At 71.5% G+C, this 57,671-nt stretch carries 40 protein-coding genes and 1 pseudogene (2 of these 41 only partly in view); 11 read left to right on the top strand and 30 right to left on the bottom strand.

Translation table 11 applies throughout. The features are described 5' to 3' along the window. The 5 genes from OG485_RS30825 to rpsO form a co-directional block, all read right to left on the bottom strand. Positions 1 to 132 carry the 5' end (the start) of a hypothetical protein gene (locus tag OG485_RS30825; protein ID WP_328447417.1) on the bottom strand. It extends 321 nt beyond the left edge of the window, so 132 of the gene's 453 nt are visible here — the first part of the coding sequence; its start codon is at positions 130 to 132; its stop codon lies off the left edge, out of view. A gap of 31 nt (positions 133 to 163) precedes the next feature. After that, a complete protein-coding gene (dapB, locus tag OG485_RS30820; RefSeq protein ID WP_328671867.1) occupies positions 164 to 916 on the bottom strand; it encodes a 4-hydroxy-tetrahydrodipicolinate reductase in 753 nt (250 codons plus the stop codon). A gap of 38 nt (positions 917 to 954) precedes the next feature. After that, positions 955 to 2,334, bottom strand: a complete 1,380-nt coding sequence (locus OG485_RS30815) for a M16 family metallopeptidase (RefSeq protein ID WP_328671866.1) — start codon at positions 2,332 to 2,334, stop codon at positions 955 to 957. Further along, positions 2,331 to 4,547, bottom strand: a complete 2,217-nt coding sequence (locus OG485_RS30810; protein WP_328671865.1) for a polyribonucleotide nucleotidyltransferase — start codon at positions 4,545 to 4,547, stop codon at positions 2,331 to 2,333. The genes OG485_RS30815 and OG485_RS30810 overlap by 4 nt, the downstream gene beginning before the upstream one ends. 363 nt (positions 4,548 to 4,910) lie before the next feature. After that, positions 4,911 to 5,201: a 30S ribosomal protein S15 gene (gene rpsO / locus OG485_RS30805; protein WP_081219736.1), complete on the bottom strand. Its 291-nt coding sequence runs from the start codon at positions 5,199 to 5,201 to the stop codon at positions 4,911 to 4,913. Positions 5,202 to 5,463: 262 nt separating this feature from the next. Between rpsO and OG485_RS30800 the strand changes: the two genes are divergently transcribed. Further along, the gene (locus tag OG485_RS30800; protein ID WP_328671864.1) at positions 5,464 to 5,760 is read left to right on the top strand and encodes a DUF397 domain-containing protein; all 297 of its coding nucleotides are present in this window, start codon (positions 5,464 to 5,466) and stop codon (positions 5,758 to 5,760) included. Positions 5,761 to 6,201: 441 nt separating this feature from the next. After that, entirely contained in the window at positions 6,202 to 9,729 is a 3,528-nt protein-coding gene (locus tag OG485_RS30795) for an SCO5717 family growth-regulating ATPase (protein ID WP_328671863.1), read from the top strand. Between the two features lie 137 nt (positions 9,730 to 9,866). Here OG485_RS30795 and OG485_RS30790 read toward each other — a convergent pair whose 3' ends face one another. From OG485_RS30790 to rimP, 9 genes are all read right to left on the bottom strand, one after another. Next, positions 9,867 to 10,820, bottom strand: a complete 954-nt coding sequence (locus tag OG485_RS30790; RefSeq protein WP_328671862.1) for a bifunctional riboflavin kinase/FAD synthetase — start codon at positions 10,818 to 10,820, stop codon at positions 9,867 to 9,869. A gap of 231 nt (positions 10,821 to 11,051) precedes the next feature. After that, complete coding sequence (locus OG485_RS30785; protein ID WP_328671861.1) at positions 11,052 to 14,867, bottom strand: serine protease; 3,816 nt, start codon at positions 14,865 to 14,867, stop codon at positions 11,052 to 11,054. 266 nt (positions 14,868 to 15,133) lie between these two features. Next, positions 15,134 to 16,039, bottom strand: coding sequence for a tRNA pseudouridine(55) synthase TruB (gene truB / locus OG485_RS30780; protein WP_328671860.1), 906 nt, complete (start codon positions 16,037 to 16,039; stop codon positions 15,134 to 15,136). Continuing rightward, positions 16,036 to 16,509, bottom strand: coding sequence for a 30S ribosome-binding factor RbfA (gene rbfA / locus OG485_RS30775; protein WP_328671859.1), 474 nt, complete (start codon positions 16,507 to 16,509; stop codon positions 16,036 to 16,038). The genes truB and rbfA overlap by 4 nt, the downstream gene beginning before the upstream one ends. A 43-nt stretch (positions 16,510 to 16,552) precedes the next feature. Further along, positions 16,553 to 16,846 (bottom strand): DUF503 domain-containing protein, encoded by a 294-nt coding sequence (locus tag OG485_RS30770; protein ID WP_326785157.1) that lies wholly within the window; start codon positions 16,844 to 16,846, stop codon positions 16,553 to 16,555. A 268-nt stretch (positions 16,847 to 17,114) separates the two neighbouring features. Then, the gene (gene infB / locus OG485_RS30765) at positions 17,115 to 20,291 is read right to left on the bottom strand and encodes a translation initiation factor IF-2 (protein ID WP_328671858.1); all 3,177 of its coding nucleotides are present in this window, start codon (positions 20,289 to 20,291) and stop codon (positions 17,115 to 17,117) included. Positions 20,292 to 20,439: 148 nt separating this feature from the next. Further along, the gene (locus tag OG485_RS30760) at positions 20,440 to 20,718 is read right to left on the bottom strand and encodes a YlxR family protein (RefSeq protein ID WP_328671857.1); all 279 of its coding nucleotides are present in this window, start codon (positions 20,716 to 20,718) and stop codon (positions 20,440 to 20,442) included. Positions 20,719 to 20,819: 101 nt separating this feature from the next. Next, positions 20,820 to 21,854 (bottom strand): transcription termination factor NusA, encoded by a 1,035-nt coding sequence (nusA, locus tag OG485_RS30755; protein WP_328671856.1) that lies wholly within the window; start codon positions 21,852 to 21,854, stop codon positions 20,820 to 20,822. A 2-nt stretch (positions 21,855 to 21,856) separates the two neighbouring features. Continuing rightward, positions 21,857 to 22,354, bottom strand: a complete 498-nt coding sequence (gene rimP / locus OG485_RS30750; protein WP_328671855.1) for a ribosome maturation factor RimP — start codon at positions 22,352 to 22,354, stop codon at positions 21,857 to 21,859. A 251-nt stretch (positions 22,355 to 22,605) separates the two neighbouring features. Between rimP and OG485_RS30745 the strand changes: the two genes are divergently transcribed. From OG485_RS30745 to OG485_RS30735, 3 genes are read left to right on the top strand one after another with little or no spacing between them, the layout of a single operon-like run. Continuing rightward, positions 22,606 to 23,250, top strand: a complete 645-nt coding sequence (locus OG485_RS30745) for a hypothetical protein (protein ID WP_328671854.1) — start codon at positions 22,606 to 22,608, stop codon at positions 23,248 to 23,250. Continuing rightward, positions 23,247 to 23,720 (top strand): ferritin-like domain-containing protein, encoded by a 474-nt coding sequence (locus OG485_RS30740; protein ID WP_328671853.1) that lies wholly within the window; start codon positions 23,247 to 23,249, stop codon positions 23,718 to 23,720. The genes OG485_RS30745 and OG485_RS30740 overlap by 4 nt, the downstream gene beginning before the upstream one ends. 39 nt (positions 23,721 to 23,759) lie before the next feature. Then, on the top strand, positions 23,760 to 24,704 hold the full coding sequence (locus OG485_RS30735; protein ID WP_328674727.1) for an aminoglycoside phosphotransferase family protein: 945 nt from the start codon (positions 23,760 to 23,762) through the stop codon (positions 24,702 to 24,704). A gap of 318 nt (positions 24,705 to 25,022) precedes the next feature. Here OG485_RS30735 and OG485_RS30730 read toward each other — a convergent pair whose 3' ends face one another. The 8 genes from OG485_RS30730 to OG485_RS30695 all read right to left on the bottom strand — a co-directional run bounded on the left by OG485_RS30730 (position 25,023) and on the right by OG485_RS30695 (position 37,657). After that, positions 25,023 to 26,714, bottom strand: coding sequence for a proline--tRNA ligase (locus OG485_RS30730; protein ID WP_328671852.1), 1,692 nt, complete (start codon positions 26,712 to 26,714; stop codon positions 25,023 to 25,025). A gap of 71 nt (positions 26,715 to 26,785) precedes the next feature. Next, on the bottom strand, positions 26,786 to 27,355 hold the full coding sequence (locus OG485_RS30725; RefSeq protein WP_328671851.1) for a GNAT family N-acetyltransferase: 570 nt from the start codon (positions 27,353 to 27,355) through the stop codon (positions 26,786 to 26,788). A gap of 61 nt (positions 27,356 to 27,416) precedes the next feature. Continuing rightward, entirely contained in the window at positions 27,417 to 28,265 is an 849-nt protein-coding gene (locus OG485_RS30720; RefSeq protein WP_328671850.1) for a GNAT family N-acetyltransferase, read from the bottom strand. A gap of 447 nt (positions 28,266 to 28,712) precedes the next feature. After that, positions 28,713 to 29,870 (bottom strand): flavodoxin-dependent (E)-4-hydroxy-3-methylbut-2-enyl-diphosphate synthase, encoded by a 1,158-nt coding sequence (gene ispG, locus OG485_RS30715; protein ID WP_326785167.1) that lies wholly within the window; start codon positions 29,868 to 29,870, stop codon positions 28,713 to 28,715. 169 nt (positions 29,871 to 30,039) lie between these two features. Then, complete coding sequence (locus OG485_RS30710) at positions 30,040 to 31,344, bottom strand: M50 family metallopeptidase (RefSeq protein WP_328671849.1); 1,305 nt, start codon at positions 31,342 to 31,344, stop codon at positions 30,040 to 30,042. Continuing rightward, positions 31,341 to 32,597, bottom strand: a complete 1,257-nt coding sequence (gene dxr / locus OG485_RS30705; protein WP_328671848.1) for a 1-deoxy-D-xylulose-5-phosphate reductoisomerase — start codon at positions 32,595 to 32,597, stop codon at positions 31,341 to 31,343. Before dxr ends, OG485_RS30710 begins: the two co-directional genes overlap by 4 nt. 192 nt (positions 32,598 to 32,789) lie before the next feature. Continuing rightward, positions 32,790 to 35,564, bottom strand: coding sequence for a preprotein translocase subunit SecA (secA, locus tag OG485_RS30700; RefSeq protein WP_328671847.1), 2,775 nt, complete (start codon positions 35,562 to 35,564; stop codon positions 32,790 to 32,792). Positions 35,565 to 35,725: 161 nt separating this feature from the next. Continuing rightward, positions 35,726 to 37,657 (bottom strand): acyl-CoA dehydrogenase family protein, encoded by a 1,932-nt coding sequence (locus OG485_RS30695; protein WP_328671846.1) that lies wholly within the window; start codon positions 37,655 to 37,657, stop codon positions 35,726 to 35,728. Between the two features lie 365 nt (positions 37,658 to 38,022). Between OG485_RS30695 and OG485_RS30690 the strand changes: the two genes are divergently transcribed. Both OG485_RS30690 and OG485_RS30685 read left to right on the top strand, forming a co-directional pair. Then, positions 38,023 to 39,036, top strand: coding sequence for a LacI family DNA-binding transcriptional regulator (locus OG485_RS30690; RefSeq protein WP_326785172.1), 1,014 nt, complete (start codon positions 38,023 to 38,025; stop codon positions 39,034 to 39,036). Between the two features lie 212 nt (positions 39,037 to 39,248). Next, entirely contained in the window at positions 39,249 to 41,291 is a 2,043-nt protein-coding gene (locus tag OG485_RS30685) for a glycoside hydrolase family 31 protein (RefSeq protein WP_328671845.1), read from the top strand. 48 nt (positions 41,292 to 41,339) lie between these two features. On the opposite strand, the gene OG485_RS30680 is transcribed toward OG485_RS30685, so the two are convergent. The 6 genes from OG485_RS30680 to OG485_RS30655 all read right to left on the bottom strand — a co-directional run bounded on the left by OG485_RS30680 (position 41,340) and on the right by OG485_RS30655 (position 50,198). After that, positions 41,340 to 42,056 carry a glycoside hydrolase family 12 protein gene (locus OG485_RS30680; protein ID WP_328671844.1) on the bottom strand — a complete coding sequence of 239 codons (717 nt, stop codon included), beginning with the start codon at positions 42,054 to 42,056 and terminating at the stop codon, positions 41,340 to 41,342. A 38-nt stretch (positions 42,057 to 42,094) separates the two neighbouring features. Continuing rightward, on the bottom strand, positions 42,095 to 44,371 hold the full coding sequence (locus OG485_RS30675) for a glycosyl hydrolase family 95 catalytic domain-containing protein (protein ID WP_328671843.1): 2,277 nt from the start codon (positions 44,369 to 44,371) through the stop codon (positions 42,095 to 42,097). After that, positions 44,368 to 46,374 carry a beta-galactosidase gene (locus tag OG485_RS30670; protein ID WP_328671842.1) on the bottom strand — a complete coding sequence of 669 codons (2,007 nt, stop codon included), beginning with the start codon at positions 46,372 to 46,374 and terminating at the stop codon, positions 44,368 to 44,370. Before OG485_RS30670 ends, OG485_RS30675 begins: the two co-directional genes overlap by 4 nt. Before the next feature lie 133 nt (positions 46,375 to 46,507). Further along, on the bottom strand, positions 46,508 to 47,443 hold the full coding sequence (locus OG485_RS30665) for a carbohydrate ABC transporter permease (protein ID WP_328671841.1): 936 nt from the start codon (positions 47,441 to 47,443) through the stop codon (positions 46,508 to 46,510). Continuing rightward, positions 47,440 to 48,492 (bottom strand): ABC transporter permease, encoded by a 1,053-nt coding sequence (locus OG485_RS30660; protein WP_328671840.1) that lies wholly within the window; start codon positions 48,490 to 48,492, stop codon positions 47,440 to 47,442. The genes OG485_RS30665 and OG485_RS30660 overlap by 4 nt, the downstream gene beginning before the upstream one ends. Positions 48,493 to 48,518: 26 nt before the next feature. Then, positions 48,519 to 50,198 carry a Tat pathway signal sequence domain protein gene (locus tag OG485_RS30655; RefSeq protein ID WP_328671839.1) on the bottom strand — a complete coding sequence of 560 codons (1,680 nt, stop codon included), beginning with the start codon at positions 50,196 to 50,198 and terminating at the stop codon, positions 48,519 to 48,521. Between the two features lie 363 nt (positions 50,199 to 50,561). Here OG485_RS30655 and OG485_RS30650 point away from each other — a divergent pair, with 363 nt between their 5' ends. Further along, positions 50,562 to 53,411 (top strand): glycoside hydrolase family 3 C-terminal domain-containing protein, encoded by a 2,850-nt coding sequence (locus OG485_RS30650; protein WP_328671837.1) that lies wholly within the window; start codon positions 50,562 to 50,564, stop codon positions 53,409 to 53,411. 600 nt (positions 53,412 to 54,011) lie between these two features. On the opposite strand, the gene OG485_RS30645 is transcribed toward OG485_RS30650, so the two are convergent. Beyond that, a complete protein-coding gene (locus OG485_RS30645; RefSeq protein ID WP_328671835.1) occupies positions 54,012 to 55,007 on the bottom strand; it encodes a helix-turn-helix transcriptional regulator in 996 nt (331 codons plus the stop codon). A gap of 161 nt (positions 55,008 to 55,168) precedes the next feature. Here OG485_RS30645 and OG485_RS30640 point away from each other — a divergent pair, with 161 nt between their 5' ends. The 3 genes and pseudogenes from OG485_RS30640 to OG485_RS30630 form a co-directional block, all read left to right on the top strand. Further along, positions 55,169 to 55,477, top strand: a complete 309-nt coding sequence (locus tag OG485_RS30640; RefSeq protein ID WP_328671833.1) for a hypothetical protein — start codon at positions 55,169 to 55,171, stop codon at positions 55,475 to 55,477. A gap of 170 nt (positions 55,478 to 55,647) precedes the next feature. Then, entirely contained in the window at positions 55,648 to 55,821 is a 174-nt protein-coding gene (locus OG485_RS30635) for a hypothetical protein (protein WP_328671832.1), read from the top strand. Positions 55,822 to 56,029: 208 nt separating this feature from the next. After that, a pseudogene (locus tag OG485_RS30630) lies at positions 56,030 to 56,167 on the top strand (lytic transglycosylase domain-containing protein); the annotation flags it as partial. A 480-nt stretch (positions 56,168 to 56,647) separates the two neighbouring features. Here the strand turns inward: OG485_RS30630 and OG485_RS30625 are convergent. Next, positions 56,648 to 57,671, bottom strand: the 3' portion of a protein-coding gene (locus OG485_RS30625) for a hypothetical protein (protein ID WP_328671831.1). 266 nt of this gene lie beyond the right edge of the window; only the last 1,024 of its 1,290 coding nucleotides appear in the window; its start codon lies off the right edge, out of view; the stop codon is at positions 56,648 to 56,650.

The raw sequence follows: 57,671 nt of genomic DNA, 5'->3' as shown, positions 1-57,671 counted from the left end.
GAGCACCGCGACCCCGAAGGTGACGGTGATCAGGGTGCCGTTCTGGATGAGCAGCACGCCCCGGCTGCCGACCAGGACGAAATAGACGACCAGGACGGCGGCCGTGACGGCATAGGTGATCTTCGCGCGCATGTCTGCCGGCTAACTGTCGTACGTCCCCGGCTCAGCCGAGGTCGAGGAAGTGTTCCAGGCCGAAGGTGAGGCCCGGGGTGGTCACCACGCGGCGGGCGCCGAGCAGGATGCCCGGCATGAAGCTGCTGTGGTGGAGGGAGTCGTGGCGGATGGTCAGGGTCTCGCCCTCGCCGCCCAGCAGGACCTCCTGGTGGGCCAGGAGGCCGCGCAGCCGGACCGCGTGCACCGGGACGCCGTCGACGTCGGCGCCGCGGGCACCGTCCAGGGCGGTCACCGTGGCGTCGGGCTGCGGTGCGCTGCCCGCGCGCTCCCGGGCCGCCGCGATGAGCTGAGCGGTGCGCGTGGCGGTACCGCTGGGGGCGTCCACCTTGTTCGGGTGGTGCAGCTCGACGACCTCGACGGACTCGAAGTAGGGCGCGGCGACCTCGGCGAACTTCATCGTCAGGACGGCCCCGATGGAGAAGTTGGGCGCGATGAGTACGCCCGTCTCCGGGGACGCGGCCAGCGACGTGCCGAGCTGCGCGAGACGCTCCTCGGTCCAGCCGGTCGTGCCGACCACGGCGTGGATGCCGTGCCGGACGCAGAAGTCGAGGTTGCCCATCACCGAGGCCGGGGTGGTCAGCTCGACCACGACCTGGGTGCCGGCCTCGACCAGCGTCTCCAGCTTGTCGCCACGGCCCAGTGCGGCCACCAGCTCCATGTCCTCGGCGGCCTCGACGGCTCGTACCGCCTCGGCTCCGATCCGGCCCTTGGCACCGAGGACCGCCACGCGCAGCTTGCTCATTGCTTCGTTCCTTACCGAGACGGGATTCGAGACGGGATCTACGCGACCGCGTCGTGCAGTCGGGACGCCTGCTTGTCCTTGACCGGGCCGATGACCGCCAGCGAGGGCCGCTGTCCGAGGACGTCCCGGGCGATGGAGCGGACCTCGTCCGGGGTGACCGACGCTATCCGGGCCAGCATGTCGTCGACCGACATCTGCTCGCCCCAGCACAGCTCACTCTTGCCGATCCGGTTCATCAGCGCGCCGGTGTCCTCCAGGCCGAGGACCGTGGAGCCCTGGAGCTGGCCGATGGCGCGGCCGATCTCGTCGTCCGAGAGGCCGTGTTCGGCGACCTGGTCCAGTTCGTCGCGGCAGAGCTTGAGGACGTCGTGGACCTGGCTCGGGCGGCAGCCCGCGTAGACGCCGAAGAGGCCGCAGTCGGCGAAGCCCGAGGTGTACGAGTACACGCTGTAGGCCAGGCCGCGCTTCTCGCGGACCTCCTGGAACAGGCGCGAGGACATGCCTCCGCCCAGGGCGGTGTTCAGGACGCCCAGCGCCCAGCGGCGCTCGTCGGTGCGGGCCAGGCCCGGCATGCCGAGGACGACGTGGGCCTGCTCGGTCTTGCGGCCGAGGAGTTCGACGCGTCCGGCGGTGCGGATGCTGCGGCTGCCGTCGCGCGGGGCGATGGGAGCCGCCTCGGCGTTCTTGAAGGCGCCGGCCTTCTCGAAGGCGGCGCGGACCTGGCGTACGACCTGGTTGTGGTCGACGTTGCCCGCGCAGGCCACGACGAGGTGCGTCGGGTCGTAGTGCTTCTTGTAGAAGCGGCGGATGCGGTCCGCGGTCAGGGCGTTGACCGTGTCGACGGTACCGAGGACCGGGCGGCCGAGGGGGGTGTCGCCGAGCATGGTGTGCGCGAACAGGTCGTGCACGCAGTCGCCCGGGTCGTCCTCGGTCATCGCGATCTCTTCGAGGATCGCGCCGCGCTCGACGTTGACGTCGTCCTCGCGGATGAGCGAGCCGGTCAGCATGTCGCAGACGACGTCGATGGCCAACGGCAGGTCGGTGTCGAGCACGCGCGCGTAGTAGCACGTGTACTCCTTGGCCGTGAACGCGTTCATCTCGCCGCCGACCGCGTCGATCGCCGAGGAGATGTCCAGGGCGGACCTGCGGCTGGTGCCCTTGAAGAGCAGGTGCTCCAGGTAGTGCGTGGCGCCGTTCAGGGTCGGCGTCTCGTCACGGGAGCCCACGTGCGCCCAGATGCCGAACGTGGCGGAGCGCACGGAGGGGAGCGTCTCGGTGACGATGCGCAGGCCGCCGGGCAGGGTGGTCTTGCGGACCGTGCCGATGCCGTTCGCGCCCTTGATGAGGGTTTGGGTACGGGCGACGGCCCGCGCCTCCGAAGAGGTGCGGGCCGTCGTCGTGGAGCTACTCGACGTCACTGGTCGGTGTCGTCCTTCTTGTCATCGTCGCTTTCGCCCTCGACCACGGGGATCAGGGAGAGCTTGCCACGGGAGTCGATCTCGGCGATCTCGACCTGGACCTTGGAGCCCACGGCCAGGACGTCCTCGACGTTCTCCACGCGCTTGCCGCCGGCGAGCTTGCGGATCTGCGAGATGTGCAGCAGTCCGTCCTTGCCCGGGAGCAGCGACACGAACGCACCGAAGGTCGTCGTCTTCACGACGGTGCCCAGGTAGCGCTCGCCGACCTCCGGCATGGTCGGGTTGGCGATCGCGTTGATCGTGGCGCGCGCGGCCTCGGCCTGCGAGCCCTGCTGGGCACCGATGTAGATGGTGCCGTCGTCCTCGATCGTGATGTCGGCGCCGGTGTCCTCCTGGATCTGGTTGATCATCTTGCCCTTGGGGCCGATGACCTCACCGATCTTGTCCACGGGGATCTTGACGGTGATGATCCGCGGGGCGTTCGGGGACATCTCGTCCGGCGTGTCGATCGCTTCCATCATCACGTCGAGGATGTGGAGGCGGGCGTCGCGGGCCTGCTTGAGGGCCGCGGCCAGGACGGAGGCGGGGATGCCGTCCAGCTTGGTGTCGAGCTGGAGGGCGGTCACGAACTCCTTGGTGCCGGCGACCTTGAAGTCCATGTCACCGAAGGCGTCCTCCGCACCGAGGATGTCGGTGAGGGCGACGTAGTGCGTCTGGCCGTCGATCTCCTGGGAGATCAGGCCCATGGCGATACCCGCGACGGCGGCCTTCAGCGGCACACCGGCGTTGAGCAGCGACATGGTCGAGGCGCAGACCGAGCCCATGGACGTCGAGCCGTTGGAGCCGAGGGCCTCGGACACCTGACGGATCGCGTAGGGGAACTCCTCGCGGGTCGGCAGGACCGGCACGATCGCGCGCTCGGCGAGCGCGCCGTGGCCGATCTCGCGGCGCTTCGGGGAGCCGACGCGGCCCGTCTCGCCGACGGAGTACGGCGGGAAGTTGTAGTTGTGCATGTAGCGCTTGCGGGTCACCGGGGAGAGGGTGTCCAGCTGCTGCTCCATGCGGAGCATGTTGAGGGTGGTGACGCCCAGGATCTGGGTCTCGCCACGCTCGAACAGCGCCGAGCCGTGCACGCGCGGGATGGCCTCGACCTCGGCGGCGAGCGTACGGATGTCCGTGACGCCGCGGCCGTCGATGCGGACCTTGTCCTTGATGACGCGCTCGCGGACCAGCTTCTTGGTCAGCGAGCGGTACGCGGCGGAGATCTCCTTCTCGCGACCCTCGAACTGCGGGAGCAGCTTCTCGGCGGCGATCTCCTTGACGCGGTCCAGCTCGGCCTCGCGGTCCTGCTTGCCGGCGATGGTGAGCGCCTGGGCGAGCTCGCTCTTGACCGCGGCGGTGAGGGCCTCGAAGACGTCGTCCTGGTAGTCCAGGAAGATCGGGAACTCGCCGGTCGGCTTGGCGGCCTTGGCGGCGAGGTCCGACTGCGCCTTGCACAGGACCTTGATGAAGGGCTTCGCGGCGTCGAGGCCGGCGGCCACGACCTCCTCGGTCGGCGCCTCGGCGCCACCCTGGACCAGCGTGATCGTCTTCTCGGTGGCCTCGGCCTCGACCATCATGATCGCGACGTCGCCGTCCTCCAGGACGCGACCGGCCACGACCATGTCGAAGACGGCGTCCTCGAGCTCGGTGTGCGTCGGGAACGCGACCCACTGGCCGTTGATCAGCGCGACGCGGACGCCGCCGACCGGGCCGGAGAAGGGCAGACCGGCCAGCTGCGTGGACGCGGAGGCGGCGTTGATCGCCACGACGTCGTACAGGTGGTCGGGGTTGAGGGCCATGATCGTCGCGACGACCTGGATCTCGTTGCGAAGGCCCTTCTTGAAGGACGGACGCAGCGGGCGGTCGATCAGGCGACAGGTGAGGATCGCGTCCTCGGAGGGACGGCCCTCACGGCGGAAGAAGCTGCCGGGGATCTTGCCGGCGGCGTACATCCGCTCCTCGACGTCCACCGTCAGGGGGAAGAAGTCGAGCTGGTCCTTGGGCTTCTTGGAAGCGGTGGTGGCCGACAGCACCATGGTGTCGTCGTCCAGGTACGCGACGGCGGAGCCGGCGGCCTGCCTGGCCAGCCTGCCCGTCTCGAAGCGGATGGTGCGGGTGCCGAAGGAACCGTTGTCGATAACGGCCTCGGCGTAGTGGGTCTCGTTCTCCACTAGCGTTTTCTCCTCGTCTTCGTCCCGTCCTGCCCGTGTGGCAGGGGGACGGTGGCGGAGAAGCGCTCCTTCTCGTGCGGGCCGGTCTTCGATCGAAGCACCCGGGGCTCTGTCGCCCGGGGGCCACTACCGAGGACCGGCGGCGATGAGGCGCGCTTCTCCTCGTTCGTTGTCGTGAGATGCCCTACCCGGCGGGTACGGGCGTCGTCACGCTGTGTTCGTCCGTGCTGTTTCCTGCGTATTGCGTTGTGCTACCACACTACAAAGCGTCGGTGACACTCCGCACGTAGAGAGCACCTGAGGCAGCACATACAGCAAAAGGAGCGGCCCCCAAGAAGTGGGAACCGCTCCCTTCACGGCGTCTTACTTGGCGCCGCCGGCCGCACCACGGCGGATGCCCAGGCGGTCGACCAGCGCACGGAAGCGCTGGATGTCCTTCTTGGCCAGGTACTGAAGCAGGCGGCGACGCTGGCCGACCAGGATCAGAAGACCACGGCGGGAGTGGTGGTCGTGCTTGTGGGTCTTGAGGTGCTCGGTCAGGTCCGAGATCCGGCGCGAAAGCATGGCGACCTGGACCTCGGGGGAGCCGGTGTCGCCCTCCTTCTGACCGAACTCGCTGATGAGCTGCTTCTTCGTAGCGGCGTCGAGCGGCACGCTTACTCCTTGTAGTCTCGTGTCTGCCACCGAGTGCCCCTGGTCGAATTCTCAGGGGAGCTTCCGTGACTCGGAAGGCGGGATCCGCTGGGCGCGGCCTCCAGAGCAGCGCTCCGGGGGTGCGTACACAAACGGCCGTTACACAGGGTACCAGCCTGGGCGGATACGTCTGTCCGGGTCCACGAACCTTCCCGGACGGCGCGGACCGGGCCACTAGGGTGACGGCAGAGGTCATTCGTACGTGGGGAAGGGGCCGGCGAACATGGCCGAGGAGACCGAGAACGACGCCAAGGCGCGCAAGGAGCGGGAGAAGGACGAGCTCTACGCGCTCGACATCTCGGGTGTCGCGTGGGAGAGCGCGCCGGGCACCGAGGAGCACGAGGAACGGGTCGAGATCGCGTATCTGCCCGGGGGCGCGGTGGCCATGCGGTCGTCGCTCGACCCGGGGACGGTCCTCCGGTACACGGAGGCGGAGTGGCGGGCCTTCGTGCTGGGTGCGCGGGACGGCGAGTTCGACCTGGAGCCGGCTCCGCACGCGGGTGGTCTGCCCACGGAGTAGCGGACCGTCGGGAACTCAGGGGCCGGTGCGGAGACATGCCGCGGCGGCCCTTTCGCCTGTCCGCCCGGCGGCGCGTCCGCGGGAGGCGCGTGAACACCGAGTGAGCACCCGGGCGGCAAGTGACCGTCCGGGTGCCGTCGTTTGTCCGCTTTCGGGGTCAATAGTGAGCGTACGTACGCCACTTCTGGGCAGGGTGTGCCGTAACGGGTCGCAGCGGTGCGGTGGACGGGCCTGCCCCACGAACAGTCATGGTGATTAGGCTGGGACGGGGCGCGACGCCTGAACCCGTGGACGGGGGGCTCGCGTTATCCGGGGGGCCGGTCAATTCGGGCGGTCTCGTACGCACTTCGGGCGGCCTCGGTCGTCCGTGAACGTCAGCGGACGACAAGCAGACGGTCGGCCCGCACGGCTTGAGGGTGCTCGACCACACCAGGAGGAATTGTGAACAGCGATCGGGACGGGATCCGCGGGGGCTGGGCGACGCCCGGCGATGACCAGTCCGACGCCGAGTCCGCCGTCGAGACGACGGGCGAGTTCACCATCGACTACGCGCCGCCCGCCTGGTACACGCAGAACGCCTCGGACGGTTCCGGGGATTCGGGGGGCACGGGCGACGCGGGGGACTCGGAAGGTCCGGAGGGCTCGGAGGAATCCGACGGCCCGAAGGAGTCCGGGGACGTGAGGGAGTCCGAGGAGCGGCAGGAGTCGCGGGAGCCGGAGGATTCGGCACCTGCGGGTGACGCGACGGCCTCGGGCGGACCGTCCGCCGCTCCGGTGACGGTGACCGGCCCGGCGCCCGTCGACGGCTCCGAGGCCGTCCTGCCGCCCGTCGTACAGCCTCACGCCGGACAGCCCGACGTCGCACCCCACTTCGTACAGCCCGACGTCGTAAAGCCTGACGTCGTGCAGCCCCACGCGCCCGTGGCCGCTCCGCCCGCCGCCTCCGACGCCGCTCCCGGCGTACAGGATTCCGGGAGCGGGGATCTCGACAGCGGGGCGACCATGCGGTTCTCCGCTGTCGCACTGAAGCGTGAGATCGCGGAACGGACGGCTTCCGAGGACGCCGGGACCGAGGACGCTCCGGCCACGGACGCTCAGGCCGAGGCCGGCACCGCCGAGGGTGAAGGTGACGACCGGGGTGACGACGGCACGGTGCGGGGCGAGGACGAAGCCGAGGCCCCGGGCGCGGCCTTGACCGTGGTCCGGCCGGATCACCACGTGGGCCCGTCCGGACAGCCGGTGCCCGCCCCGCCCGTCGCCGCTCCCCAGCCCGTCATCGACCCCGTGCTCGCCTATCAGTCGCTGGAGGCGGCCTCCCAGTCCCAGCGCGCGAGCGCGGCCGACGCACCGGTGGCGGACCGGGCGGCCGCGGCCGACGCCGTCGCCGCTTCCGGCGCCGAGTCCGCCGAGGAAGCGGGCGCCGCCTCGGCCGGGACCGACGCCGAAGCCCGGGGCGGGGCCGCCGACGCCGTGCCCCCGGGATCGTCGGACGACGAGACCGGTACGGACGCCGCTGCCCCCCGGGTCGGCGACTTCGAGCTCCAGGACGCCTCGTCCCAGGACAGCGAGCCCCAGGACGCGGTGCCCGTGGTCCGGCCGGAGGAGCCCGAGAGGGTGCAGGACACGCCTCCCGCCTGGGCTCCGCCGCCGCTGCCGCAGGGTGGGCTGCCGCCGTTGCCGCCCGCCTACCAGCCCGCGGCCCCCGCACCGGCTCCGCACTGGCCCGCCTCCACGGAGCCCGCGCCGGCCGCGCAGGGCCAGGTGCCGTACCAGGCGCCGCTGCCGCAGCAGGCGCCCGTGGCCCCGGCCCCGGGCCAGCCCTTCCAGCCGCCCGCCTCGGTACCGGCTCCCGCCCCCGGCCAGCTCTTCCAGCCCCCGGCACCGCAGCAGCCCGTACCGTCGGCGTGGTCCTCGCCCGGCGCTCCCGGTCCTGCGGGTTCGCCTCAGGCGCCCGCGCCGGTACCGCCGGCGGAATACGAGAACGCCGTGCCTGCTCCCCCGCAGGCCGCCCATCCCTCGCCCTCGGCAGCACCCGCTCCCGGGGCCCCGGCCGCGCCTCAGCAGGGGAGCTACGGCTTCCCCCAGTCCGGCACCCCGGACCCGGCCTCCGCCCCGCAGGGCAGCTACGGCTTCCCCCAGTCCGGGCCGCCCGCTCCGGCGGCCCCGCCGGCCCAGGCACCGGGCTACGGATTCCCGCAGCCCGCCCCGGCCCCGGAGCAGCAGGCCCCCGGCCGGCCCGCCCCCGCGCCGGGCTACGGATTCCCCCAGCCGAACACCGCGCCCCAGGACCAGCAGCCGGCCCACCCCGCCGCCCCGCAAGTCCCCGGCTACGGGTTCCCGCAGCAGAACGCCCCGGAGCAGCAGGCCCCCGGCTACGGCTTCCCTCAGCCCGCCCCGGCCCAGGCCCCGGAGCAGCAGGCCCCCGGCCAACCCGCCCCGGTCGCCCCGCCCGTGTCGGATGCCGTGCCGCCGCACGCTCCGGCTCCCGCTCCTCAGCAGGGCTACGGATTCCCGCAGTCGGCGGCCGGCTCACCCGCGCCGCAGCCGGGCTACGACCTCGCGCAGCCGCAGGCTCCGCACCAGCCGGGCCCGCCGCCCGTGCAGCAGCAGCCCGCCGCGCCGACCGCCCCGGTCGACCCGCGGACCGGTACCGCCTGGCCGCAGCCCGTGCGGCACGATCAGCGGCAGCCGACCAACCCCGGCGCGGCCCCGCTCGGTTACACCGCGGCGGTGGAGCTGTCCTCCGACCGGCTGCTCAACAACAAGAGGCAGAAGGTCAAGAGCGGCCGGCCGACCGCCGCGTCGTCGCGTTTCAAGCTGGGCGGGAAGAAGGAAGAGGCCGAGCGGCAGCGGAAGCTGGAGCTGATCCGGACCCCGGTGCTCTCCTGCTACCGGATCGCCGTCATCAGTCTCAAGGGCGGTGTCGGCAAGACGACCACGACCACCGCGCTCGGCTCCACGCTCGCCACCGAGCGCCAGGACAAGATCCTCGCCATCGACGCCAACCCGGACGCCGGCACGCTCGGCCGCCGGGTACGCCGCGAGACCGGCGCCACCATTCGTGACCTCGTGCAGGCGATCCCGTACATCAACTCGTACATGGACATCCGGCGGTTCACCTCCCAGGCGCCCTCCGGGCTGGAGATCATCGCCAACGACGTCGACCCGGCCGTGTCCACGGCCTTCAACGACGAGGACTACCGGCGCGCGATCGACGTCCTGGGCAAGCAGTACCCGATCATCCTGACCGACTCCGGAACGGGTCTGCTGTACAGCGCCATGCGCGGGGTGCTCGATCTCGCCGACCAGCTCATCATCATCTCGACGCCGTCCGTGGACGGGGCGAGCAGCGCCAGCACGACGCTGGACTGGCTCTCGGCGCACGGGTACGCGGACCTCGTCTCGCGGTCGATCACGGTCATCTCCGGCGTGCGCGAGACCGGCAAGATGATCAAGGTGGACGACATCGTCAGCCACTTCGAGACGCGCTGCCGCGGTGTCGTGGTCGTGCCGTTCGACGAGCACCTGTCCGCCGGCGCCGAGGTCGACCTCGACATGATGCGGCCCAAGGTGCGCGAGGCGTACTTCAACCTCTCCGCGATGGTCGCCGAGGACATCGCGCGGCACCAGCAGTCGCACGGACTGTGGACGAACGACGGCAACCCGCCGCCGGTGGCCGCCCCGCCGATGCCGGGTCAGTACGTCCCCGGGCAGCAGGCTCCCGGACAGTACGTTCCCGGGCAGCAGGTTCCGGGTCGGTCCGCGCCTGGGCAGGCTCCGCAGCAGCCCCAACAGCCGTACGCCCAGCCGGGACAGCCCTACCCGCAGCAGCCCGGTCAGCCGTATCCGCAGGCGCCGGGGCAGGGATACCCGCAACCGCCGCAGCCCGGGCAGCAGTTCCAGCCCGGACAGGTCTACCCGCCCAACCCGGGGCAGAACCCGCCGCCTCAGGCACCCCCGCAGCAGTAGCGTCCGGCCGGCTCCTCCGAGGGGCCGGCCACGGCGAAGACCCGCACCGTCCATGGACGGTGCGGGTCTTCGCGTACGTAAGGGAGCGGGTCCGGGGAAGGACCGGTCAGGAACAGAAGGACGGCCGGGAGGAGGGGCTACTCCCCGTCGTACGCCTCGATCAGTTCCCGCGAGCGCTTCACGTCGTCGGTGATGGCCACCAGCAGCGCCTCGATGGAGTCGAACCTGGCCTGGCCGCGGACGAACGCGAGGAAGTCGACGGCGACGTGCAGGCCGTAGAGGTCGAGACCGACACGGTCGATGGCGTACGCCTCCACCGTGCGCTCGGTGCCGTCGAACTGCGGGTTCGTGCCCACGGAGATCGCGGCGGGCATCGCCTCGCCCTGCGCGTGCAGCCAGCCGGCGTAGACGCCGTCGGCGGGGATCGCGGTGTGCGGGAGGGTCTCGACGTTCGCCGTGGGGAAGCCGAGCTCGCGGCCGCGCTGGGCGCCTCGGACGACGACGCCCTCGACGCGGTGCGGCCGGCCGAGGATCTCGCGCGCGCCCTCGACATCGCCCTCGCCGACGAGGCGCCGCGTAAGGGTCGAGGAGAACGGCTCGCCGCCGCCCGCCTCACCGGACACGAAGAGGTCGACGACCTCGACCTCGAAGTCGTACGTCTCCCCCTGCTCGCGCAGGAAGCCGACGTTGCCCGCGGCCTTGTGACCGAAACGGAAGTTGGGGCCCTCGACGACCGCCTTAGCGTGCAGTTTGTCGACCAGCACCTTGACCACGAAGTCGGCGGGCGACAGCTTCGAGAACTCGGTGGTGAACGGCAGGATGAGCAGGGCGTCGACGCCCAGTTCGGCCATCAGTTCGGCGCGGCGGTGATGCGGGGCGAGCAGGGGCGGGTGGCTGCCGGGGCGGACGACCTCGCTGGGGTGCGGGTCGAAGGTGACCACGACGGAGGGGACGCCCAGAGCACGTGCGCGGTCCACGGCATGCCGGATGATCAGCTGGTGTCCGCGGTGCACCCCGTCGTAGGAACCGATGGTGACGACGCTGCGCCCCCAGTCCTCGGGGATGTCCTCCAAGCCACGCCAGCGCTGCACTGTGACCGCTCCTTGTCGAACCCGTGTCCATGATTGCCTTATTCGCAGCTCTAAGGGTGCCATGCCGTGCGCTCTCGGCTTGCATCGGCATCAGGCTGTGACCGATCGCTCAGCGCCGCGGGGTGCGGTGCCGAGTCCGACGAGGTGCGGCCGCCGGGCCCGGTGGGGGGTTTCGGCCCGGCGCGCGGCGATGGGCCCGGTGCGGTGCGGAGTCCGGTGCGTGGGCGTGGTTCAGGCGGGCGCCCTTGCCCCGGCCAGGTTCTCGATCAGGTGGCGGGTCCCGGGGCCGACCACGCCGTACCACTCCTCGGGAGCGCCGGTCACCCAGCGGGCCACCAGGGCGGCGAAGCCCGGAACGCGCCGGGCCAGGTCGGCCAGGCCCCGGTCGAAGACGGTGGCCCCGGCCGGGGTGCGGACGAGGAGGAGGCCGACGCGGTGCACCAGCTCACGGGTGGGTTCCTCGCCCCCGCGGTCGAGGCCGTCGGCGGCGGTCCTCAGCACGGTGCCGAGAACGGCCGGATCTCGCTCGTGCGCCAGCAGCAGATCGAGCAGTTCGCGCCGCAGCGGGGCCGACGCCTGGTCTCCCGGCGACGCGAGGACCTGGGCGAGCGCGCTCCGCACCGGCGGGCCGCACGTCTCCAGCAGTCCGCTGACCAGGGGGAACAGTGCCCCTTGGGGAGCACTTCCGTGGTGGATGCGCCGGTCCACGTCCGCGGCCACGTAGGCCGCGGCCGCGGGGCACAGCTCCACGGTCTCGCGCACCAGGGCGGCGACCGGGCGGGCCAGCGCGGGGGTGGTGACGTCGGCGAGGGCGCGCAGCAGCTCGCCCGTGTCGGGGCCGAGCCGCCGCAGCCGTTCGCGGAACGCGGCGAGCACGGGTTCCGGGTCGGTGGCGAGCGCCGCGGCCGGCGCGCTCGGCGGCAGCCGTGGGTCACCGGCCGCGAAGCGTTCCAGAGCCTGCGGAAGGCAACGGGCACGCGCGAGCGGATCCTGTACGAGGATGCCGAGCGCCCCGCCGTGCAGGGTGCGGTCGGCGGGACGGGCGAGCAGGGTGAGTGCGGCGTGGCGCAGCAGCTCGCGGTCGGCCGGTGTGGCCGCGAACGGTGCCGCGCGCAGCCCGAGGGTGAGGGCCGCCGCACGCCGCTCGGGCCGTTCGTCGCGCGCCCACCGGTCGACCGCCCGGCACACGGCCGACGGCTCCTCCTCGGCCAGCACGGCCAGCAGTTCGTCGCCCCGTGGATGGGCGCCGGCCATGAGTGCCTCGGTCAGGTCGTCCGGGGCGCGCCGCCGGTGCGCGTACAGCAGTGCCTGCGCGGCCGTCGCCACGGTCGCGTTCGGTGTCGCGGGCAGGGGCCGCTCGTCGTCGAACCAGCGGGTGAGGTGGCGGTGCACGGCGACGGGGTCGGCGGCGAGGAGCCGGGAGACGGTGTCGAGATGGCGCGGGGCGGCGGGGGCCTCGCCCGGGTGCGGGGGCTCGGTGGCCGGGGCCCGGCGGGGGTCGGCGGCCACCAGGCGCCTGAGCAGGTCGAAGCGTTCCGTGTCCGGGACGGGCAGCGCCACCCAGAAGGCCGGGCCGAACGCGGCCGGTACGGCGCTGCCCTGCCGCCGCCACGCCACGATCCGCTCGGCGAGGAGCCGCAGCGCGCCGAGGTACGGGGTCGCGTCGGGCACGCGGAGCAGGACGGTCGCGCAGAGGCGGGTCGCCCACCAGAGGGGGTCGCCGTGCCGGGCGGTGAGCCGGTCCGGCGCTTCGGGCAGCAGGTCGTCGACCGCGTGGACGAGGTCCTCGAGGTGGCGTGTCAGTTCGGCGGTGGCCTGTTGACGGGCCAGCAGGAGCAGGGTCTCGACGACGGGGCCGATCCGGTGGCCGGGGACGGGAAGGGTGCTTGTTCCGTCGGCGGGGGTCCTGGGGTCACGGGCCCCGGCGTCGGGAGAGGCGGACCGGGCACGGCGGGCGTGCCGGCGGCCGGACACCGTGGTCTCCGTACGGCCGGGGTCGATGCCGGTGTCCGTGCCGGTTCCGGTGTCGCGCCTGCGGTGGACCAGGCTGTCCAGCGCGGCGTCCAGGTCGAGGTGGGTGCCCTGGATCCAGTCGGCGAGCTCCTCGTCGGCGAAGCGGTAGCCGTCGCCGGCGGGGACGAGGAGTCCTTCGGTGAGGACGGCGGACGCCCAGCCGGTGATGCCCGCGAGAGGTCCCCGGGCGGGGCCCCAGGGGAAGACGCTCTCGAAGGAGGCCCGGTCCAGTTGCCCCTGTCCGGGGCCCAGACAGCGCCGGGCGGCCTCGTGCACCTGGCCGGAGACACGGGCTGCGAGCCGGCGGACGGCGGCGCCGCGCAGTCCGTTCGCCGCGGCGAGCCGGACCGCGACGCGCAGGCACATCAGGTCGAGGTGAGCGGCGAACACGTCGTCGCGGTCGAGCTGTCGGGCCGGCAGGTCCACGGGCGCGGCCCGCACCTCGGAGAGCAGGCGCAGCACCAGCGGACGACGGGCGTCGGCCGGCACGAGGACACCTTCCGGAATCCCGGCACGCGCCCGCGCCAGCCGCCCTTCCTCCTCGGTCAGATCACCGAGCAGCACACACGCGGGCGGAGTCCCGCCGGCGTCCGGCGACGCGGGTCCGTCCGGGGCCGGCGTCCGTGGGCCGTCCGGGTCCGGTGCCGGGCGGTGCAGCAGGGCCGCGGGAAATTCCGCCCCGGCCCGTTCCCAGTACTCCGCGCGGCAGGCGACCACGAGTCGGGTGCCGGTCCGGGTCAGCCAGTCCGCCGTCGCCTCGGTCCAGGCGGGGAGGCGGTGGGCGAGTTCGGGGGGCATCTCCTCGGGGCCGTCGAGGAGGAACAGCAGCGGCCGGCCCGCGGCGTGTGCGGGCCCGGCCAGGCGGTCCGGGGCGATGTCGCCGAGTTCGCCGCCGTATCCCTCGGGAGGCAGCACGCTCGTGTCGGCCGGGGCCCGCCGCGCGGCCGCCGTCCCGGTCCCTCCGGGGTTCCGCCGCGACGCGGCCACGATCCGTCCGGCGCGCTCCAGGGCACGCGTCGCCGCGTCGGCCACCGAAGTGTCGTCGGCGCGCAGATCGGCGCCGCGCAGCCAGAGGGTGGGAGCCGGTTCGGGACCCCGGAGGCGGCGGGCGGCGAGGGCGGCCAGTTCCGTCGTACGACCGCTGCCGGGCGGGCCGACGAGCCCGAGGACGACGGCCGGGCCGCTCTCGAAGGCCGCGAACTCCCTGCCGACGTCGGCCCGTTCGACGATTCCGGGCTGCGCGCCCACGGCTCCGGACGGGACCGGCGGGCGGGGCCCGTCCGAGCCCACCGAGGTCGCGGTGAGCTCCAGCGCGCCCGCGAGGTTCAGATCGGCGCCGTACGCGGGCACGGTGGCCGCGTTACGGGCCAGCAGTTCGGCGAGCGGCCCCGCGCCGCGCCGCAGGGGAACGGCGAGTCCGGGCGCCCGATGGCCCGCCGGGGTCTGCCCGGGCGCGGTGCCGTCCGGGGTGCGGGCGCGCAGGGCGGTGCCGACGACGGCCACCACGGCGCCGGTGCGGGCGTCGAGGACCGGCCCCCCGGTCGCCCCGCCGCCCGGCCTGAGCGCGTCCGCGCCCGCCGTGCCGATCGCCAACTCCAGTGCGCCGTGCAGGAGATGGGCGTCGCCGAGGGCCGGGTACGCCACAGGGGCGGAGCCCAGCACGCGCGCCTCGCGCCAGCCGCCCGCGGCGATCCTGACGTACGTGCCGGTCGCGACGCGGTCCCGCACGGTGACGGGGAGCGGGCCGAGGCCGAGACCTTCGGTGCGTACGAGGGCCAGACCGAGGCCGGGCAGCGGTGTGACGGCCTCGGCGCCCAGCACGCAGGTGCGGTCGCCGGGGGCGTGCAGGACGAGCCGGGCCAGTCCGTCGACGGCCTCGTGGCTGGTGATCACGGTGCCGTGGTGGTCGGCCGCGAATCCCGTGCCGCGTGGGCGGCCGGCCAGGTCGCAGACGCGTACGAGGGCGTCGTCCCCCGTCTGTCCGGCATCGTCCGCCGCCTCATCGTTCCCGGTCCGCGGGCCTCGCCCCGCCATACTCGAACCTCCCCGCCGCGCTCCTGCTCCGACGGTAGGGGCGAGGTGATCAGCGGGACAGATCGCGTGGCGAACGCGCCCCCCTCTACTCCCCCGGTTCACTCCGAGCGCCCGCCCGATGGGGTGAATACGGCAGATCGGATGGATACACCCTTGGTGGGGGAACCGAGGGGGGACCGTGGAGCGGCGGGCACGAAACCCCGTGGCCGCCGCTCCACGGGCAGAAGTGTCCGCCCGGCCGCGCGCCCGGCAGGGGCGCACGGTCCTCAGGCGAAGACGGCCAGGCTCTTGGCCTTGCCCTTCTGTTCCTCGACCAGCGCGAGAAACCGGCCCTCGGGGTCGAAGACCGCCACGGTGCCCTTGCCCGCGTACTCGTCGGGCATCTCGAGCCGGACGCCGTTGAGCAGCAGCCGGGCCCGCTTGGAGTCCACGTCCCAGCGCGGGAACGCGGCCGCGGCCGCGTCCGCGAGCGGCATCACCGTCAGCTCCTCCTGGAGCTGGTCGAGGGTGCGCGCGGAGTCCAGCTTGTACGGGCCGACGCGGGTGCGGCGCAGGGCGGTGAGGTGACCGCCGACGCCCAGGTCCGCGCCGAGGTCGCGGGCGATCGCCCGGATGTACGTCCCGGACGAGCAGACGACGGAGACGACCAGGTCGAGCACCGGGGTGCCGTTCTCGGCGACCGCGTCACGGATGTCGTACACCGCGAAGGACGAGATGGTCACCGGGCGGGCCGGGATCTCGAACTCCTCGCCCTCGCGTGCCCTCTTGTACGAGCGCACGCCGTCGATCTTGATGGCGCTGACCTTGGACGGCACCTGCATGATGGCGCCGGTCAGCTTGGCCACCCCGGCGTCGATCGCGTCGCGCTTCACACCGGAGGCGTCCGTCGAGGAGGTGAGCTCGCCCTCGGCGTCGTCGGTCAGCGTGTTCTGGCCGAGCCGGATCGTGCCGAGGTACTCCTTCTCGGTGAGCGCGAGGTGCCCGAGGAGCTTGGTGGCCTTCTCGACACCGAGGACGAGAACGCCCGTCGCCATGGGGTCGAGGGTGCCCGCGTGGCCGACCCGGCGGGTTCTGGCGATGCCGCGCATCTTGGCGACCACGTCGTGCGAGGTGAAGCCCGACGGCTTGTCGACGATGACAAGCCCGTCGGGCGTTTTGGTCTTCTGCGTCATCGAGCCGAGTCGTCCTCGTCCTCGTCGTCCTCGTCGTCCTCGTCGTCCTCGCCCGGCTTCTTGTACGGGTCCGCGTCACCCGCGAAGGACGCGCCGGCCGAGACCTCGCGCACCTTCTCGTCCGAGGCCCGTGCCTTGTCGAGCAGGTCCTCGATGGTCTTGGCGGTGTCCGGCAGGGCGTCCGCGACGAACGTCAGCGTCGGCGTGAACTTCACGCCCGCCGCCGCGCCGACGGCCGAGCGGAGCACGCCCTTGGCGCTCTCCAGGCCCGCGGCCGCCTCGGCACGCTGCTCGTCGTCCCCGTACACCGTGTAGAAGACGGTGGCCTCCCGGAGGTCCCCGGTGACCCGGGTGTCCGTGATGGTGACGTGAGTGCCGAGCCGCGGGTCCTTGATCCCGCGCTGCAGCTTCTTGGCCACCACCTCTCGGATGAGGTCCGCCAGCCTCTTCGCCCGCGCGTTGTCGGCCACTGGTCCGTCTCCTTCTTCGCCTTGCGTGTTGCGTCGGTCTTCGTCAGTCTTCGTCGGTGTGGAGTCTGCGTCGTACCGACAGCAGTTCCACCTCCGGTCGCGCCGCGACCAGTCGTTCGCACCGGTCCAGTACGTCCGTCAGGTGCTTGGTGTCCCCGGAGACCACCGCCAGGCCGATCTCGGCCCTGCGGTGAAGGTCCTGGTTGCCCGTCTCGGCGGCACTCACCGCGTACTTCCGCTGGAGTTCGGCGACGATCGGCCGGACGAGAGAGCGTTTCTCCTTGAGCGAGTGGACGTCGCCGAGGAGCAGATCGAAGGACAGCGTCCCCACATACATGTGTAACCGGATGTCCCGCCGGTACGGGGTAGACGGCCTGCCAATGCACTTGGCAGGGACATCAGAACCGTACAACGAACCGTCGGCTCGCTCGACGGGGTTTCCGGGCCCGGACCGTACACCGGACGGGTGACCCTGCACGGTGACCGGCCGGGGCCGGTCACGCGATTCCCCGCGCCCCGGGAAGGGACGCGGGGAATCGCGTGATCTCGCAAAAGCCAGGCTGGCCGGCGGTGACTGCTCACCGCCGGCCAGCCTGGAAACCGCTTTACGAGCGCGGCTTCTCGCGCATCTCGTACGTCGCGATGACGTCGTCGACCTTGATGTCGTTGAAGTTGCCGAGGTTGATACCGCCCTCGAACCCTTCGCGGATCTCGGTGACGTCGTCCTTGAAGCGACGCAGCCCGGAGATGTTGAGGCTCTCCGCGATGACCTTGCCGTCGCGGATGAGGCGCGCCTTGGTGTTGCGCTTGACCTCGCCCGAGCGGACCAGGACACCGGCGATGTTGCCCAGCTTGGACGACTTGAAGACCTCGCGGATCTCCGCCGTGCCGAGCTCGACCTCCTCGTACTCCGGCTTCAGCATGCCCTTCAGGGCCGCCTCGATCTCCTCGATGGCCTGGTAGATCACCGAGTAGTACCGGACGTCGACGCCCTCGCGCTCCGCCATCTGCGCCGCGCGGCCCGCAGCGCGGACGTTGAAGCCGATGACGATGGCGTCGGAGCCGGTCGCCAGGTTGATGTCGGACTCGGTGACCGCACCCACACCGCGGTGCAGGACACGGATGTCGACCTCTTCGCCGACGTCGAGCTGGAGCAGCGAGGACTCGAGAGCCTCCACCGAACCGGACGCGTCGCCCTTGATGATGAGGTTGAGTTCCTGCACCAGACCGGCCTTGAGGGCCTCGTCCAGGTTCTCCAGGGAGAACCGGACACCCCGGCGGGCGAAGTTGGCGTTGCGCTCACGCGCCGCGCGCTTCTCGGCGATCTGACGCGCCGTGCGGTCCTCGTCGACGACGAGGAAGTTGTCGCCGGCGCCCGGGACGTTGGTGAGACCCAGGACCAGGACGGGGGTCGACGGACCCGCTTCCTCGACGTTGTTGCCGTTGTCGTCGAGCATCGCCCGGACACGGCCGTACGCGTCGCCGACCACCATGGTGTCGCCGATGCGCAGCGTGCCGCGCTGGACCAGGACCGTCGAAACGGCACCGCGGCCGCGGTCGAGGTGGGACTCGATCGCAATACCCTGCGCGTCCTGCTCCGGGTTGGCCCGCAGGTCGAGCGAGGCGTCCGCGGTCAGGACCACGGCCTCCAGGAGAGCCTCGATGTTGAGGCCCTGCTTGGCGGAGATGTCGACGAACATGGTGTCGCCGCCGTACTCCTCGGCCACCAGACCGAACTCGGTGAGCTGACCGCGCACCTTGGTCGGGTCGGCACCCTCGACGTCGATCTTGTTGACCGCGACCACGATCGGCACGTCGGCCGCCTTGGCGTGGTTCAGCGCCTCGATCGTCTGAGGCATCACACCGTCGTTGGCCGCCACCACGAGGATCGCGATGTCGGTCGACTTGGCACCACGGGCACGCATGGCGGTGAACGCCTCGTGACCCGGGGTGTCGATGAAGGTGATCTTGCGCTCTTCACCGTTGACCTCGGTGGCCACCTGGTACGCACCGATGTGCTGCGTGATACCGCCGGCCTCGCCCGCGACGACGTTCGTCTTGCGGATGGTGTCGAGAAGGCGGGTCTTACCGTGGTCGACGTGACCCATGACGGTCACGACCGGCGGACGGACCACGAGGTCGTCCTCGTCGCCCTCGTCCTCGCCGAACTCGATGTCGAAGGACTCGAGCAGCTCGCGGTCCTCCTCCTCGGGGCTGACGATCTCGAGGATGTAGTTCATCTCATCCGCGAGGAGCTTCAGCGTCTCGTCGGAGACGGACTGCGTGGCAGTGACCATCTCGCCGAGGTTCATCATCACGGCGACGAGCGAGGCCGGGTTGGCGCCGATCTTCTCCGCGAAGTCGGTGAGGGAGGCACCGCGCGACAGGCGGACGGACTGTCCGTTGCCGCGAGGCAGCATCACGCCGCCGACGGACGGGGCCTGCATGGCCTCGTACTCCTGGCGCCTCTGCCGCTTCGACTTGCGACCACGACGCGCCGGACCGCCGGGACGGCCGAACGCACCCTGCGTGCCACCACGGGCACCGGGACCACCCGGACGACCGCCGAAGCCGGGACGACCGCCGCCACCGCCACCGGGACCACCGGGACGACCGGCGAAGCCGCCGCCACCGCCACCGGGACCACCGGGACGACCGGCGAAGCCGCCGCCACCGCCACCGGGACCGGCCGGACGACCGGCGAAGCCGCCGCCCGGACGACCGCCGCCGCCACCGGGACCACCGGGACGACCGCCACCGGCACCGGGACCACGGCCACCGGGGCCGCCGCCGGGACGCGGGCTGCCCGCGGCAGGACGCTGAGGCATCATGCCGGGGTTCGGGCGGTTACCGCCCGGACCGCCGCCGGGACGCGGAGCCTGCGGACGGGGCATGCCGCCCGGAGTGGGACGGGCACCGCCCGGACCGCCCTGCGGACGCGGAGCGCCGCCGGGACCGCCCTGGGGACGGGGAGCACGGTCCTGGCCGCCCGCGCCCTGCGGACGCGGACCACCGGGGGCACCGGCGCCGCCGTGTCCGCCGGGGCCGGGACGCGCACCACCCGGACGGGGCGTCTGCGGACGCGCCATGCCGGTGGAGCCACCAGAGGTGAACGGGTTGTTGCCCGGACGGGGACCGGCCGGACGGGCACCCGGACGCGGAGCCTGGCCGCCGGGACGCGGGGCGCCCTGACGGTCGCCGCGCTCGGGACGGTCGCCACGCTCGGGACGGTCGCCACGACCCTGACCACCCTGACCGGGACCACCGGCCGGACGGGCACCGGGACGCGGAGCCTGGCCGGCGGGACGCGGGGCGCCCGGACGGGGAGCACCCGCGGCGGGAGCCGAGGGGGTCGACGGCGCGACCGGCGCCGACGGGGGTGCCGTGAACTCGGCCGCGACCGGGGCCGGAGCCGCCGGAGCGGGCTTCGGGGCCGGCTTGGGACCGGGAGTCGGGCGCGGGCCCGCTGCGGCCGGGGTGACCGGAGCAGCCGCGGGCGTCTCGGCCGCGGCCGGCTTCGGGGCCGGCGGGCGCGGGGCGGCCGGACGGGCAGCCTGCGCCGGAGAGGGGGCTCCCGGCTTGGCCGGGGAAGCCTTGCGCGGGGCGGGCTTGCCGCCACCGTTGCCCTGCTGGAGGGCATCTGTCAGTTTACGTACGACGGGCGCCTCGATCGTCGAGGACGCCGAACGGACGAATTCACCGAGTTCTTGGAGCTTGGCCATGACGACCTTGCTCTCTACGCCGAACTCCTTGGCGAGTTCGTATACCCGGACCTTAGCCACTTCGCTCCTTTTAGGTCCGGGTCTGCGTCCGGACCGTCGCTACTTCATGGGCGTACTCATCGCGTGCTCATCGAGTGCTCATCGCAATCTCGACCTACTTCCAACTCGCGGAATACCAGGGCCGCACGGGGGTTCCGTACGACGCTTCTTACGGTGTTGCCTGCTCGACGTAGAGGCGCAACGCCGTTGTGTCGAGCGGTCCCGGAGCGCGCAGCGCCCGTGGGATCGCCCGGCGGCGGACCGCCAGATCGAGACAGACCAGAACGGGATGCACGTACGCACCCCGGCCGGGCAGCGTACCGCGAGGATCGGGGGCACATTCGCCCTCGACCGCCACGATGCGCAGCAAGTCTCTCTTGGCCGCTCGCTCCCGGCACGCCACACAGGTGCGTTCAGGGCATGCGCGGGCTCGCGTCCGGCCAGACACTCTTAAGTCTACCTCCCCGTACCGACCTCACCCCTTTGGGGCAAGAATCGAACGGTTGTTGTCGTGATGTAAGCGATGCGCGGGCCGGATCTATTCCCGGACTATTCCCCGCGCCGCTCGTCGCGCCGCTCGTCGCGCCGCTCGTCGCGCTGCTCGCCCGGCTGCTCGGTGTCCGGACGGATGTCGATCCGCCAGCCCGTGAGGCGTGCGGCGAGGCGGGCGTTCTGGCCCTCCTTGCCGATCGCCAGCGACAGCTGGTAGTCGGGGACCGTCACGCGCGCGGAGCGGGCGGCGAGGTCGACGACCTCGACCTTGGAGACACGGGCCGGGGAGAGCGCGTTGGCCACCATGTCCGCCGGGTCGTCCGACCAGTCGACGATGTCGATCTTCTCGCCGTTCAGCTCGGCCATCACGTTGCGCACCCGGCCGCCCATGGGGCCGATGCAGGCGCCCTTGGCGTTCAGACCGCTGCGGTTGGACCGGACGGCGATCTTCGTGCGGTGGCCGGCCTCACGGGCGATGGCGGCGATCTCGACCGAACCGTCGGCGATCTCCGGCACCTCCAGCGCGAAGAGCTTCTTCACGAGGTTGGGGTGCGTACGGGACAGGGTCACGGACGGACCGCGGACGCCCTTGGCCACCCGTACGACGTACGAGCGAAGCCGCAGGCCGTGCTCGTACTTCTCGCCGGGGACCTGCTCCTGCACCGGCAGGATGGCCTCCAGCTTGCCGATGTCGACGAGCACGTTCTTCGGGTCGCGGCCCTGCTGGACCACACCGGTGACGATGTCGCCCTCGCGGCCCGCGTACTCGCCGAGGGTCGCGTCGTCCTCGGCGTCCCGCAGGCGCTGCAGGATGACCTGCTTGGCGGTGGTGGCGGCGATCCGGCCGAACCCCGAGGGGGTGTCGTCGAACTCGCGGGCCTCCTGCCCCTCCTCCAGGTCCTCGGGGTCCTCCTTCGCCCACACGGTCACATGGCCGGTCTCCCGGTCGAGTTTCACGCGCGCGCGCCGGCGGCTTCCCTCGGTGCGGTGGTAGGCGATGAGGAGGGCCGACTCGATCGCCTCGACCAGCAGGTCGAAGGAGATCTCCTTCTCCCGCACCAGACCCCGCAGGGCACTCATGTCGATGTCCACGGCTACGCCTCCTCTTCCTTCTTGTCCTTGCGGCTGAACTCGACCTGGACGCGGGCCTTGACGATGTCCCCGAAGGCGAGCCGCCTGGCGGTGGGCTTGCGCCCCTTCACGCCCGGCACCTCGACATCGAGACCGTCGTCCTCGACCCGCAGGATCCTGGCGAGCAGTTCGCCGTCCTCCGCCAGCTGGAACTTCACCAGGCGGTCGGTGGCGCGTACGTAGTGACGGTGCTCCTTGAGCTCGCGCTCGGCACCGGGGGTTCCGACCTCGAGGGTGTATTCACCCGAACCCATCGCGTCGGTCTCGTCGAGCTTCGCCGAGAGCACGCGGCTCACATCGGCGATCGCGTCCAGGTCGGCACCTTCGTCCGAGTCGACGACGACGCGCAGTACACGCTTGCGCCCTACTGACTCCACTTCGATCTCTTCGAGATCGAGGCCCTGGGAGCTCACGAGCGGATCCAGGAGTTCTCGAAGCCTCTCGCTCTGGGTCGTGCTCATCCGGGTGACTCCTCGGCCGCGTGTGCTGTTGTGGGTTGGTCGCGTGTCAGCTCAAAGGGTATCCGGTCGCGGAGGGTGTTGCCGTCCACCGTGCGGGTGCGCCCGCGGCGACGGGTGCCGCCGGACCTCCCCGAAATCGCGCCGGAGACAGTTGGAGGAGAGCCGCTGGGCCGTGATCGGCCGATGCGCGGGTACCGTGATCACGGGCAGCTCGCCCATACATTCGTACGAGCCCTCCGAGGACGTCTGCCGTGTCGTTCCCCCTGCCGTCGCGCACCCCGTCGGGTCCGCGCCGAAGGACCCTGCTCGCGGCCGCCGCGGGTGCCTTCGCGCTCGCGGGCTGTTCCGCCGCTCCCGAGTCGTCCAGCGACACGACGGGCGGCAGCCCCTCGCTCGCGGACCGGGCACGCGCGCGTGCGGCCCGGGACAGCATGGCGCTCTCCGACCGGTACACCGCGGTGATCGCCGCCCATCCCCAGCTGGCGGAGCGGCTCGGCCCGCTGCGGGGGGAGGTCGTCCGGCACGCGCAGGCGTTCGGGGGCGGCAGTGCGGGAGCCTCGGGGTCCGCGTCGGCTGCTCCGTCGGGGTCGGCGTCGGATGCTCCGTCAGGGGCGGCGTCCGATGCTCCGTCAGGGTCGGCATCGGCGTCGGCGTCCTCGACGGCTTCGAGTTCGGCTTCGAGTTCGGCTTCGAGTTCGGCTTCGGCCGGTGCCTCGCCCGGTGTGGCGGCCCGGCCCAAGGACGCGCTCGCCGAACTCGCCTCGGCCGAACTCGCGCTCGCGGACGAGCGGACACGGGCCCTGGTGGACGTCCCCGGCGAACTCGCCCGGCTGCTCGCCTCCGTGGCGGCGGCCGGAGCGGCCCACGCGTTCCTGCTGACGAAGGCGGCGAAGTGAGCAAGCGGACCAGGACCGAGGAAGCGGAGCTCAAGGCCCTCCAGGCCGCGCTGGGCGCCGAGCACGCGGCCGTCTACGGCTACGGCGTCGTGGGCGCCCGGATCGGCGCGGCCCGTCAGACGGACGCCCGGTCGGCCTACGACGCCCACCGGGCGCGGAGGGACGAACTGACGCGGGAGGTCAAGGACATGGGCGCGGCACCCGAGGCCGCGTCGGCCGCGTACGTGCTGCCGTTCCCGGTGACGGACACCGCCGCGGCCATACGGTTCGCGGCCGAGCTGGAGGAACGCGTCGCCGACGTGTACTCCGACCTCGTGCGCGCCGCCACGGGCGACCGGCGGCGCATGGCGGCCGGGGCGCTGCGCGAGGCCGCGGTCCGCGCGGTGCGCTGGAGCGGCGAGAGCGTAGCCTTCCCTGGGCTCGCCGAGCGGGCGGGCACCCCATCGGCCACGGCACCCTCGCCGGCCTGACGCGACCTGGAAGGAAACCTCTCGCGCATGGACTCGCGCATGGCCTTCGAACCGCCGCGGCGCCTTCTCCGGGCGCTCGGCGAGACCCGCCGGAGCGGGCCGGAGGGCCCCGACGAGGCCGACGAGTGGCTGGAGCGGCTGCCCGAACTGGCCCGAGGGGCCGTCGCTCTGCGCGAGTTGACCGTGGAACGAGTGCAGGCGCCGGGTGGGCGCAGCAGTCTGGTCGTCCTGGTGCGCCGGGCCGACGGCACGCCCGCCGTGCTGAAGCTGGCGCCCGGGCGGGCGCGTCCGGAGGCCGAGCGGGTCGCACTCGCCCACTGGGACGGCCGCGGCGCGGTCCGTCTTCTCGACGGCGGTGACACCGGGGAGACCTCCGGCACCGATGGCGTCCTGCTGCTCGAGCGGCTGCATCCGGACGTCTCCGTGCGGTCGCTGCCCGAGGCGAAGGCCCTGCTGGAGGCGGCGGGAACGCTGCGGCGGCTGTGGGTCGAGCCGCCCGCCGACCCCGTCTTCGAGACCGTGGCGGAGCGGACCGGGCGGCAGGCCGAGGCCATGCGGGCCGCGGCGGCGGGCGAGGCCGGAGCCGGGATCGGGGCCCTGGTCGACGCGGCGCTCGCGGCCCGCGAGGAACTGCTCGTCCAGCCGCCCGAGGCACTGCTGCTGCACGGCACGTTCCGGCAGAGCAAGGTGCTCGCCGGTGAGCGCGTGCCCTGGCTGGCGGTGGGACCGGACCCGGTGGTCGGCGAGTGCGCGTTCGACCTGGCCCGGCTGGTCCGCGACCGGGTGGAGGACCTCATCGCGTCGCCTTCGGGACCGTCGATCACCCGGCGGCGGATCAAGCGGCTCGCCGAGTCCCTGGAAGTGGACCAGGCGCGGCTGCGCGGCTGGACCCTGTTCCGTGCCGTCGAGTCGGGTGTCCGGGCGGGCCGGGTCGGCCGCCCCCAGGACGCCGAACTGCTGCTGGAGTTCGCCGGCTGGCTCTGAGCACCGGCCGGGTGCACGGAGGCGGTGCCGACCATCGGCAGCGCGCGTCCGCCCCCGTGCACGCCGCACCCGAGTCTGACCATGGGCTCAGCGCACACCGGTCCCACGGGACCGGAGGAGGCAAGGCGTCGCCCCGCCCCGGGACGACCGGAGCAGGGCCGCGATGCCCGGAGGAAGCCGGGCCGGTGCCGTGGGCGATGCCCGAGAAGGCCGGACCGGACCGTGGGCACCCGCGAGCGGGCAGGCGCACCCCCTGGAAACGACCGAGCGGCGCCCCGCGCCTCCGAAGAGGTGCCGGGCGCCGCCCAGGTATCGGCACTACGCCGTCAGGCGGGCGATCGCCTCTTCGACGGTCAGTTCCTCGCGCTCGCCGGTGCGACGGTCCTTCAGCTCGACGACGCCCTCGGCCGAGCGGCGGCCGGCGACCAGGATCGTCGGTACGCCGATGAGCTCCGCGTCGGTGAACTTCACGCCCGGGGAGACGCCGGCACGGTCGTCGACCAGGACGCGGACGCCCGCGGCACCGAGCTTCTCGGACACGTCGAGCGCCAGCTCGGTCTGGAGGGCCTTGCCCGCGGCGACCACGTGCACGTCGGCGGGAGCGATCTCCTTGGGCCAGCACAGGCCCTGGTCGTCCGCCGACTGCTCGGCCAGCGCGGCGACCGCGCGGGAGACGCCGATGCCGTACGAGCCCATGGTCACGCGGACCGGCTTGCCCTGCTGCCCGAGAACGTCGAGGCCGAACGTGTCGGCGTACTTGCGGCCGAGCTGGAAGATGTGGCCGATCTCGATGGCGCGGTCCATCTTGAGGCCGGTGCCGCACGCCGGGCAGGGGTCGCCCTCCTGCACCACGACGACGTCGAGGTAGTCGTCGACCTCGAAGTCGCGGCCGGCCACGACGTTCTTCGCGTGCGTGTTGATCTTGTTGGCGCCGGTGATCCAGGCCGTGCCGGGCGCGACGCGCGGGTCGGCGATGTAGCGGACCTTCTCCAGGCCCTGCGGGCCCACGTAGCCGCGTACGAGGTCTTCGCGGCCCTCGAAGTCCTCGGCCGTGACGAGTTCGACGACGGCCGGGGCGAGGTGCTCGCCGAGCTTGCCGAGGTCGACCTCGCGGTCGCCGGGGACGCCCACGGCCACGATCTCGCCGTCGACCTTGACCAGCAGGTTCTTCAGGGTCGCGGAGGCGGGCACGCCGAGGTGCTCGGCGAGCGTCTCGATCGTCGGGGTGTCGGGGGTGTCCAGTTCCTCGACCGCGCCGTGCTCCTCGGAGACGGGCGTGAGCTTGAAGGTCACGGCCTCCGTGTTGGCGGCGTAGTCGCAGGCCGGGCAGTCCACGAAGGTGTCCTCACCGGCGGCGGCGGGCGCGAGGAACTCCTCGGAGGCCGAGCCGCCCATGGCACCGGAGACGGCGGACACGATGCGGTAGTCGAGGCCGATGCGCGCGAAGATCTTCTGGTAGGCCTCGCGGTGCAGCCCGTAGGACTCGGCGAGGCCCTCGTCCGTGATGTCGAAGGAGTACGAGTCCTTCATCTGGAACTCGCGGCCGCGCAGCACGCCGGAACGCGGACGGGCCTCGTCGCGGTACTTCGTCTGGATCTGGTACAGCATGACCGGCAGGTCCTTGTACGAGGCCACCTGGTCCTTCACCACCAGGGTGAAGATCTCCTCATGCGTCGGGCCGAGCAGGTACTCCGCGCCCTTGCGGTCCTTGAGACGGAAGAGCAGGTCGCCGTACTCCTCCCAGCGGGCCGAGGCCTCGTAGGGCTCCTTGGGCAGCAGGGCCGGCAGGAGGACCTCCTGGGCGCCGATCGCGTCCATCTCCTCGCGGACCACGCGGGAGATGTTGTCGAGGACCTTCTTGCCGAGCGGCAGCCAGGTCCAGATGCCCGCGGCGTTGCGGCGTACGTAGCCGGCGCGGACGAGCAGCTTGTGGCTGAGCGTCTCGGCGTCGGCCGGGTCGTCACGCAATGTCTTGACCATCAAACGGGACATGCGCTGGACCTGGGCCATGATTCTCGACTCCTGCTGCGTAAGGGTGATGTCTGGAGGTTAGCCGGGCAGCGGCCGTCCCCGGAAATCCATTAGGCGTGGCGCAGCGGAAGCGGGGCGCCCATCACGGCGTACGGCCTGGGCGCGCTGGGGAAGAGGACCCGCTGTGCGAGGTCCTCGTAGCCGAGGGAGCGGTACAGGCCGCGGGCCGGGCTGTCGAAGTCGATCGCGGAGAGGATCGAGCGGGGTTCGGCCGCGGTGTCCGTGATGGCGGTGATCAGGGTGCGGCCGACGCCCCGGTTCTGGAAGCGGGGGTGGACGTGCAGTTCGGTGATCACGAAGGAGTCGTCCAGCCAGCCGTCGTGGCCCTGGTCGCGCAGATACGGTTCGACGACGGTGGACCACCAGTGCGCGCGGTCGTTGGGCATGCCGTAGACGAATCCCACGAGCCGTCCGTCGGCGGTGGTGGCGCCGAGCGCGCGGGCTCCCGGGTAGGTGACGTGGCGCAGCACGATCTGGCGTCGTACGGCGATCTCGTCGGCGCCGAGCCCGAAGGCGAGCGCCTGCACGGCGAGTGCCTCGTCGACGCGGGCGGCGAGATCCAGCGGGCCGATGACCACCTCGTCGAAGTCGCGGTGGCCGTGGCCGGGAAAGCGCAGCATGCCGGGAGACTACCTGGCGGACCGTGTGACGCGTGAGGTCCCGACGGGCCCGCACCGGGCGTCAGAACAGGACACTCATGAAGGCGCCGGCCTCCTGGAACCCGACGCGGCGGTACGTCGCCCGGGCCGCGGTGTTGAAGTCGTTGACGTAGAGGCTGACGAGCGGGGCGACATCGGCGAGGGCGTAGCGCAGCACGGCGGCCATGCCGGGGGCCGCGAGTCCCCGGCCGCGGTACTCGGGGGCCACCCAGACCCCCTGGATCTGGCAGGCCTCGGCCGTCGCGGCGCCGATCTCCGCCTTGAAGACGACGTTGCCGTCCGGGTCGAGGCGGGCGAAGGACCGGCCCGAGCCGACGAGTTCGGCGACCCGGGCCTGGTAGAGCAGGCCGCCGTCGCCGGCCAGCGGCGAGACGCCGACCTCCTCGGTGAACATGGCGACGCAGGCCGGCATGATCGTCTCCATCTCGTCCTTGCGGATGCGGCGGACGTACGGATCCGGGGTGATGTCGGCGGGCAGCCGGTCGGTGACCATCAGCGGCTGGTGGGCGCGGATCTCGCGGGCGGGGCCCCAGCTCGGTTCGAGGAGCCGCCAGAGCTGGGCGGTGGATTCGGCGGGGCCGACGATCGAGGAGCAGCGGCGGCCGCTTCTGCGGGCCCGGTCGGCGAAGCCGCGCACGGCGCGCTGGGTGGCGCAGATCGGGACGAGGTTGGCGCCCGCGTAGCAGAGGGACCGCAGCATGCCGTCCTCGTACCAGCCCCACATCTCGCCGCCGAGCCGCCATGGGTCGAGCCCGGCGACCTGTACTCGGGAGGTGACGAACGCGTTCGCCACCGGCTCGCGGCCGAGGACGGCGAGCGCGGCGTCCAGGTCACTCGGTTCGAGGACCCTGGTGGTGGTCTGGGTCAACACGTGCGGGGGCCTCACCCTGGGATCTGCTGATCTCCGCACTGTACCTGCCGTACTTGTGGCTCGCCGCCGAGTCCTCTGGCCGGACGGGGGAGCAGGTTCCCACCGGGGTGGGGCCTGGGGTTGTCGCCCGGGTGCGGGGCGTGGGGGCTGGGCGCGCAGTTCCCCGCGCCCCTGGGTGGGCCCGGACGGCCCGGAGACCGGAAAGGAGCCCTTGTTGTCCGCGGCCGACGAGGTGGGGCCTGAGGTGTCGCCCGGGTGCGGGGCGTGAGGGCTGGGCGCGCAGTTCCCCGCGCCCCTGGCTGGGCCCGCGCGGCCCGGAGACCGGAAGGGAGCCTTGTTGTCCGCGGCCGACGGGGTGCGGGTGCGTAGGGGGTTGGCCGCGCAGGTCCCCGCGCCCCTGGGTGGCCGGGCGAGGTGTCTGGTTTCGCCCGGCCGCAGGCTGCGGGGTCAGCCCGCTACCGAGATCGTGGGTTCGCCGGAGGCGACTCCGTCGGCCTCCATCTGCTCGGCGAGCTTCATCGCCTCTTCGATCAGGGTCTCCACGATCTTCGACTCGGGGACGGTCTTGATGACCTCGCCCTTGACGAAGATCTGGCCCTTGCCGTTGCCGGAGGCGACGCCGAGGTCGGCCTCGCGGGCCTCGCCGGGACCGTTGACGACGCAGCCCATGACGGCGACGCGGAGCGGGACCTCCATGCCGGTGAGGCCGGCGGTGACTTCCTCGGCGAGCTTGTAGACGTCGACCTGGGCGCGGCCGCAGGACGGGCAGGAGACGATCTCCAGGCCGCGCTGGCGCAGGTTCAGCGACTGGAGGATCTGAAGGCCGACCTTGACCTCCTCGACCGGCGGGGCCGACAGGGAGACGCGGATGGTGTCGCCGATGCCCTCGGAGAGCAGGGCGCCGAAGGCGACGGCCGACTTGATGGTGCCCTGGAAGGCGGGGCCGGCCTCGGTGACGCCGAGGTGCAGCGGGTAGTCGCAGGCGGCGGCGAGCTGGCGGTAGGCGTTGACCATGACGACCGGGTCGTTGTGCTTGACCGAGATCTTGATGTCCCGGAAGTCGTGCTCCTCGAAGAGGGAGGCCTCCCAGAGCGCGGACTCGACGAGCGCCTCGGGGGTCGCCTTGCCGTACTTCTGGAGCAGGCGCTTGTCGAGCGAGCCCGCGTTGACGCCGATGCGGATCGGGGTGCCGGTCTCCTTCGCGGCCCGCGCGATCTCCTTGACCTGGTCGTCGAACTGCTTGATGTTGCCGGGGTTGACGCGGACGGCGGCGCAGCCGGCGTCGATCGCGGCGAAGACGTACTTCGGCTGGAAATGGATGTCCGCGATGACCGGGATCTGCGACTTCTTGGCGATCGTGGCGAGCGCGTCGGCGTCGTCCTGCGTGGGACAGGCCACGCGCACGATCTGGCAGCCGGACGCTGTCAGCTCGGCGATCTGCTGGAGCGTGGCTCCGATGTCCGACGTACGCGTGGTCGTCATCGACTGCACCGAGACGGGTGCGTCTCCGCCCACGGCGACGGTCCCGACCTGGATCTGCCGGGTCTTCCGGCGCTCGGCCAGCTTGGTCGGAACGGACGGCATGCCGAGAGAAATCGCAGTCATCTGCTGTGCAACCCCAAGTTATGGTTCAAGGTCCCGGGAATCGTGGGCTCCGGGCTTCGAGATTACGGTACGGGCGCACCACCGGGCACATCACGCCCCGGCGTTCAAACCCGCTCAATGGAAGACGGCCGGGCACCCAGGGTGCCCGGCCGTCGCCAACGCTGTACGGCTAAGAGATTTTCACGGGATTGACGACGTCTGCCACGAGCACCAACAAGGTGAAGCAGACGAAGATCCCGGCCACCACGTAGGCCACCGGCATCAGCTTCGCCACGTCGAACGGACCCGGGTCCGGGCGGCGCAGCACCTTCGCGAGGTTGCGGCGCAGCGACTCCCACAGCGCGCCCGCGATGTGCCCGCCGTCGAGCGGGAGCAGCGGGAGCATGTTGAACAGGAACAGGGAGAGGTTGAACCCGGCGACCAGCAGGAGCATCATCGCGACCTGCTGCGACGCGGGGATGTCCAGGGTGAAGACATCGCCGCCGATGCGGGCCGCGCCGATCACGCCCATCGGGGAGTCGGCCTTGCGCGGGCCGTCTCCGAAGGCCGCGTCCCACAGGTCGGGGACCTTGCCGGGCAGCGAGACCAGGGACTCGACGCCGTTCTGCATCATGTCGCCCATGCGGTCCACGGACTGGCCGAAGGACTGCTCGACGATGCCGGTGGCGGGCGTGAAGCCGAACCAGCCGGCCTGCACGTACTTGCCCTCCACAGAGCCGCCGCTGCCGTCGTTCTTGTTCACCGTGTTCTTGACCAGGTGGGCGGTGAGGCCGAGCCGCTCGCCCTCGCGGTCGACGGTGATCGTCACCTTCTTGCCGGGGTTGGCGCGGATGTCGGACTGAAGCGCGGACCAGTCCGGGACGGGCGTGCCGTTGAAGGCGACGATCTTGTCACCGGGCTTGAGTCCCGCCTCCGTGGCAGGCGCGACCGGGTCCTTCTTCGTGCACTTGTCGCGGTTCTCGCTGGCCTGGATCACGCAGGGGGAGACCGCGCTGACCGTGGTGGTCTGGGTCTGGACGCCGAACGTCATCATCACGCCGAGGAAGATCGCGACGGCCAGGATCAGGTTCATGAAGGGTCCGGCGAACATCACGATCACGCGCTTCCACGGCTTGCGCGTGTAGAAGAGGCGGGTCTCGTCGCCGGGCTTCAGCTCCTCGAACGCGGCCGACCGGGCGTCCTCGACCATGCCCCGGAAGGGGGATGTCGAGCGGGCCTCGATCCGGCCGTCCGGGCCGGGCGGGAACATCCCGATCATGCGGATGTAGCCACCGAGCGGAACGGCCTTGATGCCGTACTCGGTGTCGCCCTTCCTGCGCGACCAGATGGTCGGGCCGAAGCCCACCATGTACTGCGGCACCCGGATGCCGAAGAGCTTGGCCGTCGACAGATGTCCCAGCTCGTGCCACGCGATCGAGATCAGCAGGCCGATCACGAAGACGACTATGCCGAGGATCATCATCAGGGTCGTCATGCACGAGCCTCCGCGATTGTCATCTGTGCCGTCAGTTCACGGGCCCGGGCGCGCGCCCAGGTCTCCGCTTCGAGGACGTCCGCGAGGGTCAGGGAAGTTCCCGTACGCGGTGTGCCGTGTTCCTCCACGACCCGGGTGACGGTCTCCATGATCCCGTTGAACGGCAGTGTGCCGTTCAGGAACGCGTCCACGCACTCCTCGTTGGCGGCATTGAACACCGCCGGGGCCGTACCCGCGAGCTGCCCCACGTGCCGGGCGAGGCCCACGGACGGGAAGGCTTCCTCGTCGAGCGGGAAGAACTCCCAGTTCGAGGCCTTCGTCCAGTCGAAGGCGGGGGCCGCGTCCGGGACGCGCTCGGGCCAGCCGATGCCGATGGCGATGGGCCCCCGCATGTCGGGGGGCGTCGCCTGGGCGATCGTCGAGCCGTCCGTGAATTCCACCATCGAGTGGACATACGACTGCGGGTGCACGACCACCTCAATGCGGTCGAAGGGAATGTCGTAGAGGAGGTGCGCCTCGATGACCTCGAGTCCCTTGTTGACCAGGGTCGCGGAGTTGACCGTGATGACCGGGCCCATGGCCCAGGTGGGGTGCGCGAGGGCGTCGGCCGGCTTCACGTCCGCCAGCTCCGCCTTCGTACGGCCGCGGAACGGGCCCCCGGAGGCGGTCACGACGAGTTTGCGCACATCCGCGCGCGTGCCGGAGGCCAGCGCCTGGAAGAGGGCCGCGTGCTCGGAGTCGACCGGGATGATCTGGCCCGGCTTCGCCAGCGCCTTCACGAGCGGGCCGCCGACGATGAGCGACTCCTTGTTGGCGAGCGCGAGGGTGCGGCCCGCCTCCAGGGCGGCGAGGGTGGGCGCGAGGCCGATGGAACCGGTGATGCCGTTGAGCACGGTGTGGCAGTCGGACGCGGCGACCCGGGTGGCCGCGTCGGGCCCGGCGAGGATCTCGGGAAGGGTCTCACCGGGTGCGTACCGGGCCGCGAGGGCCTCCCTGAGCGCCGGGACGGCGTCCTCGCGCGCCACGGCGACCGTCCGTACCCGCAGCCGGTGGGCCTGCTCGGCGAGCAGGGCGACCCTGCCGCCGGCGGCGGACAGCGCGGTGACCCGGAACCGGTCGGGGTTGCGCAGCACGAGGTCGATGGCCTGGGTGCCGATCGAACCGGTGGATCCGAGGATCACGACATCCCTGACTCCGTTCACGGGGTCGAAGACGAGATGCGGATCAGCGAGGGGGGCTGGACTGTCGCTCATCCCCCCATTGTGGCCGCATCGCGTCCGCCGGAGGACAGGGCGTCCCTCATTCCCGCCGTCTCCCCCCGTGACCGGTGGTGCCGGGGCGCCTCGGGGGCGCCGGCGAGGAGCGGGCATTCCGCGGGGCCGCGGCGGGCGGGTGCCCGCCCGCGGGGGCCGTGGCGTGGCCCGGCCGCCCTACTGATCCGCAGGTCAGCGCTTGCGGCGGCGCCGGGACGCGGGCCCGGACGGCCGGGGACCGCCGCGCGCGAGCCGTGCGTCGGCGGGTGCTTCGGTGGGTCCGGGAACGGCCGGCGCGGTCCTGAGCGGCTGCGCGGGGGCGAACGCGCCTTCGACCACACCGTCGGCCGTGTCGAGCGTCGGCGCGGTGAAGAGGAGGCCGTCGCCGCGGTCGCGGGGTTCAAGGGCCCTGGGGGCCGGGGCGGCGGTGTCGAGGTTGAAGACGTAGCCGACGGACTCCTCCTTGATGGCGTCGGTCATGGCTCCGTACATGTCGTAGCCCTCGCGCTCGTACTCGACGATCGGCTCGCGGCCGAGCGTCCAGCGCAGCCCGATGCCTTCGCGCAGGTAGTCCATCTCGTAGAGGTGCTCGCGCCACTTGCGGTCGAGGACGGACAGGACGACGAGACGCTCCAGGTCGCGCAGGGCCTCCGGGCCGAGTTCGCTCTCGCGCTCCGCGTACCGGGCGCGGATGTCGTCGGTGACCGTCTCGAGGACCCGCTCGGTGGTGAGGTCCTCACGGCCGCCGTGGAGGTCCACCAGTTCCCCGACCGTGATCCCCACGGGGTAGAGCTGCCGGAGGACTCCCCACAGCCTCTCCAGGTCCCATTCCTCGGGGAAGCCCTCGCCGGTCTCCCGCTCGACGTACGCCCGGACGGTGTCCTCCATGAAATGCGCGATCTGTTCGTTCAGGTCCTCGCCGTCCAGGACGCGGCGGCGCTCGGCGTAGATGAGGGTGCGCTGCCGGTTGAGGACCTCGTCGAACTTCAGGACGTCCTTGCGCGACTCGAAGTGCTGCTGCTCCAGCTGGGCCTGGGCGGAGGCGATGGCGCGGGTGACCATCTTGTTCTCGATGGGCACGTCGTCGGGGACGTTCGCCATGGACATCACGCGGTCGACGACGTTGGCCCGGAACAGCCGCATCAGGTCGTCCTCCAGGGAGAGGTAGAAGCGGGAGGCGCCGGGGTCGCCCTGGCGGCCGGAGCGGCCGCGGAGCTGGTTGTCGATGCGCCGTGACTCGTGCCGCTCGGTGCCCAGTACGTACAGTCCGCCGAGCGCCGTGACCTCGTCGTGCTCGGCCGTGACCGCGGAGGTGATCCGGTCGAGGATCCCGCGCCGTTCCCCGGGGTCCGCGTCCTCGCCCGCCTCGGCGAGCGCCATCGCCTCGGGGTTTCCGCCGAGCATGATGTCGGTGCCGCGGCCCGCCATGTTGGTGGCGACGGTGACGGCGCCCCGGCGTCCGGCCTGGGCGACGATCTGGGCCTCGCGGCGGTGGTTCTTGGCGTTGAGCACCTCGTGCCGGATGCCCTGCCGGCGCAGCAGCGCGGAGAGCACCTCGGACTTCTCGACGGAGGTGGTGCCCACCAGGACCGGCCGGCCGAGCGCGTGGTTCTCGGCTATGTCGGCGAGGACCGCTGCGTACTTCGCCTCCTCGGTGCGGTAGACCTGGTCGGGGTCGTCGCGCCGGACCATGGGCCGGTTGGTGGGGATCGGGACGACGTGCAGCCGGTAGATCTGGTGGAACTCGGCCGCCTCGGTCATGGCGGTGCCGGTCATGCCGGCGAGCTTGCCGTAGAGGCGGAAGAAGTTCTGGAGGGTGATCGTGGCGAGCGTCTGGTTCTCGTCCTTGATCGTGACGCCTTCCTTGGCCTCGATGGCCTGGTGCAGTCCTTCGTTGTAGCGCCGGCCGGCGAGGATGCGGCCGGTGTGCTCGTCGACGATCAGCACCTCGCCGTCCACGACGACGTAGTCCTTGTCCTTCCTGAAGTGCTCCTTGGCCTTGAGCGCGTTGTTCAGGTGTCCGATCAGCGGGGTGTGGTCGGACTCGTAGAGGCTGTCGATGCCGAGCTGGTCCTGGAGGTACTCGACGCCGGGGTCCAGGATCGACACCGTGCGCTTCTTGGGGTCGTACTCGTAGTCGAGCCCCGTCCGCAGGACGGCGAGGCGGTCCTTGTCCGCCTGCGTGGTGAACTGCTCCTCCTGCACCGCTACGCCCCTCATGTGCTGGACGAACGCGGCGAAGGCCTCGTACCAGTGCGTCGGCTGGTCGGCCGGTCCGGAGATGATCAGCGGGGTGCGCGCCTCGTCGATGAGGATCGAGTCGGCCTCGTCGACGATCGCGAAGTGGTGCCCGCGCTGCACGAGTTCGTCCTTGGAGCGGGCCATGTTGTCGCGCAGGTAGTCGAAGCCGAACTCGGTGTTGGTGCCGTAGGTGACGTCGCAGGCGTACTGGGCACGCCGTTCGGCGGGGGTCGACTCGGCCCTGAGGACGCCGACGCTCAGTCCGAGGAAGCGGTACGCGCGCCCCATCCACTCGGCGTCCCGGCGGGCCAGGTAGTCGTTGACGGTGACGAGGTGGACCCCGTTGCCGGCGAGGGCGTTCAGATAGACCGGCAGGGTGCCGACGAGCGTCTTTCCCTCACCGGTCTGCATCTCGGCGATGTGGCCGAGATGCAGTGCCGCTCCGCCCATGATCTGCACGTCGAAGTGACGCATGCCGAGGATGCGGCGGGAGGCCTCGCGCATCGCGGCGAAGGCTTCCGGCAGCAGGTCGTCCAGGCTCTCGCCCGCGCCGAGACGCTCCTTGTACTCCGGTGTGAGGGCCTGGAGCTCCTCGTCGGACAGCGCCCTGAACTCCTCTTCCAGGGAGCCGGTCTGCGCGGCGAGGTGTTCGAGGCGGCGCAGCATCCGGCCCTCGCCCGCGCGCATGATCCTTCCGGTGATGGCGTCGAGCCCTTTTGCTGGCATGGGGATTCCCTCGCAGTCCGGCGCGGTCGATGCCGGGGAGAACCGCCAGGGCGTCGTGGTGGAGTTCCCCGTTCGCCGTTGCGTTCATTGTCGGCGCCCTGCTGCGGCGCGGCAAGCAGCAGGGCGGCGGACGGGGCGGGAGCGCGCCACCGGGGAAATCGTCAGCGAATGGGCCGGTGCAGGTTCTCCCGGGTGCTCGCGCCGGGGGTGGCGTCGGCGATCCAGGGGCCTTCGCCCGACGGGTCCAGGACGCCTTCCTCCAGCCAGGTGTAGGTGCCGGACAGGACGCCCTTGACGACCTTGCGGTCGATGTCGTCGGTGTTGCTCCACAGTCGTCCGAAGAGTTCCTCGACACGGATGCGGGACTGGCGGCAGAAGGCGTCGGCGAGCTGGTAGGCCTCGCGTCCGTGATCGTCCTTCGTGCGCAGGTGCTCCGCCCGTACGCAGGCCGCGCTCATCGCGAAGAGCTCGGCGCCGATGTCGACGATCCGGCCCAGGAAGCCCTGCTTGGTCTCCATACGGCCCTGCCAGCGCGACATCGCGTAGAAGGTGGACCGGGCGAGCTTGCGGGCGTTGCGCTCGACGTACCGCAGATGCGTGGAGAGGTCCACGTCGTGGCTGAACTCGTTGTACGAGCGAGGGAGCTGGCCCGCGCCCGCGACCAGTTTCGGCAGCCACTTGGCGTAGAAGACACCGGCGTTGGCGCCCGCCTTCGCCTTCTCGGAGAGGGACTTGTCGGGGTCGATGAGGTCGCCGGCGACCGAGAGGTGGGCGTCGACGGCCTCCCGGGCGATCAGCAGGTGCATGATCTCCGTGGAGCCCTCGAAGATGCGGTTGATGCGCAGGTCGCGCAGCACCTGTTCGGCGGGGACCGCTCGCTCGCCGCGGGCCGCCAGCGACGCGGCCGTCTCGAAGCCGCGGCCGCCGCGGATCTGGACCAGTTCGTCGGCCATCAGGCAGGCCATCTCGGAGCCGTACAGCTTGGCGAGGGCGGCCTCGATGCGGATGTCATTGCGGTTCTCGTCGGCCATCTGCGACGACAGGTCGAGCACGGCCTCCAGCGCGAAGGTGGTGGCCGCGATGAAGGAGATCTTGGAGCCGACGGCCTCGTGGAAGGCGACCGGCTTGCCCCACTGCTCACGCACCGACGTCCACTCACGGGCGATCTTCAGGCACCACTTGCCGGCGCCCACGCACATCGCGGGCAGCGAGAGGCGTCCGGTGTTGAGGGTGGTGAGGGCGATCTTCAGGCCCGCCCCCTCGGGTCCGATGCGGTTGGCGGCGGGCACGCGCACCCGGTGGAAGCGGGTGACGCCGTTCTCCAGGCCCCGCAGACCCATGAACGCGTTGCGGTTCTCGACCGTGACGCCCTCCGAGGCGGCCTCCACCACGAAGGCCGTGATGCCGCCCTTGCTGTCCTCGGACTTCGGGACACGCGCCATGACGACGAGGAGGTCCGCGACGACGCCGTTGGTCGTCCACAGTTTCACCCCGTCGAGGATGTAGTCGTCCCCGTCCGGCACGGCGGTCGTGGCGAGCCGGGCCGGGTCGGAGCCGACGTCCGGTTCGGTGAGCAGGAAGGCGGAGATGTCGGTGCGGGCGCAGCGCGGCAGGAAGGTGTCCCGCTGTTCCTGGGTGCCGAAGAGCTTCAGCGGCTGCGGTACGCCGATCGACTGATGGGCCGAGAGCAGGGCGCCGAGCGCCGGGTTCACGGAGCCGACCAGGGCGAGGGCCTTGTTGTAGTACACCTGGGTGAGGCCGAGACCCCCGTACTTGGTGTCGATCTTCATGCCGAGGGCGCCCAGCTCCTTGAGCCCGGTGATGGTCTCGTCCGGGATCCGTGCCTCGCGCTCGATCCGGGCGGAGTCGATCTTCGTCTCGCAGAAGTCCCGCAGTTTGGCCAGGAACTCCTCGCCGCGCTGGGTGTCCTCGTCGGCGGGGAGCGGGTGCGGGTGGATCAGGTCGAGCCGGAAGCGGCCGAGGAAGAGTTCCTTGGCGAAGCTGGGCTTGCGCCAGTCCTGTTCGCGCGCGGCCTCGGCGACTTGTCTGGCCTCACGTTCGGTGACTGTGGGCTTGTGGGGTGTTGCGGACATGAGGCTCACCTCGCCGCGAATAGGGATCTTGGGGCTGTCCGTTACCGACCGGTTCTACTCGATCGTATTTACCTGATTCCGGACGACCCCACCAGTCCTCGCGCAGCGTTCGGCCCCATGAGCTCACCCGCGGACCGGCCGCCGGTGTTGCGCCGGAGGCCCGTTCCGGGGGACGGTCCGGATGCGCCATCCGGGGGAGGGTCCGCACGGCCACCGGGGCCGGGGCCAGTGCCGGGAATTGACTGTCGAAGCGCTTCGACAGCCTATGGACACGATTCCTCCACCGAGCTAGTGTCGAGCCACCCTCATCGCCCCTATCGGTACCGCGCGCACTGTCGAAGCGCTTCACAAACTGGGAGAGCCGGATGGTCACCCTCGCCGAGGTCGCCCAGCACGCCGGAGTCTCGGCGAGCACGGTGAGCTATGTCCTCAGCGGCAAGCGGTCCATCTCCGCGAGCACCCGGCAGCGGGTCGAGCAGAGCATCCAGGAACTCGGCTACCACCCGAACGCGGGCGCCCGCGCCCTGGCGAGCAGCCGGTCCAACATCATCGCGCTGATGGTCCCGCTGCGCACCGACATGTACGTACCCGTGATGATGGAGATCGCCATCGCGGTGGCCACCAACGCCCGGACCCACGGCTACGACGTCCTGCTGCTCACCGGCGAGGAGGGACCCGACGCGGTGCGCCGGGTCACCGGCAGCGGGCTCGCCGACGCGATGATCCTGATGGACGTCGAACTCGACGACGAGCGGCTGCCGTTGCTGCGTGAGACCGACCAGCCGTCCGTACTCATCGGCCTCCCCGCCGACACCACCGGGCTGACCTGCGTCGACCTCGACTTCGGGGCGACGGGCGCGCTGTGCGCCGAGCACCTGGCGCTGCTCGGCCACCGTGACATCGCTGTCATCGGCGAGGCGCCCGCCGTCTACGAGCGGCACACCGGCTTCGCCGAGCGGACGCTCGACGGACTGCGCGCCCGCTCCCGCGAGCTGGGGCTGCGGGTGCTGCACCGGCCCTGCGAGGGCGGCTACGACGCGATGGCCCTCACCCTCGCCCGCATCCTCGACGAGCGCCCGGGCACCACGGGCTTCGTCGTGCAGAACGAGTCGGCGGTCGAACCGCTGCTCGCCCTGCTGCGCCAGAAGGGCCGTGCCGTCCCCGAGGACGTCTCGGTGATCGCGATCTGCCCGGACCAGGTCGCCACCCAGTCCTCGGTGCGGCTGACGTCGGTCGCCATCCCCGCCCAGGACATGGGCCGCCATGCCGTCGAGCGTCTGATCGCCAAGCTCGAAGGACGCGGCAAGGACGAAGTCGTACTGATCGCCCCGGAGCTGACGGTACGGGCGAGCACGGGGCCGGCGCCGGCCGCTCCCTGAACCGGGCTCCTGCCGACGGCGCGCCCGCCGGCACTCCCCGCGCGGGCCACGCGGACCTCACGGACCCCGCGCCCCCTGCCGGGCACCCGCTGTCCGCGTGCTCTGCCTGTACCGCGCTTCGCCGCCCCGCCCCGGACGAAATCCCGGACGGAATCCCGGACGCACTCCCCGCCCGCACTCCTTCATGTCTGCACTCCTTCAGGAGCATCCACGTGAATCAGTCCGCCGCAGTCCAGCCCCAGGTGAGCCTCTCGCAGTCCTCCCCGACCGTCGGCACGTTCCGTGAACGGGACGGCGCCCTGGAGTGGAGCGGCCGTACGGAGACCGTCCGGATCGAGCCGTGGGGCCCCGATGCCGTGCGGGTCCGCGCCCGGCTCGGCGGTCCGCTGCTCGAAGGCCTGCCGGGAGCGCTGCTCGACCGGCCCGAGGACACCACGAGCAGGCTGGACCTCAGCGACGGCGAGGGCCGGCTGGCGGTCGGAGCGCTCACCGTCGAGGTGAGCGCCGAGGGGCTGATCCGCTTCACCCGTACCGCGGACGGCGGTGAACTCCTCGCCGAGGAGCGGGCCCACTTCTGGTGGCCCGGCTCACGGCTGTACACCCCCACCGGCAACGGCCACCACCGGCTGGAGCAGCGCTTCGCCGCGTACGACGGCGAGCGGCTGTACGGCCTCGGGCAGCACCAGCACGGACTGTTCGACCAGAAGGGCGCGGTCCTGGACCTGATCCAGCGCAACGCCGAAGTCACCGTTCCGGTGCTCACCTCCAGCCGCGGCTACACCCTCCTGTGGAACAACCCGGCCGTCGGCCGGGTGGAGCTCGCGGGCAACGGCACCCGCTGGGTCGCCGACTCGGCCCGGCAGATCGACTACTGGATCACCGCGGGCACCCCGGCCGACGCCCAGCGCCGCTACAGCGCGGCGACCGGCCGGACACCGATGCTGCCCGAGTGGGCGGCCGGGTTCTGGCAGTGCAAACTGCGCTACCGAACCCAGGACGAACTCCTGGAGGTGGCGAGGGAGTACAAGCGGCGGGGCCTTCCGCTGTCGGTGATCGTCTGCGACTTCTTCCACTGGACCCACCTCGGCGACTGGAAGTTCGACCCGGCCGAGTGGCCCGACCCGGCGGCCATGCAGGCCGAACTCGCCGGTCTCGGCGTCAAGCTGGTCGTGTCGGTCTGGCCTTCGGTCTCGCCGCTCTCCGAGAACCATCAGCTCATGGAGCAGCGGGGCTGGTTCATCGGCACGGAGTACGGGCCGATGGCGCACGCCGACTGGCCGGACAAACAGGTCGCCTCCACGGTCCAGGTGGCCTTCTACGACGCCACGAACCCCGAGGCGCGGGACTTCCTGTGGTCCCGCGTGAAGGACAACTACCTCGACCCGTACGGCATCTCGGCCTTCTGGCTGGACGCCTGCGAGCCCGAGCTGAAGCCGGGCTTCTCCGAGAACCTGCGCTACCACGCGGGCCCGGGACTCGAAGTGGCCAACCTCTACCCGCGCGAGAACGCCCGCACCTTCTACGAGGGTCTGCGCGCCGCCGGGGAGAGCGAGATCATCTCCCTCAACCGCTCGGCCTGGGCGGGCAGTCAGCGCTACGGGGCCGCCCTGTGGTCCGGCGACATCGGAACCGACTTCGCGACCCTGCGCCGCCAGATCGCCGCGGGTCTCAACACGGCGCTGTCCGGGATCCCCTGGTGGAACACCGACATCGGCGGCTTCCACGGCGGCGACCCGGACGACCCGGCGTACCGCGAGGTCATGGTGCGCTGGTTCCAGTTCGGCGCGCTGTCGCCGCTGATGCGGCTGCACGGCTTCCGCGACCCGGGCCTGCCGCTCGGTCCCGGCATGACCGGCGGCCCGAACGAGGTGTGGTCGTACGGCGAGGAGGCCGGCGCGATCATGGAGAAGTACCTGCGGCTGCGCGAGCGCCTGAAGCCCTACGTGCTGGACGTCATGCGGGAGGCCCACGAGGAGGGGCTGCCGGTGATGCGCCCGCTGCTCCTGGAGTTCCCCGGCGACCAGGCGGCCTGGTCGGTGGACGACGCCTACCTCCTCGGCCCGGACCTGCTGGTCGCGCCGGTGCTCACCGCGGGTGCGACGGCCCGTACGGCGTATCTCCCGGCGGGTGCGCGCTGGACGGACGCGTGGACCGGGGTGTCGTACGAGGGAGGCGCGGCCGTGACGGTGGACGCGCCGCTGGACCGGATCCCGTTGTTCCTGCGGGACGGGGCGCGGCTGCCGGTGGCCGGATAGCGGACGCGGCCGGTCCCGGGAGGGGCCGGCCGCGCCTGGACGCATGGGTCAACTGCTGCTGACCGTCAGGTTGTTGGCGGCGAAGTCGAGACCGCCCGCGGACGAGGTGATCTCGAATCCGAACTGCACGTCGCCGATGGTCTCGGCGCTGGACATCCAGCCCTTGGTGTTCGCGATCCACCTCATGATCGGGAGGATGTTGATGGTGCCGGACGTGGAGTCCGAGGTGCGCAGGAACGAGAAGACGTCGTTCGCGCCGTTGTTGCCCTTGTAGACGGTCCAGGTGTTGCCGTTCAGCGTGAGCGTGCCCTGGGAGGTGCCGAGCGCGCCGACGGCGCCGTTGTAGTTGACCCAGAGCATGGTCTCGTAGTCGTAGTCGGTGTCCCAGATGTCGTACGAGGTGTTGTACGCGCCGGAGGACGGGACGGTGACGTTGTAGGTGCTGGTGAGGGAGGACAGCCCCGAGATCGTCTTGCCGACGTATTTCTTGGAGTTGGGGTAGGACTTGATACCGCCGGTGTTGGGGTGGTTGGCCCAGACTCCCCAGTTGGTACCGGAGTTGGCCCAGACGCACTGGCTGCCCGCGCCGGAGCCCCAGATGTTGTTGTAGAGCGTGTAGCCGTTGAGGGTGGTGTTGCCCCACTGGTCGCAGGTGGACCAGACGGCGGCCTGGGCGGGGGCGGAGGCGAGGCCGATCGTCGCGCCGAGCGCGAGCGCGGGGGCGACGAGGGCCTTGGTGATCCTGTTCAGTGTCCGAAGTGCCATGGGTGTCCCTTCCATGGGTGGGGGGAAGTGCGGGGGGTCTACCGCGGCCCCAGGGTGAGGACGCGGTCTTCTCCGGCGCTCAGGGAGAGCGGTCGCGCGCCGGCGGAAGTCCGGAGTTCGATGCGGCAGGTGCGGCCCGGCCGCAGTACGACGGTGGCGCCGTCGGGGGTCCAGGCGAGGTCGGCCTCCGCGCCGAACCTCGTGCGGATGCCCCGGAGTTCACCGCTCGGCAGGCTCGTGGGGAGGGCCGGGAAGAGGACGAGCCGCCGCGGGGTGGACTGGACGAGTGCCTCGATGAGCACGCCGGGCAGCGTGTGGGCTGCGTCGGCGTTGTAGACGTGCCGGCCCGGGTAGTGGCCGCTCATCAGGGAGACATGGAAGAAGTCCCCGGCCAGGACGTTGTCGAGGGCGCCCGCCACGCGCTCCGCGTCCCCGAGCCGGGCGGCCACCAGGGCGTGATGGAGGTGGCCGTGCGCCGAGTCGTTCTCGGCGCCGCGCAGTTCGAGGGCGCGATGGGCCGCCGCGGCGAGCCCGGGGGTGTCGTAGGGGTTGATCTCGTCGAGCGGCCAGACGCCGTAGAGATGACTGAGGTGCCGGTGGTCGTAGGTGTCGAGGAGTCCGGGACGGGCCCACTCGGCGAGCGCGCCCTCGGAGTTGACCCGGTGCGGCGGCAGCCGGTCGGCGAGCGCCCGCCAGCGCTCGGCGTCGGGGCCCGGGTGATACGTGGCCGCCGTGCACAGGGCGTGGCGGGCCGCCGAGAGATCCATGGCGGCGTTCACGGTGACCCAGCTCGCGTTCGCGGGACGGTTCTCCGGGGAGTAGGACGGCACGATCACCAGGTGGCCGTCCTGGTCGGTCCGGGTGAGGAAGTCCTCGTAGAAGCGGGCGACTTCGGCGAGTGCCGTGGCCAGCCGCGGGTCGCGGGCGCCGCGGGTCTCGTCGTGGTCCACGAGCGGCTTGAGCAGCCAGTCGGCGCCGGCGGTCCACACGTGCAGCGGGTAGGCGCGGCTGAGGTGGTAGATGTGGCCGGACTCGCCGTCGGTGTGGGCGGGGGCGAGTGCCCCGCGTGCGCCGAAGACGGCTCGGGCGTTGTCCCGCCAGTGCGGCAACTGGCCGTGGACCAGGGCCGCGTGCGCCTCGGTGACCTCGGGGAGGGCGGCCGCGGCGGCCGACGCCGTCTGGAGATTGAGGTTGGCGTCCGTGGTGAACGCCCCGGACCAGGCGGTGTCCCAGTCGCCGGTCCACAGGCCGGTCAGCCGCGGCGGCAGCGTGCCGGCCGCCGACAGCAGGTGGTACCGGCCGGCCGCGAAGAGCCGTTCGACGAGGGCGGGGCTCTTGGGGCGCCGGACCAGCTCCGATCCGGGCAGCGCCCGTTCGGCGGGATCGGCGTGCAGGTCGAGGGTGACCCGCAGATAGGCGGCGCGGTGCAGGGCGGTGTGGCGGGAGAGCAGGTGTGTGCGGGCGTTCTCGATGTCCTCGGCGCCGTGACCGGACCCGGGCAGCAGATCCCGCAGCGCGCGGAGCTCCGCGCGGGCGTCCAGGTGGCCCGGGTGCCGGCGCACCCGGGTGAGCAGCAGCATCGAGCGGGCGCCCTCGACCCGTACGCCCGAAGGGGCGGGACGGGTGACACCGTCCGTGACGAGGAGGGTGACCCCGGTGTACGCCAGGTCGCTGCCCGGATAGCGGGCGCGCAGGGTGAGCAGGGCACCCTCGGGGGTGTGGACGGCCCCGTGCTCCACGGCCAGGTCCGCGGGCGCTCCCGGCAGCCGGTGGTCCAGCGTCACCTCGGCCGCGGGGCCGGGGGCGGTCACGTACTGCGCGATCACGTCGTCGGCGCGCGAGACGAACACCTCGCCGCGCCGGTCACCGCACACGGTGCGGACGACCCCGGTGGTGAAGTCGGCCTCGCGGCGGTAGCCGCGTGCCTCCTCGGCGGGGCGGCGCAGCCGCACCTGGAACGCCGGATGAAACGGCTGTACCCACAGCAGTGGCCGGCCGTCGGTGAAGTCCTCGCCTGCGGTCACGTCTCCGGCGAGCAGCCGGTCCTGTACGTCGGCGAGGCGGCCGGCGAGCTCGGGCGGGCGCGCGTCCGCGCTGCCGTTGGGGCGGACCAGACGGTGATGGTTGACGATGACCCGGTCATCGTTCGGATCACCGGACACCATGGCGCCGTGTGTGCCGTTCCCGCTCAGGAAGGCGTCCTCCCAGCGGGCGGCGGGCCGGGGTTCCCAGGTGCCGTGGACGGGGGCGGAACCGGGGCCGCCCTCCGTCGGGGAGCGGTCCGCGTGGGGGCCTGAGCGGGCCTCGTCGGTCATGGGGCGAGCACCGCCGCTCCGTGGCGCTCCAGTCGTACGGAGTCCCGCACGGCCGTACCGCCGAGCAGGTCGCGGTGACTGCCCGGCACCTCGACGGTCACCGGGTCGCGCCGGTGGTTGAGCAGGAAGAGCAGGTCGCCGCGCCGGACGGCCTCGACACCGTCGGGCAGCCGGCCGAGTGGCGGCCGGACGCCCGCGCGGTCCGCGGCGGCCGCCAGCAGTGCGCGCAGAGCGGCCGGTTCGGGCAGGGTGGAGAGGTAGCGGGCGGTGCCCTTGGACAGTACGGCGGGCAGTCCGTCCAGCTCGCCGCCGCGGTAGCGCGCCTCGACGGCCGCGGTGCCGTCGGGTTCGATCTCCTCTGACCACAGCGTGCCCGAGAAGCTGTCGCACGCGACCTTCTCCCCCGCGTCCAGCGGCCACCATTCGTGCAGCGTGCGGATGCCGAACAGGCCGCGCAGCCGCTCGTCCATGCCGCCCGGCCGGACCCGGTCGTCCTCGTCGGCGACGCCGGTGAGGAAGCCGCAGACGAGGGTGCCGCCCGCTCGCGCGTGGGCGAGAAGGTTCTCGATCGCGGTGTCCGTGAGCAGGTAGAGCTGGGGCACGACGACCATGCGGTACGCGGAGAGGTCGTGCTCCGGGTGGGCGAACGCGGTGGTGAGGTGGGCCTCCCACAGGGCGCGGTGCCAGGCCCGTACGACCTCGGCGCAGTCGTTCTCCGCGGACAGCCGGCCGTCGTGCGCTCCCGCCCACCAGGAGTTCCAGTCGTGCAGGATCGCGATGTCCGCGCCGACCCGGGTGCCCGCCACATGGGGTGCGAGGGCGGCCAGTTCGGCTCCGATCCGCTTGATCTCCTGGAAGGTGCGGCCCCGCTCCCCCGCGTGGCCGATCATCCCGGAGTGGAACTTCTCCGCGCCCTGCCGGGACTGCCGCCACTGGAAGTAGCAGACGGCGTCGGCGCCGCGCGCCACGGCCTGGAGGGACCACAGCCGGTTCAGCCCGCGCGGCTTGGGATGGTTCACACCGCGCCAGTTGACGGCTCCGGCCGCCTGCTCCATGAGCATCCAGGGACCACCCGCCGCCTGCGAGCGCGTCATGTCCTGGACGAGCGCGCCGTGCTGCGCGCCGAGGGGGTCGCGCGGGTCGGGGTAGAGGTCGACCGAGACGACGTCCTCCTCCCCGGCCCACCGCCAGGCGTCCTGGCCGACCCACATCGGCATGAAGTTGCTGGTCACCGGAGTGCCGGGACTGTGGCGACGCACGATGTCCCGCTCGGCGACGTAGCACTCCAGGAGCATGTCGGAGGTGAACCGCCTGAAGTCGAGGACATGCGTCGGGTTCTTCATGTAGTGCGCGTGACGCGGTGGGAGGACCTCGTGCCAGTCGTCGTAGGCCTGGCCCCAGAAGGCCGTTCCCCAGGCCGTGTTGAGCGCTTCGAGGGTGCCGTACCTGTCCTGGAGCCAGCGGCGGAAGGCGGTGGCCGCCTCGTCGCCGTAGTCGACGGTGCAGTACTCGTTGTTGATGTGCCACATCGTGAGGGCGGGGTGGCCCGCGTAGCGGGCGGCCAGGTCCTCGGTGACGGCGGCGGCGCGGCGGCGGTAGACGGCGCTGGAGTGCGAGAAGTGCTGCCGGGAACCCCACCATTCGGTACGGCCGTCCTCGTCCCGGGGCAGGGTCTCGGGATGCAGCCGGCCCATCCAGGGCGGCGGCGAGGAGGTGGGGGTGGCGAGCACGACGCCGATGCCGTGCTCGTGCATCAGGTCCATCAGCCGGTCCAGCCAGCCGAACTCCCGTGCTCCGGGGCGGGGTTCGATCCTGGCCCAGGAGAAGACCCCGAGGGTGACGGAGTTGACGCCGGCCTCCTTCATGAGGCGGACGTCCTCGTGCCAGATCTCCTCGGGCCACTGTTCGGGGTTGTAGTCGCCGCCGAACAGGACGCGGCCCCGGGTGGCGTCGCTCAGGCTCGGCCGCCCGGACTGCGGACCGGTTCCACGGGGCGTGAGCATGACCTACCTCGTTCGGGGTGAGGAGTGGACCGCCGCGGCCGACCGCTGGTCAGGAGCAGGTCGGCCGCGACGAGCTGGGGGGCGGCGGCGCGGGGTGGACACCGGGGCACCTCGGTGCGGAGCGCCCGGGCGGTCAGCCCTTCACCGCGCCGGTGAGCATGCCCTTCTTGAAGTGCCGCTGGACGAAGGGCGAGAGGACCGCGACCGGCAGCAGTGCCATCACCATGACGGCCATCTGCACGGCGAGCGGGGAGAGCTGGCCGGTGTTGATCTGGGTGGCGAGGCCGACCGGACGTTCCTGCTTCTGCACCAGCTGGATCATGACGTTCTGGAGCGGCATCATGTCCTGGTCGCTCAGGTAGATGGAGGCGTTGAACCAGGCGCTCCAGTAACCGACCGCGTAGAACAGCGAGATGACCGCGAGGACGGCCCGGGAGAGCGGCATCACGATCTGCCACAGGATGCGCCAGTCGCCCGCGCCGTCGATACGGGCGCTGTCGATCAGTTCGGGCGAGATGCCCATGAAGAACGCCCGCAGCACCAGGATGTTGAAGACGCTGACCGCGCTGGGGAGGATCAACGCGAGGTAACTGTCGGTGAGGCCGAGCGCCTGCACCAGCAGATAGGTGGGGATGAGTCCGGCGCCGAAGAACATCGTGGCGAGCAGCAGCATCAGGAACCAGCGGTGGCCGAGCGATCCGACGCGCGAGAGTCCGTAGGCGCACAGGACCGAGACCGCCATGCTGAACAGGGTGCCGGCCAGGGTCACGCCGACGCTGACGAGCGCGGCGCGCTGCACCTGGCCGCCGGTGAGCAGTTCCCTGTAGGCGACGAGGGTGACGCCCCTGGGGACGACGACCAGTCCGCCGGCCGCGTCGATGGTCTTCTTCGACTGGAGGCTGGTGACGACGACGATCCAGAGCGGGAAGAGGATCGCGAAGGCGGCCAGGGCGAGGATGAGCCCCTTGCCCGCGAGGCCGGCCTTCGACGGCTCCTCCTCCCAGGGCGGCCGGGGCGGTGCCGGCCAACGGCCGGGCCTGTCGCGCGGTGGGTGGGTCACGGCCGTCATTTCTCGTACACCCCCTGCTCGCCCATGAGGTGGGCGACCTTGTTGGCGGTCAGGACGAGCCCCAGGCCGACCACCCCCTTGATCAGTCCGGCCGCCGCGGCGTAGCCGAAGTCCTGGTTGCGGATGCCGTTCCACCAGACGTAGGTGTCGAGGACCTCGGCGGCGCCGGGGCCCACCGCGTCGCGCTGGAGCAGGAGTTGCTCGAAGCCGACGGTGAGCGCGTCGCCGACGCGCAGCACCAGGAGCAGGGCGATCACCGGGCGCAGGGCCGGCAGGGTGATGTGCCACATCCGGCGCCAGCGTCCGGCCCCGTCCATGGCGGCGGCCTCGTACAGGTCGGGCGAGACGGCCGACAGGGCCGCGAGGAAGACGATGATGCCCCAGCCCGCGTCCTTCCAGACGCCCTCGGCCGTCACCAGGAACTTGAAGATCCCCGGGTCGGTCATCAGGTCGATGCCCTGGTGCCCGTGCTGGCGCAGGGTCTGGGCGATGATGCCCGCCCCGCCGAAGATCTGCTGGAAGACGGTGACGACGAGGACCCAGGAGAAGAAGTGCGGGAGGTACATGACCGCCTGGGCGACGGCCCGGACCCGGGGCCTGACCACGCTGTTGATGAGCAGTGCGAGGCCGATGGGGATCGGGAAGTAGAGCACGAGCTGGAGGAAGAACAGGACGAACGTGTTCTGCACCGCGTGCCAGAAGGCCGAGTCCGCGAAGATCCGCTGGAAGTTCTCCAGGCCGGTCCAGGGGCTCTCGAAGATCGCGACGAAGCCGTTGTCGCTCAGATACGGGTCGTAGTCCTGGAAGGCGACGACGTTGCCCAGCACCGGTACGTAGGTGAAGACGAGCAGCAGCGCGATCGCGGGCAGGGTCATCAGGATCAGGGTGCGGTCGCGTCTGAACCGCAGCCGGAAGGCCGGCTTTCCCGCGCCCTGTGCGGCGCTCCCGGCGGCCCGCCGTCCGGTGGCGCCGTCCGGCGGGCTCGCTTCCGGCGTCCTCTTGCCCGCTCCGGCCCCGGCCCTGCTCCGAGGCACCGTGCTGTGGGACACGGCCTTCTCCTTGCCTCAGTCCTGGGTCACTTGGCCGCGGAGCCGTTGTCGTCGAGCAGCTTCTTGTACCAGGCGCGCAGGTCGTCGCCGCCCTTCTGCTTCCAGTCCGCGACGGCCTGCTGCACGTCACCGATCTTCTTGCGGCCGCGGACGACGTCGTCCTCCAGCTGCTCGAAGTCGTTGGCGAGGTTGGTCCACCGGTTGGGCTCGGTGATGGTCAGGCCGTAGAAGGAGGACTTCTTGGTGAAGGCGCCCATGCGCTGCTGCCACTCGACCTGGAGCCTGGCGATCTCCGGCAGATCGGGGTGGGCGAGGTAGGCGGCCGGGTCGCCGGTGTAGTCGTAGGCGCCGTTGACCTCGTTGGTGCCCTTGGTGGTCTTGGTGGGCAGGCCGTTCTTGATCGTGTAGTCGGTGCCCTCGACGCCGTAGACCGTGAGCATGTACTCCTTGGTGCCGTAGGGCGCCGCGCAGAAGTCGGCGAGCGCGAGGAAGTCCTTGATCTGCTGCTTGGACGCCTTGCCGCTCACGAAGGTGAAGATGCCGGCCGGCTGGGTCGCCCAGAGTGTGGGGTCGCCGCCGTCGGGGCCGAAGATGTCGAAGGCGCCCATCTCGAAGTCGGTCTTCTGGGTGCGCTGTTCGGCCGTCGAGCCGTACCAGTAGGACAGGTCGCCGTTGAAGACGAGGGACTGGCCCGCGGTGAAGCGGTTGGACGCGTCGCCCTTGACGGCCTTGGCGTCGGGGTGGACGACGCCCGCCGCGTACAGCTTGCGCGTCCACTCCAGGGCTTCGAGGTACTCGTCGGTCTCGATCCGGTTGACCAGCTTGCCGTCCCTCAGGTCCCACCACAGGGCTTTGTCGCTGCCGTTGAGGACGCCGTAGATGTTGAAGGCCGTCCACTTGAGGTCGTCGCAGGCCCACACCTTCGCCTTGGCGTCGGTGGCCTCCTTCGCCCAGGACAGGAACTCGTCGGGCGACTTGGGCAGGGTGTAGCCCTTCCTGGCGAAGATGTCCTTGCGGTAGAAGGGCGCGATGTTCGTGACGTAGGAGGCCGGCATCGGGATCGCGCGCAGCCGGCCGCCGAAGATGGAGCGCTGCCAGGCGTCGGTCGGTACGGCCGCGAGGTTCGGGTAGGCCTTGACCTTGTCGCCCGACAGATACGGGCCGAGGTCGGCGAACTTGGCGTTGATCGCGCTCGGGATCTTGCCGTTCAGGTTCCAGCCCGGGACGACCACCACGTCCGGGATGTCGCTGGAGGCGAGGACCGCGCCCAGTTTCTCGTCGTAGGTGTTGCCGTCCTGGTTCTGCCAGGTCGCCTTGACGCCGATGGCCTCGTTCATGGCCGTGTAGTACGCGTTGCCGCCGGACGGCGGGGTGCCCCAGAACGGCGACATGATCTTCAGGTCGCTGCCGGTGCCCGGCTTCTTCGGGACGGACGTCTTCAGCGCGTCCAGGTCGATCGCCCGGGTGAAGCCGGCCGCCGATCCGTTCTTCGACGGGAGGTCGGGCGTGACGACGTTCGACGCCACGAACGCCGGAAGGATCTTCTGGGCGTCCTTCCCCGAGGTGGTGCCGTCCTTGCTGCCGTCCTGTCCTCCGCCGCAGGCGGCGAGCAGGGACGTTCCGCCGGCCACGGCGGCCGCTGCGACGGCCGTGGAGGCGAGGAAGCTTCTCCGGCTGGGGGCGGGGGTGGCGGTGTTCGGCGTCATTGCGTCAACCCTTCATGGCGCACAGCAGGACACCCGGCGGTGGAGCCGTCGGCTGCGGTGTCTTGAGTGGATCTGCCTGAGCTGAAGCGGTCCTCGGAGGACTGTGCCCCGGGAAGAGGGAAGCCCGACAATCGAAGCGCTTCGATGTTGCTGCGAGGTTAAGTGAACGCCTGGGGGTGCACAAGGGCCGATCCCAAGATTCCTCGGAGACGCACGACAACAGAGCGTATCCGTGCGGCACTTGACATCACTGGCGGGAAACAGAGGTGAGCCGCTCAAGCGTCTTGACACCCACCCCTTGGTCGATCGAGCATCGAAGCGCTTCGAAAGACCTTCGATGCTCCACCGCAAAGGGATCACCACGTGACCGCAGAGACGCCACCCATGCCGCCCTTCCGCGACGCGAGCCTGCCGTTCGCGAAGCGCATCGACGACCTGCTGACGCGGCTCACCCTGGACGAACGCGTCGCGTTCCTGCACCAGTACGCGCCCCCCGTCGAGCGGCTCGGGATACCCGCCTTCCGCACCGGCCAGGAGGCGCTGCACGGGGTCGCCTGGATGGGTCCGGCGACGGTGTTCCCGCAGGCCGTCGGGCTCGGCGCGACCTGGAACGCCGGGCTCGTGCGCCGGATCGGGGAGGCCGTCTCGTCGGAGGCCCGCGCGATGCGCGCCCGCGACGACCGCGTGGGCCTCAACGTCTGGTCCCCCACGGTCAATCTGCTGCGCCACCCGCTGTGGGGACGCAACGAGGAGGGCTACTCGGAGGACCCGGCGCTCACCTCCGCCATCGCCACCGCGTACACCCGCGGGCTGCGCGGCGACCACCCGGTCTACTGGCGTACGGCGCCGGTCCTCAAGCACTGGCTCGCGCACAACAACGAGACGGGCAGGGACACCTCGTCCTCGTCCGTCCGCCCGCGCGTGCTGCACGAGTACGATCTGCGCGCCTTCCGCGAGACCGTCGAGGCGGGCTCCGTCGCCGGGGTGATGCCCGCGTACAACCTGGTCAACGGCCGCCCCAACCATGTCTCGCCGTATCTTCGCGAGCACCTGCGGGCCTGGACCGACCAGGAACTGCTGGTCTGCTCGGACGCGGGCGCGCCCTCCAACCTGGTCGACTCCGAGCACTACTTCGACACCCACGAGGAGGCCACCGCCGCCGCGCTCCGGGCCGGCGTCGACAGCTTCACCGACCACGGCGAGGACGGCTCGCGGATCACCGCACGCGTCCGGGGAGCCCTGGAGCGAGGCCTGCTGACCGAGGCCGACATCGACACCGCGGTCCGCCGCCAGCTCGCCGTGCGCTTCCGGCTGGGCGAGTTCGACCCGGACCTCGACCCGTACGCGAGCACGGGGGAGTTCGACACACCCACCCACCGCGCGCTCGCCCGGGAGGCAGCGGAGCAGGCGATCGTCCTGCTCAAGAACGACGGTCTGCTGCCGCTGCGCCCCGGCGTCCGGCTCGCCGTCGTGGGCCTGCTCGCCGACGAGTGCAAGCTCGACTGGTACAGCGGCACGCTCATCCACCGGTCGACCCCGCTGGAAGGCCTGTACGAGCGGTTCGGCGCCGAGCGGGTGGACTTCGCCGAGGGCGTGGACCGCGTACGCCTGAGGACCGCGTCCGGCCGGTATCTCGCGGTACCCGCCGCGGACGGCACACCGGCGGAGACCCGGGGTGCCGAGGGTGCGCTCGACCCGGCGCTGCTCGCCGGCCGTACGGACCTGCCCCCGCTGACCGCCGACGCCGTCGGCACCGAACTGGCTCTGGCCGACTGGGGCGAGGGCGTCCTCACGCTGCGCTCCCCCGACGGCCGCTACCTGTCGGTCGCCGACGACGGCTTCGTGCGCGCGTCCGCCGACCGGCCGGGCGGCTGGGTCGTCCAGGAGACCTTCCGGCTGGAACCCTCCGCTTCCCATCGCGGCGGCCACCTCCTCAAGCACCTCGGGACGGGCGGATACGTCTGTGTCGCCGCCGACGGCGTGAAGGTTGCCGGGCGGGAGGCCGGGGACGCCGAGATCTTCGTGGCGGAGTTCACCGAACGCGGTGAGGACGCGGTGGCGCGCGTCGCCGCCTCCGCCGACGTGGTTCTCGTCGTCGCGGGCAACGACCCGCACATCAACGGCCGCGAGACCGAGGACCGTACGACCCTGCGGCTGCCCGCCCATCAGGAACGGCTGCTGGACGCCGCCCGCGCGGCGAACCCGGACACCGTGCTGGCGCTGGTCTCCGCCTACCCGTACGCGGTCGACCCCACCGGCCTGCCCGCCCTGCTGTGGACCGCGCACGGCGGCCAGGCTGCCGGCACCGCGCTGGCCCGCGTGCTCGCCGGGGACGTCTCCCCCGGGGGCCGCCTCCCGCAGACCTGGTACGCCACGGACGACGACCTGCCCGGTCTGCTCGACTACGACGTGATCGGCGGCCGGCAGACCTACCTCTACTTCGAGGGGACCGCGCTCTTCCCCTTCGGACACGGTCTGTCCTACGCCTCGTTCGCCTACACGGATCTGCGGGTCCGCAGGGAGGCCGCGGCCCTGACCGTCTCCTGCACCGTGACGAACACCGCGACCGTGACCGCCGACGAGGTCGTCCAGCTCTACACCCGGGCGGTCGCCCCGTCCGTGCCCCGCCCGCGCCGCGCCCTGGCGGCGCACCGGCGGGTCCGGCTCGCTCCGGGCACCTCGACGGCCGTCACCTTCGGCCTCCCGCTCACCGCGCTGGAGTTCTGGGACGTCGCGCACGGCCGTCGACGCCTGGAACCGGGCATGTACGAGCTGCTGGTCGGCGCCTCCAGCGAGGACGTCCGGCTCGGGGCGACCGTCGAACTCGACGGCGAGCCGGGCGCGTTCCGCCCGGTCCGCGAACGCGGCCTGGACGCGGCCGACTTCGACGAGCAGCACGGCACCGAGATCGTCGACCGTACGAAGACGGCGGGCGACGCGGTGACCCCGGCGGACGGCGGGACGGGCGAACTCCTGTACCGGCTCTGCGACTTCGGAGCGGGCGTCACCGGTGTCGTGATCGAGGTGGCGGGCGAGGGCGCTGTCGAGGTCTCGCTGGACGGCAAGCCGGTCGCGGAAGTCACGCTGAGCGGAACACGGGGGCCCTACGACTACCGCACCCTCACCGCCCCGTTCACCGCCGGCGGTGTGCACGACGTCCACCTCGGACTGCGCGGGCCCGTCCGGCTCGCGCACGTCGGCTTCTCCGGTTGAGGGTCCGGAGGAGCCGGCACAGGGGTCCGGCACCGGAAGGCATCGGTGCCGGGCCCCTTCTCTGGCGAACTTAGCTGAAAACGATTGTCACTAGACACATCGTTTTCGGTCACGTCCCGACAGACGGACGGCCGGACGGACGGATCCCGTGGGCGTCTTCGAGCTCTTCCGAGAGACGCCAGGCCGTCCGGCCGTGCACCTGCCGCGCATGTTCAGCGACCTGCCCGGCCGGGGTGTTTGCGCTTCCCAAGCCGTGCGCTAATATGATCTTCAGCAGATCGGTGGAGGTCACACCGGTTCGCGATGCGTTGGTGGTCCAAGGAAAGACGCCCCGCTTCCTGCGGGGAAATGCAGGTGCAAGGCCTGCCCGGCGCTCTGTGAAGACCCTGTCCCGTGTTGTCCGGGACAGGGTCTTTTTCTGTCCGGGTCCGGCTCGCACGGGCCGATTCCGGTGGGGCGACGGGTCTCTTCGGGCCCGCGTGAGCCTGCGCGAGCCCGGCGACCGTGGCACGCCGGTCGCCGGCGTGAAACCGCAGCGTACGGGCGAAGCCCTGCATGCCGAGCGGTCGCCGTCGTGTTGCCTCGCCCCTGGACGGCGCTTCAGGGCCGGGCCGGCAGCCAGCCCTGCTGAACGGCGCGTACGCCGGCCTCGAAACGGCTGCGTGCGCCGAGGCGGTCCATCAGTTCGGAGGCGATCCGCCGGGCCGTGCGGTGCGACACCCCGAGCCGTTTGGCGATCGCCTCGTCGGTATGGCCTCCGGCCAGGAGACGGAGGGCGGTCGCCTGCTGGCCGGTGAGCCCGTTCGGGTCGGTGGGGACGACCTCGCCGAGCGGCCGTGCGGCCTCCCAGGTGGTCTCGAAGAGCGCGCACAGCGCGGTGAGCATGCCCTGGCCGGTCAGCAGGACGGCGCCCGCGGCGGTGTCGTCGCTGCTGACCGAGATCATGGCGGTCCGCCGGTCCATGAGGATCATCCGGGTCGGCAGGGACGGAACCGTGCGGATCCGGCCGCCCAGCCGGGCCAGCCAGGTGGCGTGTTCGACGGTGGGCCGGTTGGTGCGGACGCTGTCGAGGTAGATCGTGCGCATGCGCACCCCACGGCCGAGCAGATCCTCGTTCAGCGGCCGTGAGGCGGCCATGTTCTCCGCGGTCTGCGGACCGCCCGGGGCGAAGGTCAGGAACTCCTCGCGCACCTCCCGGGTGAGCACGGCCAGCCGGTCGCGTATCTGGTCGAGGCCGACCAGTTGCTCCACCCCGGGATGGCTGGTGGCCGGACGGAGCTCGGCGTACTCGGAGATGAGCTGGGCCGCGGCCGACCGCGAGGCTTCGAGGCGCTGCTGCTGGGCCGCCAGCTGGGCCTGCTGGCGGCCCATCAGGATCTCCATGCCGATGTCCGGGGAGACCGCCCGGAGCCGGCTCGCGTCCCCGGCGGCGGGGCGCACCAGCGCCAACTCGCTCAGTGTGTCGAGGGCGTCGCGCACCTCTTCCCCGGACAGCCCCACGTCATCGGCGAGGGCCTCGACACCCGCGGCCGGGTGTCTGAGCATGGCGCGGTACACCGCCTCCGTGACGGAGTCGAGTCCGAGAGCGGTCAGCATCTGGTTCCCCCCAGTTTCCTGCACTCAACATCCCCTCTTCGATGATGATCTTCGCAGAAGGGCGCGGGATCCTCACAGTGCCAGGACGGAACCGGCCGTGGCCTCAACCGTCCATCTCTCAGGCCGACTTGCTCTCGACTTCCGTTGAGAGTCTGGAACGCATGTATCTGGTCCACACGCATCTGGAACTGCCATCCGGCGAGGAACTTCCGGAGAACATCCGGGCGTTGGTGCGATCGGCGATCGTCACCCGCGACCGCGTCGAACACGTCGCCGTTCACCCCGTCTCTCCCTCCCGGCTCACGCTGGGCTTCTATCTGCTGGCCGGTGTGCTGGAGGAGGCGGAGGAACGGTCGGTTCGCGTCTGCCGCCGACTGCTGCGCGACGTACCGCAGTTGGCCACCGCGCGGCTGACCGGTGCGGGGGTGCCGTTGCTGCCGCTGACCTTCGAACCGCAGGCGGTGGACTGAAGCGGCCCGCGTGGACACATCGGTCCAAGGCCCTTTCCGTCCATCCGTGAACTCTTCTCACGGGGCTGAGCTGCGACGAACCTATGGATCACCGGCCGAGCCGAGCGCCACCGCGGGGCGCGACAGCAGGCCGGACACCGCATCTCCTCCCGGAAGGAACGGAAACAGCCATGCTTCGTACCCGAATCGCCAAGGTCGCCGCGGTCTCCTCCCTCGTCGTCGCCGCGGCTCTCTCCTCCCCGGTGGTCACGCTCCAGTCCCCGGCGGACGCGGTTCCGGCCTCCTCCGTCCTCGCCGGTGACGCCGGCTGGCAGGTCGCCCCGACGGACGCCGGCTGGCAGTAGGCCGCCCGCCGCCACTGACGGCCACTCACCGCGGCCGTCGACCACCCGTCCGCCCAGCCGGGCACCTACACCTGCACCACCGGCACGGAGACGGTCGACCGCGACAACATCGGCGAGGTCAAGGCCGCCGGCAGGCAGCTGACGAACGACAAGGACGCCGCCTGGGCCACCTCCGCGCAGTGGGCCTGCCTGGAGACGCTCTGGGACCACGAGAGCAGCCGGCGCGGGCGACGGCTGGAAGGACAACCCCCTCACCCAGATCAAGTGGGGCTTGAACTACATCGACGGCCGCTACGGCTCCCCGTGCGACGCGTGGAACTTCTGTCAGGCGAACAGCTGGTACTGATGCCGGCGGACCTGAAAAGGGCGGCGCCCCCTCGAACCGAGGGGGCGCCGCCCTTTCGGCGTGTGCCGGGGGAGTCCGGCCCTCCGGGACATGGATGCGGTGGGCGCCCGGCGCGTTCATGGAGCCGGCGCCACCGGCACGACCTGGGCGTCACCGTCGGCGTCGCGCACGAGGCAGGGCCGGAGACCGGCAGCACCCCGGCAGGCCCGGGAGGTCGGCGGTGCCCCGGCGGTGCGGACGGCGGCGGGGGCGTGGCTCCGGTCGGAGTCGGTGGAGACCGTCGGCCGGTACCACTCCGTTCCGTTCCGGCCAGTACCGCGCCGCCCGGCCGCTGTGGTGAGGGTTCTGCCGGTTGATGCCTCTGCCGGCTGCATGTTCTGCCGGCTGTCGGTTCCGCCGGTGGTGAGGCCGTTCTGGGCCGGGAACGCCTTGAAGGCCCCGCCGAGGATCGGCGGGGCCTTCAAGGCATCGGGTAGGGCGTCAGGCGATCTTCTTGTAGCGCAGGGCGACGTACGACGAGGCCGGGTGGCCGCTGATGTCGCCGCTGTCGATGTCCGCGGTCGAGTAGTTCATGTCCGTTGCCGGGCTGCTCTCGGAGTAGTAGTAGAAGGTGCCCGCGTCCTGGTTCTTCCAGCCCGCGAAGATGACGGCGTGCTCGGAGTAGCTGTTCAGAGCGTCACCGGGCCTGAGGTCGGACTTGTTGATCTCCGTGCTCGCGCTGGAAAGGGTCTCGGTCGTCAGCGAGCTGGTGAGGTGCCAGGCCATGGAGACGAAGCCGGAGCAGTCGGTGCGGTAGGTGTGATCGCCGTCGATGTCGGAGGCGGAAGCGCCCTGGTCGTACTGGACGTTGCGGGTGTACCAGTTCTTGGCCCGGGTCATGACCTCGCTGCGGGAGATGGTGCCGCCCTGCACGGACTCCGGCGGGGCCGGCGCCACGTAGGCGCAGTTGTTCGCGTAGGTCGACAGCAGGCTCTGGGTCCAGCCGGAGGCGTCCACCGGGTCGTCGGAGTGGTACGTGATGTCGCTGCCGTCACCGTCGGTCGGGTCCGCGTCGTGGTACCAGTACATGCCGCCGCTGGTACGGCCGTAGTAGAGGCCGCCGCCCGGTGAGGAGAGCGAGTCGACCGCCGACCAGCCGCTCGTCTTGAGGACCGAGAGGTCCCAGTCGTCCACTCCGTTGATCTTGTAGCTGAGCAGCCGTCCGTCCGCGGTCGAGGCGACGATGCGGTCGTCGCCCGCGGCGGCGAGCGTCTTGAGGACGAAGCCGGTGTCGATCACGACGTGCTGGCCTATGTGGGCCGACCCCGCGGGCTTGGCCTGCGACACCAGGTACTGGTGGAGCTGGCCGTCGACCGTCCCGTAGAGGTGACCGGCGCCGTCGTAGACCAGCTTGTCGAAGGTCCAGCCGCCTTCCCAGATCTTGACGACGCCCGCGACCGTGAGGGAGGTGTTGTTCGTCTGTATGTCGACCCGGTAGAGGTCGCCGGTGGTCGAAGTGACCAGG

Origin of the sequence: Streptomyces sp. NBC_00328 (genome assembly GCF_036139655.1) — a bacterium.
Taxonomy (GTDB): Bacteria; Actinomycetota; Actinomycetes; order Streptomycetales; family Streptomycetaceae; genus Streptomyces.
The sequence above is the reverse complement of the archived record's forward strand: the minus strand, read 5'-3'. Positions and strand labels throughout refer to the sequence as shown.

Coding starts and splice junctions, on each gene's coding strand:
- OG485_RS30800 (WP_328671864.1), top strand. CDS start 5,464: ATGGCCGAGGAGACCGAGAACGACGCCAAGGCGCGCAAGGAGCGGGAG.
- OG485_RS30770 (WP_326785157.1), bottom strand. CDS start 16,846: ATGTATGTGGGGACGCTGTCCTTCGATCTGCTCCTCGGCGACGTCCAC.
- OG485_RS30725 (WP_328671851.1), bottom strand. CDS start 27,355: ATGCTGCGCTTTCCCGGCCACGGCCACCGCGACTTCGACGAGGTGGTC.
- rimP (WP_328671855.1), bottom strand. CDS start 22,354: ATGAGCACGACCCAGAGCGAGAGGCTTCGAGAACTCCTGGATCCGCTC.
- OG485_RS30690 (WP_326785172.1), top strand. CDS start 38,023: ATGGTCACCCTCGCCGAGGTCGCCCAGCACGCCGGAGTCTCGGCGAGC.
- OG485_RS30695 (WP_328671846.1), bottom strand. CDS start 37,657: ATGTCCGCAACACCCCACAAGCCCACAGTCACCGAACGTGAGGCCAGA.
- dxr (WP_328671848.1), bottom strand. CDS start 32,597: ATGAGCGACAGTCCAGCCCCCCTCGCTGATCCGCATCTCGTCTTCGAC.
- OG485_RS30640 (WP_328671833.1), top strand. CDS start 55,169: ATGTATCTGGTCCACACGCATCTGGAACTGCCATCCGGCGAGGAACTT.
- OG485_RS30730 (WP_328671852.1), bottom strand. CDS start 26,714: ATGGCCCAGGTCCAGCGCATGTCCCGTTTGATGGTCAAGACATTGCGT.
- OG485_RS30675 (WP_328671843.1), bottom strand. CDS start 44,371: ATGACCGACGAGGCCCGCTCAGGCCCCCACGCGGACCGCTCCCCGACG.
- OG485_RS30710 (WP_328671849.1), bottom strand. CDS start 31,344: ATGACGACCCTGATGATGATCCTCGGCATAGTCGTCTTCGTGATCGGC.
- OG485_RS30635 (WP_328671832.1), top strand. CDS start 55,648: ATGCTTCGTACCCGAATCGCCAAGGTCGCCGCGGTCTCCTCCCTCGTC.
- OG485_RS30665 (WP_328671841.1), bottom strand. CDS start 47,443: ATGACGGCCGTGACCCACCCACCGCGCGACAGGCCCGGCCGTTGGCCG.
- secA (WP_328671847.1), bottom strand. CDS start 35,564: ATGCCAGCAAAAGGGCTCGACGCCATCACCGGAAGGATCATGCGCGCG.
- dapB (WP_328671867.1), bottom strand. CDS start 916: ATGAGCAAGCTGCGCGTGGCGGTCCTCGGTGCCAAGGGCCGGATCGGA.
- ispG (WP_326785167.1), bottom strand. CDS start 29,870: ATGACTGCGATTTCTCTCGGCATGCCGTCCGTTCCGACCAAGCTGGCC.
- OG485_RS30785 (WP_328671861.1), bottom strand. CDS start 14,867: ATGGCGGGGCGAGGCCCGCGGACCGGGAACGATGAGGCGGCGGACGAT.
- OG485_RS30735 (WP_328674727.1), top strand. CDS start 23,760: ATGGCCTTCGAACCGCCGCGGCGCCTTCTCCGGGCGCTCGGCGAGACC.
- truB (WP_328671860.1), bottom strand. CDS start 16,039: ATGACGCAGAAGACCAAAACGCCCGACGGGCTTGTCATCGTCGACAAG.
- OG485_RS30645 (WP_328671835.1), bottom strand. CDS start 55,007: ATGCTGACCGCTCTCGGACTCGACTCCGTCACGGAGGCGGTGTACCGC.
- OG485_RS30680 (WP_328671844.1), bottom strand. CDS start 42,056: ATGGCACTTCGGACACTGAACAGGATCACCAAGGCCCTCGTCGCCCCC.
- OG485_RS30655 (WP_328671839.1), bottom strand. CDS start 50,198: ATGACGCCGAACACCGCCACCCCCGCCCCCAGCCGGAGAAGCTTCCTC.
- OG485_RS30670 (WP_328671842.1), bottom strand. CDS start 46,374: ATGCTCACGCCCCGTGGAACCGGTCCGCAGTCCGGGCGGCCGAGCCTG.